This is a genomic window from Bradyrhizobium sp. 18BD, from assembly GCF_054185225.1.
In genome coordinates, this window is the sequence record NZ_JAVAYL010000010.1 from 167544 (window position 1) to 224462 (window position 56919).

Annotated in this window: 53 protein-coding genes and 1 pseudogene (2 of these 54 running past the window's edge); 23 read left to right on the plus strand and 31 right to left on the minus strand. The window is 64.3% G+C overall.

What is annotated here, in order from left to right; translation table 11 throughout:
* From RAD16_RS19720 to petA, 4 genes are all read right to left on the minus strand, one after another.
* A protein-coding gene (locus RAD16_RS19720; protein WP_458159563.1) for an anthranilate synthase component I crosses the window boundary here: on the minus strand, nt 1-691 show its 5' portion. The gene continues 1475 nt to the left of window position 1, outside the view; the window shows 691 of its 2166 coding nt (coding positions 1-691); its start codon is at nt 689-691; its stop codon lies off the left edge, out of view.
* 299 nt (nt 692-990) lie between these two features.
* A complete protein-coding gene (locus RAD16_RS19725; RefSeq protein WP_458159564.1) occupies nt 991-1665 on the minus strand; it encodes a dienelactone hydrolase family protein in 675 nt (224 codons plus the stop codon).
* Between the two features lie 249 nt (nt 1666-1914).
* A complete protein-coding gene (fbcH, locus tag RAD16_RS19730; protein ID WP_458159565.1) occupies nt 1915-3978 on the minus strand; it encodes a cytochrome b/c1 in 2064 nt (687 codons plus the stop codon).
* A gap of 62 nt (nt 3979-4040) precedes the next feature.
* Nucleotides 4041-4571, minus strand: a complete 531-nt coding sequence (gene petA / locus RAD16_RS19735) for a ubiquinol-cytochrome c reductase iron-sulfur subunit (protein WP_026232845.1) — start codon at nt 4569-4571, stop codon at nt 4041-4043.
* Between the two features lie 281 nt (nt 4572-4852).
* On the opposite strand from petA, the gene RAD16_RS19740 reads away from it, so the two are divergent.
* The 7 genes from RAD16_RS19740 (at nt 4853) to RAD16_RS19770 (ending at nt 9716) form a co-directional block, all read left to right on the plus strand.
* Nucleotides 4853-5311: a tRNA (cytidine(34)-2'-O)-methyltransferase gene (locus RAD16_RS19740; protein WP_458159566.1), complete on the plus strand. Its 459-nt coding sequence runs from the start codon at nt 4853-4855 to the stop codon at nt 5309-5311.
* 18 nt (nt 5312-5329) lie between these two features.
* Entirely contained in the window at nt 5330-5962 is a 633-nt protein-coding gene (gene queE, locus RAD16_RS19745; RefSeq protein ID WP_458159567.1) for a 7-carboxy-7-deazaguanine synthase, read from the plus strand.
* Nucleotides 5963-5979: 17 nt separating this feature from the next.
* Entirely contained in the window at nt 5980-6345 is a 366-nt protein-coding gene (locus tag RAD16_RS19750; RefSeq protein WP_458159659.1) for a 6-pyruvoyl trahydropterin synthase family protein, read from the plus strand.
* A 41-nt stretch (nt 6346-6386) separates the two neighbouring features.
* Entirely contained in the window at nt 6387-7274 is an 888-nt protein-coding gene (gene hemF / locus RAD16_RS19755) for an oxygen-dependent coproporphyrinogen oxidase (protein WP_458159568.1), read from the plus strand.
* Complete coding sequence (locus RAD16_RS19760) at nt 7265-8023, plus strand: HAD family hydrolase (protein ID WP_458159569.1); 759 nt, start codon at nt 7265-7267, stop codon at nt 8021-8023. Before hemF ends, RAD16_RS19760 begins: the two co-directional genes overlap by 10 nt.
* Before the next feature lie 300 nt (nt 8024-8323).
* Nucleotides 8324-9370 carry a hypothetical protein gene (locus RAD16_RS19765; RefSeq protein WP_458159570.1) on the plus strand — a complete coding sequence of 349 codons (1047 nt, stop codon included), beginning with the start codon at nt 8324-8326 and terminating at the stop codon, nt 9368-9370.
* 121 nt (nt 9371-9491) lie between these two features.
* Nucleotides 9492-9716, plus strand: a complete 225-nt coding sequence (locus RAD16_RS19770; RefSeq protein ID WP_458159571.1) for a YodC family protein — start codon at nt 9492-9494, stop codon at nt 9714-9716.
* A 285-nt stretch (nt 9717-10001) separates the two neighbouring features.
* Here RAD16_RS19770 and RAD16_RS19775 read toward each other — a convergent pair whose 3' ends face one another.
* From RAD16_RS19775 to RAD16_RS19800, 6 genes are all read right to left on the minus strand, one after another.
* Entirely contained in the window at nt 10002-10913 is a 912-nt protein-coding gene (locus RAD16_RS19775) for a heme-binding protein (RefSeq protein WP_458159572.1), read from the minus strand.
* 437 nt (nt 10914-11350) lie between these two features.
* Complete coding sequence (locus RAD16_RS19780) at nt 11351-12721, minus strand: heterodisulfide reductase-related iron-sulfur binding cluster (RefSeq protein WP_458159573.1); 1371 nt, start codon at nt 12719-12721, stop codon at nt 11351-11353.
* 352 nt (nt 12722-13073) lie between these two features.
* Nucleotides 13074-14825, minus strand: a complete 1752-nt coding sequence (locus RAD16_RS19785) for a SulP family inorganic anion transporter (protein ID WP_458159574.1) — start codon at nt 14823-14825, stop codon at nt 13074-13076.
* 331 nt (nt 14826-15156) lie between these two features.
* Nucleotides 15157-16455 (minus strand): glycosyltransferase, encoded by a 1299-nt coding sequence (locus RAD16_RS19790; protein WP_458159575.1) that lies wholly within the window; start codon nt 16453-16455, stop codon nt 15157-15159.
* A 285-nt stretch (nt 16456-16740) separates the two neighbouring features.
* A complete protein-coding gene (locus RAD16_RS19795) occupies nt 16741-16911 on the minus strand; it encodes a response regulator (RefSeq protein WP_458159576.1) in 171 nt (56 codons plus the stop codon).
* A gap of 246 nt (nt 16912-17157) precedes the next feature.
* Complete coding sequence (locus RAD16_RS19800) at nt 17158-17349, minus strand: hypothetical protein (RefSeq protein WP_458159577.1); 192 nt, start codon at nt 17347-17349, stop codon at nt 17158-17160.
* Nucleotides 17350-17508: 159 nt separating this feature from the next.
* On the opposite strand from RAD16_RS19800, the gene RAD16_RS19805 reads away from it, so the two are divergent.
* Nucleotides 17509-18306 carry a helix-turn-helix transcriptional regulator gene (locus tag RAD16_RS19805; RefSeq protein WP_458159578.1) on the plus strand — a complete coding sequence of 266 codons (798 nt, stop codon included), beginning with the start codon at nt 17509-17511 and terminating at the stop codon, nt 18304-18306.
* A gap of 94 nt (nt 18307-18400) precedes the next feature.
* Here RAD16_RS19805 and RAD16_RS19810 read toward each other — a convergent pair whose 3' ends face one another.
* The 3 genes from RAD16_RS19810 to RAD16_RS19820 form a co-directional block, all read right to left on the minus strand.
* Nucleotides 18401-20578, minus strand: coding sequence for a PQQ-dependent dehydrogenase, methanol/ethanol family (locus RAD16_RS19810; RefSeq protein WP_458159579.1), 2178 nt, complete (start codon nt 20576-20578; stop codon nt 18401-18403).
* A 259-nt stretch (nt 20579-20837) separates the two neighbouring features.
* The gene (locus RAD16_RS19815) at nt 20838-21911 is read right to left on the minus strand and encodes a TauD/TfdA family dioxygenase (RefSeq protein ID WP_458159580.1); all 1074 of its coding nucleotides are present in this window, start codon (nt 21909-21911) and stop codon (nt 20838-20840) included.
* Between the two features lie 142 nt (nt 21912-22053).
* On the minus strand, nt 22054-22623 hold the full coding sequence (locus RAD16_RS19820; protein WP_458159581.1) for a pyridoxamine 5'-phosphate oxidase family protein: 570 nt from the start codon (nt 22621-22623) through the stop codon (nt 22054-22056).
* Between the two features lie 89 nt (nt 22624-22712).
* Between RAD16_RS19820 and RAD16_RS19825 the strand changes: the two genes are divergently transcribed.
* Nucleotides 22713-23516 carry a helix-turn-helix transcriptional regulator gene (locus tag RAD16_RS19825; RefSeq protein WP_458159582.1) on the plus strand — a complete coding sequence of 268 codons (804 nt, stop codon included), beginning with the start codon at nt 22713-22715 and terminating at the stop codon, nt 23514-23516.
* Nucleotides 23517-23588: 72 nt separating this feature from the next.
* Here the strand turns inward: RAD16_RS19825 and RAD16_RS19830 are convergent, their stop codons facing one another.
* The 4 genes and pseudogenes from RAD16_RS19830 to RAD16_RS19845 form a co-directional block, all read right to left on the minus strand.
* A complete protein-coding gene (locus tag RAD16_RS19830; protein WP_458159583.1) occupies nt 23589-25826 on the minus strand; it encodes a LuxR C-terminal-related transcriptional regulator in 2238 nt (745 codons plus the stop codon).
* A gap of 468 nt (nt 25827-26294) precedes the next feature.
* Nucleotides 26295-26573 carry a hypothetical protein gene (locus RAD16_RS19835; protein WP_458159584.1) on the minus strand — a complete coding sequence of 93 codons (279 nt, stop codon included), beginning with the start codon at nt 26571-26573 and terminating at the stop codon, nt 26295-26297.
* A 49-nt stretch (nt 26574-26622) separates the two neighbouring features.
* Nucleotides 26623-26739 (minus strand): annotated as a pseudogene (locus RAD16_RS19840) (formylglycine-generating enzyme family protein); the annotation flags it as partial.
* 149 nt (nt 26740-26888) lie between these two features.
* Nucleotides 26889-27902 (minus strand): glycosyltransferase family 2 protein, encoded by a 1014-nt coding sequence (locus tag RAD16_RS19845; RefSeq protein ID WP_458159585.1) that lies wholly within the window; start codon nt 27900-27902, stop codon nt 26889-26891.
* A gap of 650 nt (nt 27903-28552) precedes the next feature.
* On the opposite strand from RAD16_RS19845, the gene RAD16_RS19850 reads away from it, so the two are divergent.
* Nucleotides 28553-29470 (plus strand): NADP-dependent oxidoreductase, encoded by a 918-nt coding sequence (locus RAD16_RS19850; RefSeq protein WP_458159660.1) that lies wholly within the window; start codon nt 28553-28555, stop codon nt 29468-29470.
* A gap of 168 nt (nt 29471-29638) precedes the next feature.
* Here the strand turns inward: RAD16_RS19850 and RAD16_RS19855 are convergent, their stop codons facing one another.
* The 5 genes from RAD16_RS19855 to RAD16_RS19875 are packed head-to-tail and all read right to left on the minus strand — an operon-like array spanning nt 29639 to nt 33212.
* Entirely contained in the window at nt 29639-30409 is a 771-nt protein-coding gene (locus RAD16_RS19855; RefSeq protein ID WP_458159586.1) for a sulfite exporter TauE/SafE family protein, read from the minus strand.
* Nucleotides 30406-31662, minus strand: a complete 1257-nt coding sequence (locus RAD16_RS19860; RefSeq protein ID WP_458159587.1) for a CCA tRNA nucleotidyltransferase — start codon at nt 31660-31662, stop codon at nt 30406-30408. The genes RAD16_RS19855 and RAD16_RS19860 overlap by 4 nt, the downstream gene beginning before the upstream one ends.
* 10 nt (nt 31663-31672) lie before the next feature.
* Nucleotides 31673-31936 (minus strand): DUF6111 family protein, encoded by a 264-nt coding sequence (locus RAD16_RS19865; protein WP_458159588.1) that lies wholly within the window; start codon nt 31934-31936, stop codon nt 31673-31675.
* On the minus strand, nt 31933-32604 hold the full coding sequence (locus tag RAD16_RS19870; protein ID WP_458159589.1) for a CoA pyrophosphatase: 672 nt from the start codon (nt 32602-32604) through the stop codon (nt 31933-31935). The genes RAD16_RS19865 and RAD16_RS19870 overlap by 4 nt, the downstream gene beginning before the upstream one ends.
* Nucleotides 32601-33212: a DUF1285 domain-containing protein gene (locus tag RAD16_RS19875; RefSeq protein ID WP_458159590.1), complete on the minus strand. Its 612-nt coding sequence runs from the start codon at nt 33210-33212 to the stop codon at nt 32601-32603. The genes RAD16_RS19870 and RAD16_RS19875 overlap by 4 nt, the downstream gene beginning before the upstream one ends.
* A gap of 292 nt (nt 33213-33504) precedes the next feature.
* Here RAD16_RS19875 and RAD16_RS19880 point away from each other — a divergent pair, with 292 nt between their 5' ends.
* The 6 genes from RAD16_RS19880 to RAD16_RS19905 all read left to right on the plus strand — a co-directional run bounded on the left by RAD16_RS19880 (nt 33505) and on the right by RAD16_RS19905 (nt 43500).
* Nucleotides 33505-34503, plus strand: a complete 999-nt coding sequence (locus tag RAD16_RS19880) for an AAA family ATPase (RefSeq protein ID WP_458159591.1) — start codon at nt 33505-33507, stop codon at nt 34501-34503.
* Entirely contained in the window at nt 34503-35447 is a 945-nt protein-coding gene (locus tag RAD16_RS19885; protein ID WP_458159592.1) for a DUF58 domain-containing protein, read from the plus strand. Before RAD16_RS19880 ends, RAD16_RS19885 begins: the two co-directional genes overlap by 1 nt.
* Nucleotides 35444-38257, plus strand: a complete 2814-nt coding sequence (locus tag RAD16_RS19890; RefSeq protein ID WP_458159593.1) for a DUF4159 domain-containing protein — start codon at nt 35444-35446, stop codon at nt 38255-38257. Before RAD16_RS19885 ends, RAD16_RS19890 begins: the two co-directional genes overlap by 4 nt.
* 67 nt (nt 38258-38324) lie before the next feature.
* Complete coding sequence (locus RAD16_RS19895; protein ID WP_458159594.1) at nt 38325-40388, plus strand: hypothetical protein; 2064 nt, start codon at nt 38325-38327, stop codon at nt 40386-40388.
* A gap of 142 nt (nt 40389-40530) precedes the next feature.
* On the plus strand, nt 40531-40935 hold the full coding sequence (locus RAD16_RS19900) for a DUF2946 family protein (RefSeq protein ID WP_458159595.1): 405 nt from the start codon (nt 40531-40533) through the stop codon (nt 40933-40935).
* Nucleotides 40936-41070: 135 nt separating this feature from the next.
* Nucleotides 41071-43500, plus strand: a complete 2430-nt coding sequence (locus RAD16_RS19905; protein WP_458159596.1) for a TonB-dependent receptor — start codon at nt 41071-41073, stop codon at nt 43498-43500.
* A 142-nt stretch (nt 43501-43642) separates the two neighbouring features.
* Here RAD16_RS19905 and RAD16_RS19910 read toward each other — a convergent pair whose 3' ends face one another.
* Entirely contained in the window at nt 43643-44161 is a 519-nt protein-coding gene (locus tag RAD16_RS19910) for a GNAT family N-acetyltransferase (protein ID WP_458159597.1), read from the minus strand.
* Nucleotides 44162-44214: 53 nt separating this feature from the next.
* Nucleotides 44215-45336, minus strand: coding sequence for a hypothetical protein (locus RAD16_RS19915; protein ID WP_458159598.1), 1122 nt, complete (start codon nt 45334-45336; stop codon nt 44215-44217).
* Nucleotides 45337-45486: 150 nt separating this feature from the next.
* Between RAD16_RS19915 and RAD16_RS19920 the strand changes: the two genes are divergently transcribed.
* Nucleotides 45487-46242: a glycosyltransferase family 2 protein gene (locus tag RAD16_RS19920; protein WP_458159599.1), complete on the plus strand. Its 756-nt coding sequence runs from the start codon at nt 45487-45489 to the stop codon at nt 46240-46242.
* Between the two features lie 53 nt (nt 46243-46295).
* Entirely contained in the window at nt 46296-46673 is a 378-nt protein-coding gene (locus RAD16_RS19925; protein WP_458159600.1) for a DUF2304 domain-containing protein, read from the plus strand.
* A gap of 3 nt (nt 46674-46676) precedes the next feature.
* Here the strand turns inward: RAD16_RS19925 and RAD16_RS19930 are convergent, their stop codons facing one another.
* Entirely contained in the window at nt 46677-47168 is a 492-nt protein-coding gene (locus RAD16_RS19930; protein ID WP_458159601.1) for an NUDIX domain-containing protein, read from the minus strand.
* Nucleotides 47169-47284: 116 nt separating this feature from the next.
* Between RAD16_RS19930 and RAD16_RS19935 the strand changes: the two genes are divergently transcribed.
* Nucleotides 47285-48166 carry a metallophosphoesterase family protein gene (locus tag RAD16_RS19935; protein ID WP_458159602.1) on the plus strand — a complete coding sequence of 294 codons (882 nt, stop codon included), beginning with the start codon at nt 47285-47287 and terminating at the stop codon, nt 48164-48166.
* A 140-nt stretch (nt 48167-48306) separates the two neighbouring features.
* Here the strand turns inward: RAD16_RS19935 and RAD16_RS19940 are convergent, their stop codons facing one another.
* The 3 genes from RAD16_RS19940 to RAD16_RS19950 all read right to left on the minus strand — a co-directional run bounded on the left by RAD16_RS19940 (nt 48307) and on the right by RAD16_RS19950 (nt 50930).
* Nucleotides 48307-48861, minus strand: a complete 555-nt coding sequence (locus tag RAD16_RS19940) for a hypothetical protein (protein WP_458159603.1) — start codon at nt 48859-48861, stop codon at nt 48307-48309.
* A gap of 195 nt (nt 48862-49056) precedes the next feature.
* The gene (locus RAD16_RS19945; protein WP_326899240.1) at nt 49057-49266 is read right to left on the minus strand and encodes a DUF4170 domain-containing protein; all 210 of its coding nucleotides are present in this window, start codon (nt 49264-49266) and stop codon (nt 49057-49059) included.
* A 29-nt stretch (nt 49267-49295) separates the two neighbouring features.
* Nucleotides 49296-50930, minus strand: coding sequence for an isocitrate lyase (locus RAD16_RS19950; protein WP_458159604.1), 1635 nt, complete (start codon nt 50928-50930; stop codon nt 49296-49298).
* A gap of 230 nt (nt 50931-51160) precedes the next feature.
* On the opposite strand from RAD16_RS19950, the gene RAD16_RS19955 reads away from it, so the two are divergent.
* Nucleotides 51161-52606, plus strand: coding sequence for a helix-turn-helix domain-containing protein (locus RAD16_RS19955; protein ID WP_458159605.1), 1446 nt, complete (start codon nt 51161-51163; stop codon nt 52604-52606).
* Between the two features lie 141 nt (nt 52607-52747).
* On the opposite strand, the gene RAD16_RS19960 is transcribed toward RAD16_RS19955, so the two are convergent.
* Entirely contained in the window at nt 52748-53041 is a 294-nt protein-coding gene (locus tag RAD16_RS19960) for an antibiotic biosynthesis monooxygenase (protein WP_283081352.1), read from the minus strand.
* 404 nt (nt 53042-53445) lie between these two features.
* On the opposite strand from RAD16_RS19960, the gene RAD16_RS19965 reads away from it, so the two are divergent.
* On the plus strand, nt 53446-54240 hold the full coding sequence (locus RAD16_RS19965) for a hypothetical protein (protein WP_458159606.1): 795 nt from the start codon (nt 53446-53448) through the stop codon (nt 54238-54240).
* A gap of 158 nt (nt 54241-54398) precedes the next feature.
* Nucleotides 54399-54755 (plus strand): hypothetical protein, encoded by a 357-nt coding sequence (locus RAD16_RS19970; protein ID WP_458159607.1) that lies wholly within the window; start codon nt 54399-54401, stop codon nt 54753-54755.
* A 12-nt stretch (nt 54756-54767) separates the two neighbouring features.
* On the opposite strand, the gene RAD16_RS19975 is transcribed toward RAD16_RS19970, so the two are convergent.
* Entirely contained in the window at nt 54768-55409 is a 642-nt protein-coding gene (locus tag RAD16_RS19975) for a tetratricopeptide repeat protein (protein WP_458159608.1), read from the minus strand.
* Nucleotides 55410-55544: 135 nt separating this feature from the next.
* Nucleotides 55545-56504 (minus strand): zinc metalloprotease HtpX, encoded by a 960-nt coding sequence (gene htpX / locus RAD16_RS19980; protein ID WP_458159609.1) that lies wholly within the window; start codon nt 56502-56504, stop codon nt 55545-55547.
* A gap of 284 nt (nt 56505-56788) precedes the next feature.
* On the opposite strand from htpX, the gene RAD16_RS19985 reads away from it, so the two are divergent.
* On the plus strand, nt 56789-56919 hold the start of the coding sequence (locus RAD16_RS19985; RefSeq protein WP_458159610.1) for an HlyD family secretion protein. The gene runs 1228 nt beyond the window's last position; the window shows 131 of its 1359 coding nt (coding positions 1-131); the start codon lies at nt 56789-56791; its stop codon lies beyond the right edge, outside the window.

Consider the following 56919-nt stretch of genomic DNA (forward strand, 5'->3'; position numbering starts at 1 on the left):
GGCTGTCGGCGGTCTCGCGCGGCAGGCCTTCGGTCGATTTACCCTTCCAGGCGAAATCGTAGGTGAGCACCACGCCGCGGCCGGTGGCGCGGTCATAGGCCAGCAGGCGATCGGGCACGTAGAGCACGATGTCGCGCTGGTCCTGCTCGCGCGGGCGCTTCTGCACGAGGTCCTCGATCTGGAACACGAGATCGTAGGCGAAGGCGCCGAACAGGCCGAGCAGGCCGTCATCATTGGCGGAGAAGGCGGCGACGAGGTCGCGCACCAGCGACATCACGCTGGCGCGCCGCGTGCGCTGGTCCTCCTCGATCGGGGCATCGCCGCGGATGATGTGGCCGGCAAGCCGCGAAGCCGTCTTCTCGGAGATGACGACGCAGGGCTCGCGCAGCACGTCGGCGAGGAAGGCGATCAGCACCTGCCCCCGCCCGTTCAGCGCTTCCAGCTTGAAATTGACGCCAGTTGTCTCGAGCTTGAGCGGCGGGTCGGAGAAGCCGAGGTCGAAGCTCTCGTAGCGGCCGGGCACGGTCGTGCCCGAGGACAACACCACGCCGCGGCGGCGGTCGAGCAGGCTGATGAGATCGTCGAGCCGGTTGGCGCCGCCGGTAAACTGTTCGGCCACGCGCGTGATCGCGAGACCGCCGCGGGTGACGTAGTCGCTTCGGGCCGGGAGGGCAAAGACTGTCCTGTTCATGTGGTCCTCTTACGAAACTTGCCGAGGGAACGCCACACAGGACAAACGACCAGGCCGCCGCACTGCGTGGGCGACCTTCGACGATTTTGGGAAAAGAAATCGCACCGGCCACCTCTTAGGAGGTGCGCCACCAACGACGGGATGGGCAGGCTGCGGTGCTCATGGGCGGATACTCACCATGGCGCGGGGACGGCGTCAAGGGCGGGCGGTAGCCCGGATGGAGCGCAGCGCAATCCGGGGTTTGTGCCGCAATGGGAAAGTGCCCGGATTACGCTACGCTCCATCCGGGCTACGGGCGATCACCCCAGATGCTTTCGGAAAAACTCTGTCGCCCGGCCCCAGGCGAGCTCGGCGGCTTCGCGGTCGTGCACGGCCTGGCGCTGCTCGTTGACGAAGGCGTGCTCGGCGTCATAGCGGAACAGCTCGAGCGACTTACCGGCGGCCTTCATGGCCTTTTCGAAGCCGTTGACCAGCTCCGGCGTGCACCAATCGTCCTTGTTGGCGAAATGGGCTTGGAGCGGGATCTTGACGTCGGCGGGCTTGGCCGCCTGCTCTGGCGGGATGCCGTAGAATACGACGCCGGCGGTGAGCTCCGGCACATGCACCGAGCCGATGATGGTGACGGCGCCGCCGAGGCAGAACCCTGTCAGCCCGACCTTGGCGCCGTTGCGCGACAGATATTGGGTGGCGCCGCGCACGGTCTGCGTGGTCGCGTCCATAAAGTCGAGCGAGTTCATCTCTTTGCCGGCCGCATCCGTATCGTGATACGGCACCACCTTGCCCTTGTAGAGATCGGGCGCCAGCGCATCGAAGCCGGCGAGCGCAAAGCGGTCGCACAGGCCCTTGATCTGGTCCGACAGGCCCCACCATTCCTGGATCACGACCACGCCCGGCGCGTTGCCGCGCGCGGCATTGGCGAGATAGCCCGAGGCGTCCTTGCCGTCCGGGCGCTTGAAGGTGATGGTGGTTCCCATGGGGTCCTCCGACGAGTTTCTAGGGGGAGCGGTTGACGGTATTTTGGCCGCTGGGCGCGCATAGCGCAATCCACACTCACGTCATTCCGGGGCGCACTATAGTGCGAGCCCGGAAGCCATCGGGCTGCAGAGTTGGTGGGGCAATGGATTCAGGGCTCGATGCTGACGCATCGCCCCGGAATGACGGAGAGGTCAGCCAACAAAAAAGCCCCCTTGCGGGGGCTTCTTCATTCTCGTCTTGCCGTTCGCTCAGTGCGAGTCGGCCCAGACCTTCTTCTTGGTGAAGTACATCAGGAAGGCGAAGATGATCAGGAACACGAACACCTGGAAGCCGAGGCGCTTGCGCGCTTCCATGTGCGGTTCGGCGGTCCACATCAGGAACGTGGTGACGTCCTTGGCGTATTGCGCGACCGTGGTCGGCGAACCGTCGTCATAGGTCACCTGGCCGTCGCTGAGCGGCTTCGGCATCTTGATAGCGTGACCCGGGAAGTACTTGTTGAAGTACGAGCCCTCCGGGATGGTCACACCCTCCGGCACCTTCTCCTCGAAACCCTGGAGCACCGCCGCGACGTAGTCCGGACCCTGCTCCTGGTACTGGGTGAAGAAGTCGAAGATGAACCAGGGGAAGCCGCGCTTGTAGGAGCGCGCCTTGGTGATCAGCGACAGGTCGGGCGGAGCCGCGCCACCGTTCGCCGCACGGGCTGCCTGCTCGTTCGGGAACGGCGAGGGAAAGTAGTCCGCCGCCCGGCCCGGGCGCTCGAACATGTCGCCGGCATCGTTCGGACCGTCCTTGACCTTGTAGTCGGAGGCGAACGCCGCCACCTGCGCCACGGAATAGCCGGGACCGCCGGGATCGCCGAGATTGCGGAAGGCGATGAAGGACAGGCCGTGGCAGCTGGCGCAGACTTCCTTGTAGACCTTCAGACCGCGCTGGAGCGCACCGCGGTCGAACTTACCGAAAGGGCCCGAGAACGACCATTTGTTGCCCGGCGGCTGGTCGCTGCCTTCGTTGGCGCGGGCATCCTGCATGCTGCCGAGGAACAGCGCGCCGGCGGCGACGATCGCGACCATCACGGAAGCCACCGCTTTGCCGCCCTTGCTCAGGATCGCCTCCGAGATCGAGTTCGGAACCGGCCGCGGCGTCTCGATGCGCGAGAGCAGCGGCAGCACGATCAGGAAGTAGGCGAAGTAGCACACCGTCAGGATGCGGCCGGCGATCACGTAAATGCCTTCCGGCGGCTGCGCGCCGAGATAGCCGAGCAGGATGCAGACCGCGACGAAGATCCAGAAGAACTGCTTGGCCAGCGGACGGTACTTCGACGACCGCGTCCGCGCGCTGTCCAGCCAGGGCAGGAACACCAGCACGATGATCGCCGAGAACATGCCGATGACGCCCGCGAGCTTGTTCGGGATCGAACGCAGGATCGCGTAGAACGGCAGGTAATACCATTCCGGCACGATGTGCGGCGGCGTCACGCCCGGGTTCGCCGGAATGTAGTTGTCGGCGTCGCCGAGATAATTCGGCATGTAGAAGATGAACCAGGCGTAGAGCAGCAGGAAGCAGGCAACGCCGAAGCCGTCCTTGATGGTCGCGTGCGGCGTGAACGGCACCGTGTCCTTTTCCGTCTTCGGTTCGACGCCATCGGGGTTGTTCTGGCCGGCGACGTGCAGCGCCCAGACGTGCAGCACGACGACGCCCGCGATCAGGAACGGCAGCAGATAGTGCAGCGAGAAGAAGCGGTTCAGCGTCGGGTTGCCGACCGAATAGCCGCCCCACAGCAGCGTCACGATGCTCTCGCCGACATAGGGAATGGCGGAGAACAGGTTGGTGATGACGGTGGCGCCCCAGAAGCTCATCTGGCCCCAGGGAAGCACGTAGCCCATGAAGCCGGTCGCCATCATCAGCAGGTAGATGATGACGCCGAGGATCCAGAGCACCTCGCGCGGCTCCTTGTAGGAGCCGTAATAGAGGCCGCGCAGCATGTGGACGTACACCGCGAAGAAGAACATCGACGCGCCGCAGGCATGCATGTTGCGCAGCAGCCAGCCGAAGTTCACGTCACGGACGATCAGCTCGACCGACTTGAAGGCGAGATCGGCATGCGGCGTGTAGTGCATCGCCAGGATCACGCCGGTGAGGATCTGCATCCCCAGCATGAAGGAGAGGATGGCGCCGAAGGTCCACCAATAGTTCAGGTTGCGCGGGGTGGGATAGACGACGAAGGAGGAATGGATGAGACCAATGATCGGCAGGCGCCGCTCGATCCATTGCAGGGCCGGATTACTCGGCTGGTAGTCGGATGGTCCGCTCATGATGCGATCCTGAGGAAATAAAACGACGAGACGGCGCGACGCTTCGGACGTGGGTCCGAAGCTCAGCCGATCTGGATTTTGGTGTCGGAAACGAACTGGTACGGCGGCACCGGCAGGTTCGCGGGCGCGGGCCCCTGGCGGATGCGGCCGGACGAATCGTACTGCGAACCATGGCAGGGGCAGAAGAACCCGTCGTAATTGCCTTCATGGGCGATCGGGATGCAGCCGAGATGGGTGCAGATGCCGATCACGACCAGCCACTGCTCGTGGCCGGACTTGACGCGGGCCTCGTCGCTCTGCGGATCGGGCAGGCTCGCCACGTTGACGGCGCGCGCCTCGTCGATCTGCTTCTTGGTACGGTGACTGATGTAGATCGGCTTGCCGCGCCAGAACACCTTGATGTCCTGGCCCTCGGCGACCGGGCTGAGATCGACCTCGATCGGCGCACCGGCGGCGATCGTGGACGCATCAGGATTCATTTGAGAGATGAAGGGCCAGAGCGCGGCTGCGCCCCCTACTGCTGCAGCTGCCCCCGTTGCAACGAATAAGAAATCACGGCGTGTCGGATGGTCCGCCGAAGACGCTGTCGTCACGATTCCAACCCTTTCTTCTTATGCTGCCGGTGGAACCGCTCCAGGGGCCCCCCAAAGGTCCCTGGAACAGTGCTGCCGGCGCCCGCGGCCCCCCGCGGCGGCAGAACTTCGCTTGTCCCCACCAAAACAAGGCGAAAACAGCAGTCCAGAATCGTTCTATTGGCACCCTTGCCGGGCGAGCGCAAGCCCGCTAACGGCGGGGAAGCGTGCAATGCACGAATTCCGCGGCCAGCGATGTTTTATTGAGACATTTCCGGCCCACAACCAAGCCGCCGCCACCCATGCAGATCGCACTTTTCCAACCCGACATTCCCCAGAACACCGGCACGATTCTCAGGCTCTGCGCCTGCCTGGGCATCGCCGCCCATATCATCGAACCGGCAGGGTTCCCGATCTCCGACCGGCATTTCCGCCGGGCGGGAATGGATTACCTCGACCATGTCAGTATCGTCAGGCATGACTCCTGGACGAAATTCGAGGACTGGCGCGCGGCACAGGGCTACCGCCTGATCCTGTTCACGACCAAGGCCGCCACCGATTACCGCGATTTTCATTACCAGACGTCGGACATCCTGCTATTCGGGCGCGAGAGCGCCGGTGTCACCGACGCGGTGGTCGAGGCTGCGGATGCGCAGCTGGTGATCCCGATCAGCCCGGGGCTGCGATCGCTCAATGTCGCCATGACCGCGGCGATGGCCGCAGGCGAAGCGCTGCGGCAGACCCGGAACCTGCAAGTTTGACCTGTTGAGGAGAGATCAGTGAGCTACGCGGTCAAGGAGATCTTCCTGACCCTGCAAGGCGAAGGCGCCCATGCCGGGCGCGCGTCGGTGTTCTGCCGTTTTGCCGGCTGCAACCTCTGGAGCGGCCGCGAGTCCGACCGGCAGGATGCGACCTGCAAATTCTGCGACACGGATTTCGTCGGCACCGACGGCACGTTCGGCGGCCGCTATGTAACCGCCGCGGAGCTCGCCGACACCATCGCCGCGCAATGGACCGCCTCCGCCGACAACCGCTACGCGGTGCTGACCGGCGGCGAGCCGCTGCTGCAGGTCGACGCCGACCTGATCGACGCGCTCCATGCGCGCGGCTTCGAGATCGGCGTCGAGACCAACGGCACGATTGCCGCTCCGGAAGGGCTCGACTGGATCTGCGTCAGCCCCAAGGGCGGCAGCGAGCTGGTGCTGCGCCGCGGCCACGAGCTGAAGCTGGTCTACCCGCAGGCGCTCGCCGCACCCGAAACTTTCGAGGGCCTCGCCTTCGAGCGCTTCTCGCTGCAACCGATGGACGGCCCCGAGGTCATCCAGAACACCGCGCGCGCGATCGACTATTGCCTGCGCCATCCGCAATGGCGGCTGAGCGTGCAGACGCACAAGTCGCTCGGCATCAGATAGGATTGGTTTTCGAACAGATGTGGGAATTGACGAAATCGTTCCGCTTCGAGGCGGCGCATTCGCTGTCGGGGACGACGTTTGGTGCCGCCAGCGAAGAGATCCACGGCCACTCCTTCCGCGCCGAGGTGACGGTCCGCGGCACGCCGGATCCCAAGACCGGCATGGTGGTCGATCTCGGCCTGCTCCAGCGCGCCATCGAGGAGGTGCGCCTGACGCTGGACCACAAGTACCTCAACAAGATCGAAGCGCTGGGCACACCGACGCTGGAGAACCTGTCGCGCTTCGTCTGGGAGCGGCTAGCGCATATCGGCACGCTCACCCGCGTCAGCATCCACCGCGACAGTTGCAACGAGAGCTGCACCTATTACGGTCCGCAAGAATGAAATCGTAGGGTGGGCAACAGGCAGTCCGCATTGGAATGAACATGGACGTTTCAGCAATCGAAGACCGCAAGGGCCGCGCCCGAACCTGGTTCGAGCATCTGCGCGATGACATCTGCGCAAGCTTCGAGCGGCTCGAGGACGACGCGCCGCAAGGCCTCTATCCGGGTGAGGCCGGCCGCTTCAAGCGCACGCCCTGGCAGCGCACCGACCACACCGGCGCGCCGGGCGGCGGCGGCGTGATGTCGATGATGACCGGCCGCCTGTTCGAGAAGGTCGGCGTGCATTGCTCGACCGTGCACGGCGAGTTCGCACCCGAGTTTCGTGCGCAGATTCCGGGCGCGGCGGAAGACCCGAAATTCTGGGCCTCCGGCATCTCGCTGATTGCGCATCTGCGCAATCCGCACGTGCCTGCCGTGCACATGAACACGCGCTTCGTCGTCACCACGAAAGCCTGGTTCGGCGGCGGCGCGGACCTGACGCCGGTGCTCGAGCGCAGGCGCACGCAGGATGACACCGACACGCTCGCCTTTCATGCCGCGATGAAGGAGGCCTGCGACCAGCCCAACGGCGTTGCCGATTACGACAAGTACAAGACATGGTGTGACGAATATTTCTACCTGCCGCACCGGAAAGAGGCGCGCGGCGTCGGCGGCATCTTCTACGACTGGCATGACAGCGGCGACTGGGATGCCGACCTCGCCTTCACGCAGGACGTCGGCCGCGCCTTCCTGAAGATCTATCCCGAGCTTGTCCGGCGTAATTTCGCGAGCGCCTGGACCACTGAGGATCGCGAGGAGCAGTTGATCCGGCGCGGACGCTATGTCGAGTTCAACCTGCTCTACGACCGCGGTACGATTTTCGGACTCAAGACCGGCGGCAATGTGGACTCCATCCTGTCGTCGCTGCCGCCGGAGGTGAAATGGCCATAAGCACGATGAAGCCGAATTCGAAGCCGCTGCCGCGCGCCATGCTGATCGACATGGACGACACCATCCTGTCGGCCTATGGCCGGCCCGAGATCGCCTGGAACACGATCGCGACCGAGTTTGCCGAGGAGCTTGCACCGCTGCCGCCGCATCAGGTCGCGACCACCGTCCTCGCCTTCGCAAAGAATTTCTGGGCCAACGCCGACGCCTCCTGGCGGATGAGGCTCGCCGAGGCGCGGCACCTGACGGTCAAGGGCGGCTTTGCCGCGCTCGCCGCGGCCGGCTACCGCGCCCTGCCCGACGATCTCGCCATTCGCCTCGCCGACCGCTTCACCGCCTATCGCGAGGAGGAGATGTTCGTGTTCCCCGGCGCGCATGAGGCGATCGACAAATTGAAGACCCTCGGCATCAAGCTCGCGCTGGTGACCAACGGCGCCGCCGACATGCAGCGCGCCAAGGTCGAGCGCTTCGAGCTGGCGCATCGCTTCGACCACATCCAGATCGAGGGCGAGCACGGTTTCGGCAAGCCCGAGGAGCGCGCCTATCTGCACGCGATGGACGCGCTCGGCGTCACCGCCGAGGACACCTGGATGATCGGCGACAATCTCGAATGGGAAGTCGTGACGCCGCAACGCCTCGGCATCTACGCGATCTGGATCGACGTGCACGGCGACGGCCTGCCCGAAGGTTCAACCATCAAGCCCGACCGCATCATCCGCTCGCTGACCGAGCTGGTGCCGGAGCCCGTCTAACGCAAAAAAATCGAAAACAACCCCATGCACAGTAGACGGCTGCTGCAAAATCAATGACTTGCGGATTTAGCGAAATCGCTTGCTCCGTCGGGCAAAACAGGAGCATGATGGCATCGTCGCCAAACCCGCGATGACCCCCTTCAAGCCTCCCGCGTGAGCCGCACGCGCTTGCTCGGCAAGCCGATGCCGCGCGATGTCCGACAATGTCCCTGCCCCACCTCAAGTGAACTGCCTCACAAACTGCAATCCGGAATTGCGGTACCCTCGCTCCATGGGGCGTGGCGTGAGTTGGAGGCAACGATGGAGCAGGACACCCCGAAGGACACGGAACGCACGCAACCTGCGGCCGACGCCCCCGGCGTCTGGCAGAAGATCCAGTCATGGGACAGCCGCCTGTCGGTCACCAAGGGATTGACGGCCGTCACCCTGCTGACCGGCTTCCTCGGCGGATACTTCCAATATCTGAACTCCTACGAGCAGAAGGTCGGCGAGCAGGCCAAGGCCGACATGCAGAAGGCGACAGATACTTTCATCGAGATTTCAGACGCATTCGCCGAAGTGCAGATGCTGCAAGAGAACATTCTGCCAGCGCGGCTCGGCTCGATGAAAGCGCAAGCCAGTCCCGCTTTCATACCCGTGGACACAAAGACCCTCGAACCACTTGCGGACTATTGGAAGGCTCGCGCGACCTTGCGGCGAAATGGCGCCATCTTCGCGCGCAAGGCGGAGATCTACATCGATTGGCCCAGCGACATATACCGCGATGCCGCAGCCGAGCACACGCTCGACCAGGATCCCCTGACGGCAACGTTGCTCACGAAGTACAATTTCGATTGCGAGTCCGAGGCCAACCTTCCGCAATTCAAGGGCGAAGCCTACAACGGAAGCGATCCGGGGCGTCCCAGCGAAGAACTCTGCAACGACCCGACCGCCAACGGACCGAAGGCCTATGTCCCCCTATGCGCCCGGCTGCCGGACGGAGCAATCGACCCTCTGCAGAAGGTCGTCGCCCTCAACTGGTGGAGCGCCAAACACCACGTTCTCGTCATGAACCATTGCTTCGAGGCGCTGCGTGGCCAAACGAGCGCGCTGGCATCGAGCAGCGACGCCCCGAACGATCCCAAGCCGGACGCTAAGAAGCCGCCGCTCACCAGCGAGCAGAGGCTACAGCTTCAGGCCCGCCGGCTCGATGCGTTCATGACGCTGACCATGGCGCAGCTCGACCGCATCAGGGTGCGATACCGGCCGACCGGCTTCGTCTGCCATGTGCCGGTGGTGCGCGACGCCGTCGGCTATTTCAGCAACGAGTGCCTGCCGATCCAGCCGGTCAAGAACGAGCGCAGCTGAGACCGGTGCACACAAGGCCGCGATGAAAACGCCCCGCGCCGCACGCCCAGCTGGCGTGATCGGCGTGTCATGACCGCCTGCTAGCCTCTCCGCCGCGTCGATCAACTCGAAAGGACAATCCATGGACTTGAAAGCCGGCGATGTCGTGATGCTGAAATCCGGCGGCCAGCCGCTGACCGTTGCGGAAGTGAAGGAGGACGACGTCCTCTGCCTCTGGATGGGCATGGAAGGCGACCTGTTCCGCGAGACGCTCCCGCTGGCCACGCTCGTGCAGGTGGAAGAGGACCCCGACGAGGAGGAGGAAGACGAAGACGAGGATGACGACGAAGGCGAGGACGACGAGTAGGCACCGGATCGCATCCAGCTTGGATTGGGGGGCCCCGCTCTAGCGCGCCTGATGTCCGCTACGCTGCCAACAACGGCACAATAGCGGACATCGCCGGATGTCGGAGAAGGGGCCAGCGGACTCAGATGCGCCGGGCAATAGCACTGGATCGACGGCTTTGCCCGAGAAGCGAGGCGGGATCTAATGCTTAGCTGGTCGTTGTACCAGCGGACCAGGCTCGCCCCTTCAAAGCCACTTGGCGTCAAACGCGGGAAGCGGCACGCGCTTCCCGCGTCATCACAACCATCATTTCACGGGCGGAAGACCAGCCACGGCAGCGTCCGAAGGATTGTTCAGGCACTTCGGATGGCCAAAGCCGCCAGCGCTGTGGCCGACGCCGCCCTGTCCGTTGGGTGCCTGTCCTGTACCGCCGGTCCCGTCAGCGTTTGGAGTGATGTCGAAGATGATGTTGTCGGGATGTGCCGGATCCGCCACGCCCTTGACGCCCTGCAGTTGGTCTAGCCCAAGAGCATTTCGGACCCGCCACGCCACCATATGATCGGTGCAGGAAGTGTCGCCGCTAACGCCGACCCCGCCGACCTTGGCCCCGTTGCGATAGAGCGCCAGGCCGCCGCCGAACACGTTCACACCGCCAACGCGTCGGCCAACCATCGGATCGTTCGGCGTGCCAAATGAGGAACCACTAGATGGGCCGCTCGGGTTGAAGTTTGCTGTGCTGATTCCGTTGCTGGGAGGCGGTGGATGGTTACCGTAGGCGACTGCCGTATCGACCGGATTGCTATGCTGCAGTCCATAGAGGCTGCCACCTGGCTGCACGGCAGTGAATAGGTTGGCGGTCGATAAGGCAAGACCGGTTGGAAACAAGCTTCCGGGAGGTGTCGCGTTGCGACCTACACTGAAGTCGTTCGCGGTATTTGCCTTCTGGGCGGAAATCACGCGGCTGCCTAGCCATTGCGAGGTGCCTTGGCTGCCCGAGAACGCGACAGCACACACCGTGCCGTCATTGGCAACCAATGTACCCCACATGTGAAAGCCGAGACCGCCATTGGGGCCCGCCGCAGGTGTAATGGCGCCGGCAAGCGCTGAACGAAGTTGCGAAAAATCTGGCAGAGCGGAGCAATCCGCAAGGGCCGGCAAAGTCACTATGATACCAAGAGCGCTGATCGAACATGAAAGGATTCGCCGTTTGACGTTCATTGTGCTGCTCCTCTGGTGTGATGGGTGATCGATAAAGAAAGCGCGGCCCCATCGTGCCTGCGCGAATTCCCAGAGATGCGCCGAGTTTCTCCAGTCCCCCTTGGAAACCAGAAAATAAAACTGACAACCGCAATTAACGAAGGCATGAGGTTCGTGAGACCACGAAGCCTCGACGCCCTCGGGGGAAATGTCATCATCACCAGTCTTGTTCTGCAGTCACTTTCGTGACAGCGACAATGACCTAATAATTCCGAGAGCCCAATGGTTAGGTCCAAGCATGGGCGGAGAGGTTCACCGCGAATCCCCACCAAGTCCGAATTGGGTCCAAAGGCTGCCCTGAGGAACAGCATGACCGTGGTCCGGTTACGCTTAGGAAGCGGATCTACCAGCGCCCTCGGTTGAGGTCGGACACGGGGCCAACAGGCGACGTCAAGCTGCTACGACGGCGCCACACCCCCGGCGCGCGGCTCTGGGAGCGCGGCACCCCTCAGGGGAAGCGGTTGGTCGCCAAGCAGCACCTTCACCACCACGTCACGCGCATTGCTGGGATCAAGCGAGTGCTTTGCGATCAAGTCGCTGCAGTCGGCGACGATCTGGTCGGCGTCCTGCACGATCTTGAGCTCTTTGTAGCGATCGTGCCGATGCAGGCCCATGCTTTCGCCAACCACTTCAAGAATATTAATGATGCGGAACGGCCAGTCGCGTTCGTGCGCGCACAGTTCGCGATGATCGGAATGATAGACCGCGACCAGTGCATCGACACCTGCATCGCGCGCCGCCTCAAGTTCCATAAGCTGCAATTCGCGCTTGAACTTTGGAAGTGCGCCGACATCCACGCTCTGCAAGCCCACCGCCGGCTGGTTCAGATCAACGAGTTCGATACCGGGGATCGCCGTCAAGATTTCAGCGGCGGCTTCCACGACGCCGGCGACGCCAGGATGCTTGTGCAGCGCGACCCGCATTTCGACCCTGCGCTGAAGGAACAGCTTTAGCTGCGCCAGCCGGTCACCGAGAAAGCGCATGAACGGACTCATCTCGAACGGGCGGGAGCCACGCTGCCGCTCCACCGTTGGCAGGATGGTTTCCGTGTACTGGACGTAGCACGACGGGCACCAGGAGATCACCTGCCCCGAGTTAGAGTGCGACAGCTTTTCCATCGTACTCGAGCCCATACGACCGGCCATCTCTGCGTCCCCAGACTTAAGTTGGAGGATGCCGCAACAATGGCTCGGTCCGCCCATCACCTGGTAACTGACGCCGAGCGCATCCATTATATCGAGAGCAAGCAAGGCGATGTGCGGCGTCTTGAGCACATTGCAGCCGGTGTAAAACACGAAATCCGGCGCCTCAACGGACGTGGAGACCGACGCCGATTTCTGACCCAGTCGTTCGAGCACGTCCGTATCGAGTTGCAGGCGCGAAAGCACACTCACTCCACGACTGCCGTCGCGGTACTTCTCGACACCCTGTCGGCGTCGCTCCGCCAGCTCATTGTCCGCCTTCGCGATGCCAAGCCGCGCCATGCTCAGCAAGAAACGCGGATTGACGCCATAGTCGCATGCCTTGATGCAAGCTCCGCTCCGCATGCAGGACTGCGCCCATTTGCGCGACGCTTCCGGGCCGGTGCCGGTACGTACCAGTTCGAGGATGCCGCCGATGATGTCTTCGGACTTTGTACCCAAGATGCCGGCCGGCTCGACACTCGGACAAGCCTCGACGCATTTCCCGCATCGCGTACAGGCATCGAGCATTTCTTCGACATATTCAGCGAGGGTCGTCTCGAATGGGACCTCATTCATCGGCTGCATGACCAGCTCCAGACCTGCTGACGGATCAGCTACGTGCGGCACATGACAACTTCGGAACCTAACCCACAAATGGCGAGCTGTACACGAGCAGGCCCGCAATCGGGATTTGTCGCCTTCGGGGCCATATGCCGTCGATGAAGACCAAGTGGAGCGACGTCCGGTTTCGGCTCGGAAACCAACGTGTGTGAGTAGACGCCTGGACGACGCTCGATCCTAGGTCCCGGCGTAAATGCCCATTCGGCGGGTATTACGATGACAGCGCCCTCAATGACGCCAGCCACTCTCGTCGGCTCGAAAGCGGAACAATAGTGCACTGTTGCCGTAATCGCGCACTGCAGGACCGAAATCCCGGCTAGGGGCCGGATTTCGCATTTCGGTTCGCGACCGGCTCCGGGGCCTGCACAGGCTGGTCCTCCCAGTCCTCCCACTCCACATGGTTGGTTTCGAGATAGCGGGAGACGGCGACGCCGATGGTCGGGAAGAAGTAGTGCTCTCCGAGTTGCGCGAACAAGCCAAATCTTTTCAGCTTGTCCTTCACGGGATCCTTGAGTTCGGCGAAGCAGAGCTCGATACCCTGCGCGTGCAGCGTCTGATCCAGTTCGGCCACCACGTCGCAGGCGGTGACATCCACGCTCGTCACGGGCTCTGCGGTGACGACGAGCCAACGCACCGGTGTTGGTGACGTCGAAATGGCTTCCAGGATGCGTTCCCTGAAGAACTCGGCGTTGGCGAAGAACAACGGCGCATCCCAGCGAAACAGGACGAGCCCGGGGATCCGTCGTGCATCCGGATATCGTGTGATGTCGTGATAACCCTTCACGCCGTAGGCGCGCCCCAATATTGCCGAGTGGGGGCGCCAACCATCCCACAGGAATTCGATGATTGCGAGGACGATCGCAAGACCGATCCCCTGGATCACGCCGAGCACGGCGACGCCGACGAAACAGACGATCGCCAACCAGAATTCCCACCGCTGGATGCGATAGATCCGCTTGAGGTCGGCAATTTCGAACAGGCCAAGAGCTGACGCAATGACGACGGCGGCCAATGCAGAGGTCGGCAGATGCTGAAGCAGACTTGGCGCGACCAGCAGCAGCAAGGCGATGGCAAGCGCGCCGACGACGCTGGTGAGTTGCGTGCGGGCCCCGGCGGCTTCGGCGACAGGCGTCCGCGAACTGCTGCTGCTGATCGGGAAGCCCTGAAAAAATCCGGCCGCCAGATTGGCGGCACCGAGCCCGACCATTTCCTGGTTGGGATCGACCCGATCTCCCAGTCGCGCGGCATAGGCCCGTGAAAGCACGCTCGTATCGGCGAAGGAAACCATCGCGATCGCGCAGCCGCCGAGCACCACGGGCACGATGTCGCTGGCGGTCATCGATGGGATGACGAAGCGCGGCAGCCCCTGGGGAAGCGGACCCAGCACCTTGACGCCATGCAGCGTTCCAAGATCCAGCGCCCCGACGATGATCGTGGCGCCGACGACCGCAATCAGGATGCCCGGCAGCCTGCTGTTCCTGAGAAGCAGGATCACGATCAACGTGGCGAACCCGATCGCAAACGCGACCCAGTTGATCTCTCCTGCAAGGATCGCCTTGGCGATCGCCCACAGGCTCCGCAGCGGCCCTTCAGTGTCGATGGAAAAGCCGAGCAGCTTCGGCAGCTGGCTGATCAAGACCGTCAGCGCGATGCCGTTCATGTAGCCGTAGCGGATTGGCTTGGAGAGAAGCTCGGTGACGAAGCCGAGACGCGCGATGCCTGCGAGGATGCAAACCGCCCCCGAGACGATCGCCATCATGGCGGCGAGCGTTACGGCGCGCATGGGATCGCCCTGCGCCAGTGGCGCAATGACGCCCAGGAGAATTCCCGCCAGCGCCGAGTCCGGTCCGAGGACGAGGATGCGGCTCGGGCCGAACAACGCATAGGCCAGCAGCGGCACGATCGTTGCGTAAAGGCCGTAGATGCCAGGCAAGCCCGATGCGACAGCATAGGCAATGCCGACCGGGACCAGCATTGTCGCCAAGACGAGACCGGCAAAGATATCGTGCGGGAGCCAGGCCGCCTCGTAGCGGCGGAGCGTCTTGAGTCCTGGCAGCCAGTGCTTCATCAGCCGTCACTCCCGCAGGCGACGTTGCATCTGCCGTGCAGTTCGTCGCGCGACCCTGCTGCGCCGCAGCAGGGTTTTATTGATTGGGAGTTAATCGAGTTCAGCAATCGCCTGGAAGGCCATTGATCAAGATCAATACTTGCGGAGGTGGCCTCTTGAAGGTCGGCTCAACCATTGGCAGCGCGACTGGTCGCGTGCACCAAGCAGGCGCTGCCAGGGCGCTTCGTGCCGGAGCTCATTGAGAACGGAGACGACGATGGCGGGCGCATCAAGCGCATCGCCACCGCCATTCCTGCTTGAAACGGACTGCGTCGCGCAGCTTCGTGAACTGTCAGGCCGATTTGCGAAGCACTCGTTGCTGCGGTTGCTGCCTTGCCGCGCGGCCTGCGGCGGCGATCGCCTCCATCTCGTCGACGAGGCTGGAGCGATCGATATCGGCCTTGATGGCCTCGCCGATGAGACGAGCGGCCATCCTGAATTGCGGCTCCGCGATCAACCGGTTCACTGCCGCGGCAATCTCCGCTGCGGAGGCGGTTGGCGGCAATTGAAGCCCCGCTCCCTTTGCCTGGATGCGCGCGGCGTTGGCGGCCTGGTCGCGGCCCATCGGCAGAATGAGCTGCGGCAGTCCGTTGAGGAGCGAACGCGTGGTCGTGCCGTGGCCGCCCTGCGATATCACCACGGACACATCCTTCATGACGAGGTCATGGGGCGCGCCCCGGATCAGATGCACATTGTTCGGCGCCTCGAGATCGGCGACGTCCAGATTGGGACCGGCCGTTGCGAGGGCATCGATCTCGACCGCTGCCATCGCGTCGATGATGCGCTGAAACATGTCGCGCTGACCTTGCGCGCCCGTGCTGCATGCGATCAGCGCGCGAGGACGATCCGATCGCGCCGGCCATGGCGTTCGCCATGCCTCCGCCTGCAGGGATCTGGACCAGTTCGGGACATCGAGCAGTGGCCCGACATAGCGGAGATTGTCCGGCAGCGTATCCGCCTGGAAGTCGAACGCCTGGCTGGTCGCGAGCAAGAGCCGGTCGGCGCGATCGAACAGGTCGAAGACATCAGCCAGCAGCGGAAGACCGAGATCGGCGCGAATGCGGTTGAGATCCGGCAGGAACGCATTGATCGTTTCGGCCTGCCTTGCATTGGCGGCATCGACTTCGGCGCGCTCCTCAGCCGTTCTCGGCTGGCTCAATGCTGTCGTGACCGGCGGCATTCCCGGCAGCGGCCGAAGGCTGACATGAGGTGACAGGAGCGCGAAAGGCACGCCGGATGCCTCCGCCCCGAGCGCGCCACCGAACAGCGCGTCAAGCACGAGCACGGCATCCGTCGGCATACGGCCGATCTCATCGAGGATATCGGCCACATAGAGCGCAGCAGGATCAAAGACGGCCCGGCGCAGAAAGTCCTGGATGTCCGAGACATCGACCGGATCCGCAGCCGTTCCGATCGGCGCGTGGCGCCATGTGACGAAGGCAAAGCCGGAGGCCTCGACCTCGGAGCGCATCGCCGGATCCGCCATCACCCGGACGCGGTGTCCGTTTCGATGCAGCCTCCGCGCCGCAGTGAGCATCGGGCTGAGATTCCCGAGGGTTCCCCACGAGGCCAGCAGAAAATCGTACGACATCACAGAGCCTTTCCGTCACGCAGGTTGGCACGCGATCCATCCTGGGCAACGCAAGGCGGGCTTCCGGACAGGCGCTTGGCCACGCGCGTGTCCGCGTGGACCGCGCCGAGAATGAAGCGGCGCGCGCTACTGAACGATGTCTCTTCGGAGCGGGATGGTTACATCTGTAAGGATGACGACCGCATGCGGACGCAAAGCGGACATATGAGCCTCAATCCGCACTCCGCAGCTCGTTCATCGCGCCCTGCGATCGCAACTCATCGTGCGACAGGCGCTTCGCATCGGCTAGAAGAATCCGGCGCTGAGATCCAACCCTGCGGTCAGCGACAACAACCACACGAACAGAACAGCTCCGCAGAGCAACGCGATCTGCCTGAGGAGATCCAATCGCAGCGACGATGCGGGAAACGCGCGCACGAAAGCGTTTGCGATGGCGGCCGTGACGAGAGCCCGCATGGCAACCTCCAGGCGGCGCTATCGGCTTGATACCATCGAGCGCCGCGCCGCTCGCACGAACTCGCGCTGCTGCTGTCGATGTCTGCGCGCTTGTTCGATCTCTCAAAAGGCCCAGACGAAACACGCTCCAAGGCAGACTGAAATCACCACGAGCAAGAATGCCCGATCGCTGGCGGTCTGGATCATGAAATGGTCCAACGCAAATCAAACTTCAAAGCCAAGGAAACGTGCTGAAAAGCGGCTCGATCAGGGGACGCTGACGCCCGGCATCGGACCCGTCGGGCGGATCGACATGCTGGCCGGCGGCTCCCGCGCGAACGCTGCCAGTGCCATCAGGACAGCGCATGACAAGGCGACAAAAAAGCCGAGGCGCCATCGCCTCTCCGTCCGGTCGTCGTCGGACCTCTCGATCCGGCGCGTGCCCGTTGCTGTGCGCATCGCTGATCTCCGACTATCGTTACGGCCGGAGAACCCGTCCCCAGCCCCCGCGCCGAATATCGCGTCACGCGATGCGTCTGAAAACCACCTAGAAAGGTGGTCCGCCGTACCTTATGAAGGTCACGCAGGTCGGCGACCTGCACACGCTTTGGGAACGACATGCCGCTCTCCACGGATTCCTCCGGTCCGCAAAATCAAGAAGTCTACGCACTCTGGGATCGACTCGCCGACTTCTCGGTCGGCGACGGCGACGCCGCACTGACACATTTGCTGTCGGCACTGTGCGGCATGTTGTCGGCACGCAATGCGCTGTGGGGCGTGGTCGTGCGGCTGCCTTCGTCCAGGCGGGCCGATCCCCTGCTCGGCTGGCGTCCGCGCCTCGTCCGCGTGCTGGACCCGATACCGGCGGTGGCCGCATCGGTGCAGAAGCAGTACGACACGCTCTGGTCCGACAAGGTCGACCTCTCCCAGATTCTTTCCATGTCGGGAGATGAGCCGTTCCGCGTCCGCCTGCTGTTCGAAGCGCTGCCTCCGGAATGGTTCGAGGGCGAGCACTATCGGCGGCACTATCTGGACGTCGGCTTCGCCGACAGCATTTCCGTCCGCATGGCCCTCAACGACGACGTGAGGATTCGCCTGTTCGTGTTTCGCGACGCACAGGCCCCCCGCTTCTCGGCGCAGGACGCCCAGCGCCTGGGCTTCACCATGCGCGGGTTGAGATGGTTTCACCGGCAACAACTGCTCAGCCACGGTCTGCTCATCGCCAACGCGCCCCTGACACCGACTGAGCGCAGGGTGTTGCTCGCGCTGCTCGACGGGCACACGGAAAAGCAGATCGCGCAGAAGCTCAACCAGAGCCCGAACACCACGCACTTCCACGTCAAGTCGATCTACGCCAAGTTCGGCGTGCGCAATCGCGCGGCGCTCACCGCGCTGTGGCTCGGCAAGCTGCGATGATCGGGACGCGGTTTGGGCCGGGGCCATCCAAGTGATCGGCTGCCTTGCCGCCGCCGAGATCATCGCCGGTCCACCCGTGATCACGGCTTGCTCGTCATTTGCTGTTGAGCCTGATGGCATCAACAGTGCCCTGGATGAAGGCCTGGAGTTTCGCGATGTCGCCCTCCCTCAACTTGCCGCTGAAGTCAGGCATGCCCCGGTCGCGGAATGGACCGTGGAAGACGATGTCTCTCAGATTGTTGATCGTGTCGGCGCCGACATAGCCGAGATTGATGATGTTGCCGCCGCGGCCGACGCCGGGCACGCCGTGGCAGGCGACGCAGGCCGCCGTGACATAGATCTCCCCGCCCTCCCTGATGTCCTTCGGGTCGTACTTCACGCCCTGCAGCAGACCTTCGGTCTGATACTTGACGAACGCCGGCAGCTTCGCCGTGCCGCCGAGCGCGTAGGTGTAGATCGTTCCGGGATTCTGGTATTCGGTCGCGCGATGAGCAAGGCCGTAGGAGCCGCCCCAGCCGACCGCAATCGAGATGTATTGCCTGTCACCGACCATGTAGGTTGCGGCAGCCGCCATCGCGCCGGTCCCGGTCGGGATGTCCCACAGCCTGGTTCCGTTTGCTGCGTCATAAGCGACGAAGCGGCCATCCGCCGTCCCCTGGAAAACCAGATTGCCGGCGGTGGTCAGCGTGCCGCCGTTCCACGGCGACACGTGCTCGACGCGCCAGACTTCCTTCTGATGCACGGGATCCCAGGCGAGCAGACGTCCGAATGGGGCCGACGTCGGCGGGTTGAAAACGAAGCCGATATTCCCGCCCATGATGGAGCCGAGCTTGCCTGGCGCAGCGGCATTCTGCACGAACGACTTTTCCGGCGTCAGATTGACCGGGATGTGCTGCGCCGGAAGGTAGACGAGGCCGGTCAGCGGATTGAAGGACATCGGCTGCCAGTTGTGGGCGCCGTCCGGTCCCGGAATGGACTCGTATTGATCCGCGTCGCGCGCCGCCGGCAGTTCGATCGGCCGTCCGTTGGCGTCGTATCCCGTCGCCCAATTCACATCGACGAAGTTCTTCGCCGAGATGAACTTGCCGTTGGTGCGATCGATGACGAAGAAGAAGCCGTTTTTCGGCGCGTGCAGGATCACCTTGCGCGGCACGCCGTCGATCTCGATGTCGGCCAGGATCATCGGCTGGGTTGCGGTATAGTCCCAATTGTCGCCGGGCGTCTCCTGGTAGTGCCAGATATACTGGCCGGTGTCGGCGTTGAGCGCGACGATGGAGGCGAGATAGAGATTGTCGCCACCCGACGGACTGCGCAGCTTGCGATTCCAGGGACCGCCGTTGCCGGTGCCGACGTAAACCATGTTCAGGTCGGGATCGAACGTGATCGAGTCCCACGGCGTGCCGCCGCCCCCGTTGATCCAATATTTGCCGGCGGGATCCCAGGTCTTCGCCGCGGCTTTCATCGACGCGTCCTCGAACGGCTTCGATGGATCCCCGGGCACCGTGAACCAGCGCCAGAGTTGATGACCCGTCTCGCTGTCATACGCCGTGATATATCCGCGCGCACCGTATTCGGCACCGCTCTGGCCGATCACGACCTTGCCGTTGAAGACACGCGGGGCGCCGGTGATCGTGTAGGAATGCGCGTGATCGATCAGCGTGTCCGTTTCCCAGACCTTGGCCCCGGTCGCGGCATCGAGCGCGATCAGGCGTCCGTCATAGGCGGCGACGAAGACCCTGCCCTTGTAGAGGGCGAGGCCGCGGCTGACAGCGTCGCAGCAACCCCGATAGGTCTTTGAGCGGTCAACGCCCGGATCGTACGACCAGATTTTTGTCCCGGTCCGCGCGTCGATGGCATGGACCACGTTCCAGGGTGCCGCCTGATACATGATGCCGTCGACGACGAGGGGCGTTGCCTCTATCCCGCGCGATGATTCAAGATTGTAGCTCCAGACGAGGCCGAGACTCCCGACGTTGTCGGTGTTGATCTGATCGAGCTTGCTGAACCGCGTCTCGGCGTAGTCGAGGCCGACGGTCGGCCAGTCCCTGGATGTTGTCGTATTGGCCTTGATGAAATCGCTGTCGACCCGCGCCATATCCGCCTTGATGCGGTCCGGCGCCGCGCTGGTCCCGGTCTGCGCCCAAGCACTGGACGAGAGGGAAAGACTGAGGAGGGATAGAACGACACGGATCCGGCGGAAGGCGATCTGGATGTTGAACCGATTGCCCGACTCGTTTTCCGGCCATTGGCACGCTGTGTTGGATCGTCCCATGCTTCACCTTCTTCCGCACACGTCGAGACCAGGATGCGTGCGAGCGCCCGCATCCGTTGAGATGAGGCGTCAAAGCTGCCGCGACGGTGCTACTGAAGCATTTCAGTCCGGACGGACCCGATTGCAGTTGTAAGAAAGCGTCCCGCGCCGAACGAAGGCGCCTCGAAAAAAATCTTCAACCCTCGGCAGTCAAGCCCGGCCGGCAACTAGTTCCAGGTCGCCGAAGTCAAGCGAACACGACAGCCGCGCTAAGGCGTTTTCAATCCAGCGGGACGTTCAGACTGGTCCCCTTGGTGATGATGCCACCACGGTTGCCGATCTCGATCGAGCCGTAGCGCTGCCTGAAGCAATCGGGCAGCGGCCGGTCGCCTTCCATGCTGAGCCAGAGGCGCAACAAATGACGCTTCTGGCTTGCATTGGGCCAGTCGCGGAAGCCGGTCCGGTCATGCAGCAAGGCATGATTGTAGACGAACTGCATGTCGCCCGGCTGCAGCCGCATGTCGAAATGCAGCGCGGGGTCATTTGCGAGCGCGTCGAACAGATCGAGCGCCTCGACGTGAACAGGCGTCAGTCTCGGCGCATCGGGAAAGCGCTGCGCGCTGTCGATGTACTGGCGTTGATAGAAGCCGGTCAGGAATCCCGCATGCCAATTCAGCACCGGGATTTCGAGATATGGCTTTTGGTTCTCCGGCACCTCGCCTCGCCGGTCCGTCGCGATGGGCTCGAACAGGAGGGCAGCAAGGTCGGGACGTCTGTCGAACATCTCGTTGTAGATGGTCGAGGTACTAACGAGGAGAGAGTCCCCTCCCTCCATCGCCTCGCGAATGCATAACAAGCCGACCACGTCGGACGAATCCGTGTGGAATGTCTGTCGTTCCGACGTCTGATAAATGCGGGTGTTCGGATCCCTCGCGTCCGCGCCGACGTCGCGGACGTGACCTAGAATGTGACCCGCTGCATTCTGGGACCGCGCCGATCCGAGATGCGCGCCCACGCCGCAAAATATCGTCGCGGCAAACTCCTGGCTGTAGTTTGCCACAGGCAAGCCGCGGATGACCTCGAAGCCGAGGCCAGCCAGCAGCGTTGTCTTGAGCTCTTCCAGGTGCGCCCCGAAGCGGGGAAGCGGAAAGCTCTCTTTGGTGATGTCAGCGATCTTTTTGGTTTTGCGAAGATATGATTCAGCCGCGCTCTCGAGCTCGGCGATTTCGCTGGGAGCAAGCGATATCAGCCATCGATCGGGATTGGCCTTCATCTCGGCACCAAGCCAGGCCGATGGAATGTCGATCTTCCCTTGCGGGCGATTGATCCCGCTGGTCGCTGAGACCACATTCATCGTGCTGGCTCCTGGGAAGATTGGTCGTCAGACAGGACGTCGGACCATCGACGATATTGTGCCGACCGCTTGTTTGCAACTTGGCGAGGCCAGATGCACTGACACCGCGGGATATCGCCCACGTGCCGATAGGCGGCATCGATCAGCCCGGCGGAACCATGCTGTCAGGCGCAAACTCGGTCGGCAGGCCGTCGATGCTCTTCATGTTCTTCAGCCGCCAGTACTTCCTGAGATTGTCGAGACCCTGCTTGGTCCAGTAGCGCACGAGGCTGCCGCGCTCCTCTTTGTAGTCGAACAGCGGCACGCCCATGCCGCACGAGGTCTGCACGAGATCGACCGAGAGCCGCACGATCTGGCGCGCGCCGGCGACGTCCTCGAACTGCGGAATGAGATCGTCGTAGTCCGGCGTGCCGCGCATCAGCGATCGGCCCTGGCCGTAGAGCCGCAGGATCATCGGCGCGCCCTCGAAGGCGCAGAACATGATGGTCAGCCGCTTGTCCGGCGAGGCGACCAGATGCGCGCGGGTCTCGCTACCGCTGCCGGTGCAATCGAGGTAGGCGACGTCATTCTCCCCGAGCACCCCGAATGAGGACAGGCCCTTGGGCGAGACGTTGATGCGTCCCTTCGGCGGGGCGCTGGCGACGAAGAAGATCTTCTGCTGCGCGATGAATGCCGCGTGCTCCGGTTCGATCTTTGCGAATTGCTTGCCCATGCCCGTTCGTCCTCCGCGGCGTTCAAGCCGAACTAACACTTCAAATGTACCGGTTTAAGAACACACCTTATCCTAGTATAAATACCACCATGAAAGCACAGGACCCGATCTCTCCAGCGCTCTCCCTCAGCACGTTCCTGCGGGCGCTCCGGGAGCGCCAGTCTCCGGCAGAATTCGGCCTCGCCGCCGGACCACGACGGCGCACGCCAGGCCTTCGACGCGAGGAGGTCGCGCAGCTCTGCGGCTTGAGCGCCACCTGGTACACCTGGATCGAGCAGGGCCGCGACGTCTCCGTCTCCGCCGCGACGCTGGCGCGCCTCGCTCGCGGACTGCGCCTGTCACGCGCCGAGCGCAGCTACCTGTTCGAGGTCGCGGGCAAGCGCGATCCCGAGAGGCCCGGCCACAGGGACGATCCGCCCGAGAGCGTGCTGGCCTGCGTCGATGCGATCGACGGTCCCGCCTACATCCTCGATCGCACCTGGGGGGCGCGGCGCTGGAACGCGAAAGCCGCCAGCCTGTTTGCGGGATGGCTCGATGCCGACGGCGAAAAGAATCTGTTGCGCTACATCTTCCTCAGGTCCGAGGCCCGAACGCTCATCCTCGACTGGACGTCCCGCGCGCATCGCGTCGTGGCGGAATTCCGCGCCGCGGTGAGCGGTTATTCCGATGATCCGGATGTTCGCCGGCTCGTCGACGAACTGCGCGTCGGAAGCCCCGACTTCGCGCGCTGCTGGGAGACACAGGGCGTGTTGGCACGCGAAGGCGGCGAGCGCGCGTTCAATCATCCGGCCATGGGACTGCTGCACTATCAGCAGGTGTCGCTGTCGCTCGCGGGCTGGCCCGACTATCGGCTGACGATGCTGCTGCCTGCATCACCCGTACGCGATCGATGACGGGGATCAAGGTCGCCGGCCACACGCTCGAACCGGAGTACCGACACCGGTGTGCCGGGGGCGTCCAGCCAGCTAGACCAACAAATCATGCGTCGGATGGTGCCCAACACCTCCTGCGTGATCAATGGCGCCTTGCTCGGCGTGTGAAGGGGCAATCAGGTTTACATCCTGGATCAGAGCCAGTCCATTATTTCCGGCATTGTGCAGCCCATTTTCAACGGTATCCGGTCCGTGGTTATCCTCAAAATGATCCGGATGTTTGGCCTCTGCCATATCGTTCTTGAAATGAAAGGAATCTCCGAGCCCGGGCGCAGCTGCTGTTTGTGCCGGACCGGAGTCATCGGCAGCTTGGTGGTTGCCACCAGCATTCTCGCTCGGCCCCCCATGCAGATGTTCAGAAGCGTTTAGATGCGCCTTGTGCAAGTCAGGTTGCGATTGGCTGGAATTGGCATGGCTACCCGGTGCATCATCCTTGACATGCTTCTTGCCGACCGTGGCGTCGTCCTTTGAAGCGTCCACGTCGCGATGCAATTGTCCACGATTGGGTTCGTGTTCCGGTGGCCCGTGCTCGGCATGCGGCTTGTCTTTTGCGGCGCCTTCCTCCGAAACATGCGAGTCACGCTGCGATTGCCTTTGAGTCGGCTCCTGTCCCGGTGGCTCGTGCTCGGCATGCGGCTTGCCCTTTGTGGCGCCTTCTTCCGAAACATGGACATCACGCTGCGATTGCCCCTGAGTTGGATCGTGTTCCGGCGACCCGTACTCGGCATGCGGCTTGCCCTTTGTGGCGCCTTCTTCTGAAACATGCAAATCACGCTGCGATTGCCCCTGAGTTGGATCGTGTTCCGATGACCCATGCTCGGCATGCGGCTTGCCAGCTGCGGCGCCTTGCTCCGAAACATGCAAATCACGCTGCGATTGTGCATGATTGGATCCGTCGACTTCGGTCGCCTGCGTTGCGCCGTATCCGGCATTTCTCGGCGCGTCCGTTCCGCCCGCCTGTTCGAAGCCGCCATGATCGATCAGAGCGTCGATGGCACCGGCTCCAACGTGAGGGGTGCCGTCGCCCCTGACGCTATCCTCGCTCGCGGCTGCACCTGTGATCTGAAGTTCGTCGCCTCTGCCGACTATATCGCCTCGGGCACCCCCGAAGGCGAATGATTCACTATGTATTCCGGGATTGAGCCAGGCCAGGGTGTCGAAGCCATTAAGGTTCGCATCGACGCCGCCAGCCGTATTGAGGACGGCCAATTCGCTGGTTGCGTTTGCGGCATCCGATGCAAAGAAATCGCTCGGGCTATCGGAAAAAGTGAACGCCTGCGCGGGGCTGGCAAGGAGTTCGTAAATCGAGACTCCGACCGCCATCAATGCGAACGTGCCAAAGCTGCTCAGGCCCAGCCTTGGAGGGGTGGGCGTCGGCAATGCGATCGTGCTGGCGGCAATATCGGCACGGGATTCGACGAGCTTGGCCCGCGTCGGACTGTCAGCTACAGAATTCTCAACGCGGCCGACTTTGGCCGTTTTGCCGGGAGCAGCGGCAGTTTTCTGGGGGGTGATTTTGATGGTCACGACCGCGCCGGTACCGTCTGCGGCCATCACCGTGACTGTATCGGTATATGCATGATCAACTGCGCCCGCGCTTGCGGATTGAACGTCATCTAGCGCTGCCCAAATCAGAGCTGCAAGCGCGCCGACCCCGCCGTACAGGCGCGACAGGGCGAACGTCGCGAGTCCCCTGCGGTTTTTGATCTCAAGCTGTGCAGATATGTGATCGACTTGCGCGTTGATGGTGCCTGTGGCGACCTTAAGCTGGCGCGCAATCTCCTTGTTCGACATGCCGCAGGCGACCAGACGCATAATCTTGCGCTCCAGATCCGTCAGCGCTGCCAGCCCATTTTCGCCAAACGCGCCGTCGGCTGCCTTGGGGGCAGCCAGCCGGTCCGCCGTCGGTGCCACCAGCCTCAGGGACTGCATCAAGGTTTCGGGCTCCTCGCGCATCGGAATCCCAGCGCAGGCACCGGCTGCGATTGCGGCAGCGAGATCGCCTCGCGCAATGGATGCGGTGTAGAAGACCAGCCGTGTGGGAAGGTGTTCGGCATTGACGGCGGCGAGCATCTCGGAGGCCGTCACGTCAGGAAATCCGTCCTCTACAAGCGCGACATCTGGCGTCAACCTCCGAACTGCCTCGAGGCAGTCGGCTCCATTATTGCAAGACGCAACGATCTCGAAATCGCTCTCCGCCGCAAATAGCGGCTCAAAGCCCTGCAGCACGATCGGACGGCGATCTGCTATCAAGAGTCGGATACGAAGCATCTACTCCACCTGCCCCGGCGTTCCGTCGCCCGGCAAGGGCGACCTGGATTCAACGGCGTCACTTCAAGATCAGCGCGGCAAGGCCCCTCCGGTAGAGACGAGACGGAGGGGCCTTAATGCTGTTCCAGGGATCTGAGGTCGTCGACGAGGGCGGCTTCAATCTGGTGCAAGTGCTCTGCGGTCAGGCCCTTCGAAAAGTCTTTGACGAGCTGCCGGCAGCGCTCTAGGCGCTCTTCCAGTATCCGCTTTTCCCGGTCCTTGTTCATGGAACGGTGAATACCCCAATCGCGTGAAGTCAGCGTCCTTCGCGTCGATTAACGGAGGATCAATCCATGTGTTCCAAGCCCACGTTAAGATAGTGCCGTGGGCGGGGTCCAAGCCTGATGCTGGCGCCACGTCCACTCGCGAGATGCTGAACCCGGGATCACGACGGGCGCCGGCACCACCTCGCGGCGGTACATTTCTCGCCTATCGAAGCTGCTCTATCTTTGCAGCCATATCGGGAGCGCGACTGACCCTGTAGGTCATGTTGCTGCATTTGAGGACCCAAACATCGTGATCCGCTCTCGAGCGCTTCGCGTCCTTCGTCGCGCCAAGGGCCTTGTCGCAGGCAAAGCCTTGCAATCGGATCTGCGCAGCCAGCATATCCCGCGGCGTTTCGGTGCTTGCCTGCTGTTGCGCCTGGGCTGAGGAGATCGAGCCAAGAGCAGCCGCACCTGCTACGATCGATACAAGAAGCTTGCTCATGCCGAAGCTCTCCATGCCTTCTGTTGCCAACCCAAGGTGACGGGAGCGCGTCCGCATGGCGCGCGACCGGTCGATAGCGGCGGCAGTCGCTCGGTGCGCACAGATGCGGGCCGCCCTTCAGAACTCTACGCGGAATGCGGACGGAGGGTTGACATGGATCAATGCTGTCGCTCGCGGACAGCAGCTTTACGATGGCGCCGCTCACGTGCCGCTCGGCGAGCCAGCCGTGTTCGATCGCGCTGGGCCATCCCCGCGCCGATTTCGCGTTCATGCCCTTGCAGCTGGAATCCGGACACGAAGGGCGGGGCCGACTGATCAGATCATAACGGTTCCCGAAGAAAGCACGAACGTGATCGCACCGGGCGCGCGCGCCCATGCTCGCATGGCTTTGTTGGCAGCTCGCAGAACCGAGGGGCGCAAGATTTGAATTGCATCGCGGATGGTCGCCCTGATCGGCTGACGGCCGATCCGTCCGGGCAGTCGAGCAACCCGGAGCGCGCGCACCATCGTTTCGGGATCGGGAAGTTCTTCTTTACCCTTATCTTGCAAAAGGCTCCAAATGAGACGTTTGAGATCGAACGTCTCCCGGTCAATTTGAGCGAACGATCCGGTTGCCGTGATGCAGGCATGGTCGGTCATGTCGTAAAAGACGAGGCCATCGTCGATGGCCACCATATCGCCGTGACAGGCCAGATCGATGAAGAACAGTTGGTCTACCCCCCATCTTATCGACTGGTAGTTTCGCATTCGGCAGCCGGCTTCGATGACCTTGCTGTTGACCAGAAGGGTCGAAGGGACAATTCCGAGCAACCGCGTCTTGCCCGCCAAATAGAGATCCGCCAGGCACTCCTGACTCGAATACAGGTAAACGTCGCTGCCTCGCCGATACCTTATGCCCTTGTCCTGCACCAGATGGGACGTGGAGGTCATGAACGCCGCGGCCGGGTAAGCCATCGCAAGTCCCGCGAAAATCCGCAGCGCCCCCGGCGCAAGCCAGTCATCGTCATGTAGCAGCTTGATCCAGTGACCGCGGCACGAGAGCATCGCGTTGTTTGTGTTCTCGACCTGACCACGGCCCTCGCGGTTCTCGACCACCCGGATGCGGGGGTCTCGGCGGGCATAGTCGGACCAAACTTGCCAACTTTCGCCAGCCGGCTTTTCGTCATCACTGATGACCAATTCCCAATCGGAGAAATCCTGCTGCAGCACACTTTCGATCGCACGGCGCAGCATATCCGGACGGCGGAAGGTTGGTATCGCGATCGAAATGAAGGGTCGGAGTTCCCCTCGGGCACTTCCGTTTCGATCGGCCTGAAGTGATCCCATCATTGGCCCCTCATTCATCGAAGCGGCTATTGGAACTCGCATCCTCATCGTTGGTCGAGCGCATCTGCGGGCATGATGAACGTTCTCGCACTGACCACGTTGAGTTGGCCGATTGATGAACCGCGAGGGCGACGGCAGTCACCGTCCATTCGCATGAAGCATAGTGTCGCAGTCCGCGATTTCTAGAAGAGCGACCGCATCATATGCGGGAGATGAATTTGCAATCGGCAGTTGATGTCGCTGACGCCTCGCGTCCGCCAGGGGGCACATGCGGTCATCCCAGCCCTGTCTGACCTGGGTCCGCTCCAAACCGGAGGCTCTTTCAGATCGCCAGAACAAATCTGAGCTGCCGGCGGAGCTCCTTTGGCACAATCGAGTCGGATGAAGAGAGAGGCCATTGAATGTGGTACAGCCAGATTCAGCAATCTTGGTACTGTTTTACGATCAGGCGCAACGCATCTATTCGCTGACACGAGCGACCGTAGCAATCCTGATCCGGGCTTAGCGGGAGCCCTGGTCGACGCAAACAGCGCGGATCGCATACACGCAGACAGGAGTTCCACGCTGCCTGGCATTTTGTGGATGGCCGGCGCGCTTACGCCCCCATGCAAACATTCCCATCAAAGAGACAAATGACCGAGGAGATCATCCCCATGAAGGCGATCGTTGTAACGGACCAGGCCGCGGGAACGGCCGGGATGAAGTTGGTGGACCGGCCCCTGCCGCAGGCAGCGATAAACGACGTTGTGGTTCAGGTTCGGGCGTCGGGATTTGTCCCGACTGAGTTGACGTGGCCCTCAACCTGGACCGATCGCCTCAATCGTGACCGAATACCGTCGATCCCTGGGCATGAGCTGGCCGGGGTGGTCACGGCTCTCGGATATGGCACGACGGGTCTGTCGGTGGGACAACGGGTCTTCGGCCTCGCGGACTGGTATCGCGACGGCACGCTGGCCGAGTATGTGGCGATCGAGGCACGCAACCTCGCGCCGTTGCCGGGCGACGTCGACTTCGCGGTGGGAGCGAGCCTGCCGATCTCGGGTCTGACCGCATGGCAAGGGCTGTTCCAGCACGGCCGCCTTCAGGCAGGACAGAGCGTCCTTGCGCACGGCGCGGCCGGCGCAGTCGGGTCGATGGTGACGCAACTCGCACGAGAGGCCGGCGCCTACGTCATCGGGACCGGACGCGCAGCCGACCGCCAAACGGTGCTCGACTTCGGCGCGAAGGAGTTCGTCGACCTCGACAACGACGCGCTGGAAGATGTCGGCAAAGTCGATCTGGTGTTCGATGTCATCGGCGGTGACATCCAGAAGCGGTCCGCAAAAATGATTCGAGCCGGAGGAACACTGGTGACCATCGTCGGGCCGGCCGAGGCGCGGCCCTCCGACGGCCTGGCGGTCGACTTCGTCGTCGAGTCCGATCGTGCCCAACTGATTGAGATCGTCCAGCGGGTGCGGGACGGACGACTGCGGACAAACATCGGCAACGTCTCGACCTTCGACGCGGCCGTCACCGCATTGAATCCGACCAAGCGACGCAAAGGCAATACGATTATCCGCGTTCGTCCCTGAAACAAGCACTCATGCACGTGGTCGGCCGACGCTGTCCAGCGCCGGTCGGATGTTGAGATGTCTGCAACGGGTTACGAGCTGCCGATGACAGCCACGCGCGGCGACTTCCGCTTTGGACTCAAAAGCCGACGGTTATGAGCACACGCCACGACGAGCTTCGATCCGGCTCTACCCGATCAGCTGCTTCGCCGCCGCCGAGATCATCACCAGCCCGCCGGTGATCACGGCAACGTCGAGGATCGCGGCGTGGATGTGCACGGGCATCCGTTCGACAAAAGCCTTTGCGAGGAATGCGCCGGGGATCGCGATGCCGCCGATCAGCAGCGCGAAGGCGAGCACCTGCGCGGTGACGGCGCCGGCGAGGCCGAACACCGAGATCTTGATCAGGCCGGTGCCGAGCGAGATCAACGCGTCGGTTGCGATCACGGCGGCGCCTTCGAGGCCTGCCGCCATCAGCAGCGACAGCAGGATTACGCCGGAGCCCGAGGTGCCGCCGACCAGCACGCCGTAGCCGACCGAGCCCGCGGCAAGGCCGCTGTCGCCGATCCTGACCTGGCGGCGGCGGAGCACGCGGCGCAGCGGCACGCTCAGGATCAGCATGGTCCCGATCACGATGGCCGCGCCCGCATTGGTGAGGCGCGTGTAGCCGTAAGCGCCGAGCGCGGTCGTCAGCGCCGCGCAGGCGAGCACGATCAGCGCGCGGCGGCGATCGACATGACGGAGATAGGCGAGTGCACGGCTGGAATTGGTGAGCATCGCGGAGATCGCGATGATCGGCACCACGGGCTCGGCGCCGACCAGCGGCACCAGCACCAGGGGCATCAGCGCGCCGGTGCCGTAACCGGCAAGACCACCGATGATCGAAGCAAACAACGCCATCAACGCGACCAGCAGAAGCTGAAAGATCGAGATGTCGGCGAAGCCTGAAACGATGGTCACGTTCTCTCGTCGCGGCTGACGCGTGCCGCAGCTTGATCGGCGATGGAAGCGAGTGCGGCCTCGTCTAGTGGAAAATCCGCCGCAAGCCAAGCGTCCTCGGCGAGTGTCAACACATGTCCGAGTGCAGGGCCTTCGGCCAGACCGCGCGCGATGAAGTCGGTGGCGCGCAGCGGAAATTTCGGCGCAGTCCAACGCTGCGGCAGCTCGGCGAGCGCGCGCCAGCGCGGTGAATGCACGTCGTCCGCCGCCCTCGCCCAGGCGAGCAACACGCGATCGTGATAGCGCTCCGCGCCGAGCCGGTAGAGCAGCCGCCGCGCATGGGCTTCGTCCATGGCGGCAAACCGCCACCAGCGGTGTCCCATCGAATCCAGCGCCTTGGCCTCGGCATTGGAGAGACGTAAGCGCGTCGCGACGCGCTTGGCGTCTTCCGTCACGGCCACCGTCAGCGCAGCCAGACGCCGCGTGCTGCTGGCGGTGAGGCCGAGTTCGCGCTCGATCGCGATCATCGCCGTGAGCGGCCCGGGATAGGCAACGCCGCCGATCAGCGCCTGCAGCAATCCGCCGTCGGCCATGGCGAGCGCGGCCGCGGATGCGCCGCCGGCCAGCAGCAGCTTCAGCATCTCCATCCGCACCCGCTCGGCCGACAGGGTGGCGAGGCCCGCACGCCCGCGGATGCAGGCAAGATTGCCGTCGCGGTCGGGCTCGCCGGCGCCAAAGGCGGCGTGGATGCGGAAGAAGCGCAGGATGCGCAAATAGTCTTCGGCGATGCGCTGGTCGGGATCGCCGATGAAGCGCACGCGCCGCGTCCTGGCGTCCGCGATGCCGCCGACGTAATCGTAGACGATGCCTGCCGCATCGACCGACAGGCCGTTCATGGTGAAGTCGCGCCGCTCGGCGTCCTTCACCCAGTCGCGGCCGAACGCGACCTTGGCCTTGCGGCCGAAGGTCTCGGTGTCCTCGCGCAGCGTCGTGACTTCATAGGGGTGGCTGTCGATGACGAGCGTGACGGTGCCGTGATCGATCCCGGTCGGCACGCTCTTGATGCCGGCCTTTTTGGCGCGCCGGACCACTTCTTCCGGCAGCGCCGTGGTCGCGATGTCGATGTCGCCGGGCACGAGGCCGAGCAGCGCGTTGCGGACGGCGCCGCCGACCACCCGCGCCTCCTCGCCATCGGTGCCCAGCAATTGCAAGACGCGCGAGGTGCCGCCTGCGGTCAACCAGGGCGCATCGGCGAGTATCGGCTCCGCGCTCATCGTTCCGCCCCTATCTTTCCGTGCCCGGCACGAGCTTGCCGTTCTCGATATGGGCGGGAATGTAGGTCGAATCCGGGGCGGCGCCGGAGAAATGCGCCAGTCCGATCAGGCCGGCGATCACCAGCACCAGCGCGCACAGGATCAGGCGCGCGACGACCGTGACCGGCCAGGACGAGCGCGCGAACAGGCCGGAGCGGCTGGCGGCCAGGAACAACGCATAGACGGCAAAAGGGATGAGGAAGATTCCGATCTCGGTCAGAACCGTCCGGATCATGATGAATAGATCCGCTCATACAGCACACGCAGCATTCCGGCCGTCGCACCCCAGATGTAGCGTTCTGCAAACGGCATCGCGTAGTAAAAACGCTCCATGCCGCGGAACTCCTTGCTGTGCAACTGGTGGTTCGCCGGATCCATCAGGAAGGATAGCGGCACCTCGAACGCGTCATCAACCTCGGAATGGTTGATGGTCAGTTCGAAGCCGGGCCGCACCTTGGCGACCGTCGGCAGGATGCGGAAGCCGAAGCCGGTGCCGTAGAGATCGAGATAGCCGATCGGCTCGACGAAGTCTCTGGACAGGCCGACCTCCTCCTCGGCCTCGCGCAGCGCCGCATCGAGCGGCGAGGAATCGGTCGCATCGATCTTGCCGCCGGGAAAGGCGATCTGGCCGGCATGGTCGTTGAGATGCGCCGAGCGCTGCGTCAGCAGGATGGTCGGCTCGGGCCGGTCGACCACCGCGATCAGGACCGCTGCGGGACGCACCGGCTGTTCGCGGGCCACGATCTCCAGCATCTTGTCGGTGCCGGGATCGCCCGAGGCCGGAATGATGTTCGGGTCGAACAGGCCGGGCGGCACGTCGAAGTGCAGCCGCGCCCGGGAGCGGGCGAAGAAGTCCGCAGCGCCAAGGGCTGCCGGATCGCTCTTCAGGATAGGCTTGTTCAAAGTGCGGCCCTCACCTGCTCCGCATCGGCCATGGCGAAGAATTCGCCGGCCGACTCGACGCCGAACATCGGCTGGCCATCGACCATCCGCTCCTCGCCCATGTCAACCAGATCGTAATAGAGCGCGCGGGTCACCTTGGCCCAGAGATCGGCGCGGACATGCAGATAGGGCGTCAGCCCGCCGTCCCTGGCCTGCTCGAACCGGAGCCGGTGCGCGACGTCGCAGGTCACCCAGTCGTCGACATTGGTGCGGAAGCTCAGCACGCGATGGTTGTCCTCGTCGCTCTTCAGCATCTCGACCGCCATGAACGGCGCGTCGTCGACGCGAATGCCGACCTTCTCCACCGGCGTGACCAGGAAGTGCTTGTCGCCCTCGCGCTTGAGGATGGTCGAGAACAGCCGGACCAGGGCGTGACGCCCGATTGGCGTCCCCATGTAGAACCAAGTACCATCGGAGGCGATTCGGATGTCGAGATCGCCGCAAAACGGCGGATTCCACAGATGCACCGGAGGCAGGCCCTTTTTGGCGCCTTCGGCATTGGCAGCACTTTTGGCGGCGGCAGTCAGCCCCTCAAGACCGCGTTCGGCGCTCTGCCCTTGGTTCGCCATGGTTTGCCCTGACTTTGTCATTTGGCACGATTGGTGCAGGTCTACGTTGTCAATCGGTGTGTGGTTCCACACCGGATTAATCCGGTGTGGAGGTCGCCACTTCGTGATGCCCTACATACCCTTAAGCCGATAAGGTGGGGATAGGTTAATTCAACGAATACATGGCCTTCCTGCAAGTCTAGCATAGGGCCCATGTGATGACGTGACGGCGCAAGACCCTCACGGCGGAAGACGACGACTCAGGAACGTGACGACGCAAGCGAGCCGCGTGGCAGGCTGAAGGAGCGAACGGATGGCGGAGAGTGTCGAGAAACTCGAAGACGGGATCGTCCGTTCGGCCGAACAGGTGTCGGCTCAGATTCGCGCGGCGAAAGACGCGATCGCATCCGTCATCTTCGGCCAGGACCGCGTGATCGAGAACACGCTGGTCACGATCCTCTCCGGCGGCCACGCACTGCTGATCGGCGTGCCTGGTCTCGCCAAGACCAAGCTGGTCGAGACGCTCGGCGTCACGCTCGGTCTCGACGCCAAGCGCATCCAGTTCACGCCTGATTTGATGCCGTCCGACATTCTCGGCGCCGAAGTGCTGGATGAGAGCACCGCCGGCAGGCGCGCCTTCCGCTTCATTGCAGGTCCGGTGTTCGCGCAGTTGCTGATGGCCGACGAGATCAACCGGGCCAGCCCGCGCACCCAGTCGGCGCTGCTGCAGGCGATGCAGGAGCAGCACATCACGGTTGCCGGCGCACGTCACGATCTGCCGAAGCCGTTCCACGTGCTCGCGACGCAAAATCCGCTGGAGCAGGAAGGCACCTATCCGCTGCCCGAAGCGCAGCTCGACCGCTTCCTGATGGAGATCGACGTCGATTATCCCGATCGCGACGCCGAGCGCCGTATCCTGTTCGAGACCACCGGCGCCGAAGAGACGCTGGCGAAGGGCTCGATGAGCGCGGATGCGCTGATCACCGCGCAGCGGCTGGTGCGCCGCCTGCCGGTCGGCGATTCCGTCGTGGAGGCAATCCTGTCGCTGGTCCGCTCGGCCCGTCCGGGCGAGGAGAGCGGCGAAGCCGGCAAGTTCATCGCCTGGGGCCCCGGCCCGCGCGCCAGCCAGTCGCTGATGCTCGCCGTGCGCGCCCGCGCGCTGATCGACGGACGCCTTGCGCCCTCGATCGACGACGTGCTCGACCTCGCCGAGCCCGTGCTCAAGCACCGCATGGCGCTGACGTTCCAGGCGCGCGCCGAAGGTCGCACGATTCCGGACGTGATCAAGCAACTGAAAACACGGATCGGTTGATGGCAGCAGAGACCGGGCACACAGCGAAGGAGATCATCGCGATCCGACGTGCCGATGGCGAAAGCCGTACGCTCGCCGCTTCGCTGCCGCGCCTGGTGCTCGAGGCCCGCCGCATCGCCGCCAACGTCATCCACGGCCTGCACGGCCGGCGCCGCGCCGGCTCGGGTGAGAATTTCTGGCAATACCGCCGCTTCGTCTCGGGCGAGCCGGCGCAGAATGTCGACTGGCGCCGCTCGGCGCGCGACGACCATCTCTATGTCCGCGAGCTCGAATGGGAAGCCTCGCACACGGTGTGGATCTGGCCCGACCGTTCGCCGTCGATGGCGTTCGCCTCGAAGACCGCGCGTGAATCCAAACTGGAACGCACGCTGATCGTCGCCTTCGCGCTGGCCGAACTGCTGGTCGCGGGCGGTGAACGCGTCGGCATTCCCGGGCTGATGGCGCCGACCGCGAGCCGCAGCGTGATCGACAAGATGGCGCAGGCGATGCTGCATGACGATGCCGACCGGCTGAGCCTGCCGCCGTCCTTCGTGCCGGCGGCGCTGGCCGAGATCATCGTGCTGTCGGATTTCTGGTCGCCGATCACGGAGATCAGGACGACGCTCGCAGGGCTCTCCGGCTCCGGCGCGCATGGCACGCTGGTGCAGGTCGTCGATCCCGCCGAGGAGACATTCCCCTATTCGGGCCGCATCGAATTCGTCGAGCCCGAGGGTTTTGGCGTGATCACCGCCGGCCGCGCCGAGAGCTGGGCGCAGGATTACACCGCGCGGCTCGCGCTGCACCGCGACCAGATCCGCGCCGAGACGGGCAAGCTAGACTGGCTGTTCGCGACCCATGCGACCGACCGTTCCGCCGCCGAACTGCTGCTGTACCTGCATGCCGGCATGCAGGTGAGCAAGTCCGGCGCGCGCACCACCACGATCAAGGCGGGGCCGGCCGCATGATGGGATTGCCGCTCGCCTTCACCGAACCGCTGCTGCTGATCGGCCTCGTCAGCCTGCCGGTGCTGTGGTGGCTCCTGCGCGTGATGCCGCCGCGGCCGCGCCGCATAGAGTTTCCGCCAACGCGCCTGTTGTTCGACATCGCGCCACGGGAAGAGACCCCGTCGCGAACGCCGTGGTGGCTGACGGCGCTGCGTCTTCTGGCCGCCGCGCTGGTGATTTTCGCCGCCGCCGGCCCGATCTGGAATCCGCAGACCGGGCTTGCCGACAGCAAGGCGCCGCTGATGATCATGCTCGACGACGGCTGGAGCGCCGCATCGAACTGGGATGTCAGGCTGAGAACCGCCGACGAGCTGATCGCCAACGCCGACAACGACCGCCGCGCCATCGCGCTGGTGCCGCTGTCCGAGCCGAACCGCGACATCACCCTGATGCCGGCGGGCGCCGCGCGCGTCGCGCTGCGCCAGATCGTGCCAAAGCCCTATTCGATCGATCGCGTCGAAACCCTCACCGCGGTCGACCGTTTCCTGAAAGCCACCGGCGATTGCGAGATCGCCTGGCTGTCCGACGGCGTCGACACCGGGCGCGGCGACGAATTCGTGCAGGCGCTCGGCAAGACCATCGGCGACCGCAGCCTGACTGTGTTCGAGGGCGGCACCTCCTCGCCGCTGGCGCTGGTCGCGGCCGAGAACGCCGCCGCCAAGATGACGGTGAAGGTGTTGCGCACCGACAGCGGCATCGCGGTGGGCACCGTGCGCGCGCTGGACCAGAAGGCCTCGCCGATCGGCGAAGCGCGTTATTCGTTCGGACCGCAGGACAAGGAGACCGAGGCCTCGTTCGACCTGCCGGTCGAGCTGCGCAACGACATCACGCGGCTCGAGATCACGGGCGAGCGCTCCGCCGGCGCGGTACAACTGCTCGACAAGCGCTGGCGCCGCCGCGCCATCGGCATCGTCACCGGCACGACCAGCGAGACCGCGCAGCCGCTGCTGGCGCCGACCTTCTACCTCACCCGCGCGCTGGCGCCGTTCGCCGACGTGCGGCTCGCCGATCGCGGCTCGCCGCAGCAGGGCATCACCCAGTTCCTCGACCAGAAGCTGCCGATGATCATCCTCGCCGATGTCGGCACCGTCGCGCCCGAGCTGCGCGATCGCCTCAATGCCTGGGTCGACCAGGGCGGCGTGCTGGTGCGCTTCGCAGGTCCCCGCTTGGCGCAAGCCGAGGACGATCTCGTGCCGGTGAAGCTGCGCAAGGGCGGCCGCACGCTCGGCGGCAGCCTGACCTGGGAGAAGCCGCAGCACCTCGCCTCGTTCACCGCCGACGGACCGTTTGCCGGCGTCGCAGTCCCCAAGGACGTCACCATCAACCGCCAGGTGCTGGCCGAGCCCGACGCCGTACTCGCCACCAAGAGCTGGGCCTCGCTGGAAGACGGCACGCCGCTCGTCACCGGCGAGCATCGCGGCAAGGGCATCGTCAGCCTGTTCCATGTCAGCGCCGACATGCGCTGGTCGGACCTGCCGATGTCGGGCACCTTCGTCGAGATGCTGCGGCGGATCGTCGACATGTCCGGCTATACCGCCAAGCCCGGCGCAGGCCCTGCCGGCGAAGCCACCACCGAAACGGTGGCGCCGCTGCACATCCTCGACGGCTTCGGCGCCTTCGGCCCGCCGCCTGCGACCGCAAAGCCGCTGCCCGCGGATTACCGCGACCGCGCCACACCCGATCATCCGCCGGGCTTCTATGGTCCGGCTGAAGGACCTCTCGCCGTGAACACGCTTGCCGCCGCCGACCGCATCGCAGCCCTGAACACCGCGAGCCTGCGCGCCCGGCACGCCACCTACACCAATGCCGAGCCGCGCGATTTGCGTGGTTGGCTGCTCTCGACGGCGCTGGCACTGTTCCTGGTCGACGCCATTATCGTCGCGGTGCTCGGCGGCGGTATCGCCGCGCTGCTGCGCCGGCGCGCCGCGACCGCTGCGATCGTGCTCGGTTTGATGCTGGCGGGCCTGGTGTCGCTCTCGCCGACACCGTCCTACGCCGACAGTGCATCCGACGAGTTCGCGATGAAGGCGGTGTCGCAGACCCGCCTCGCCTATGTCGTCACCGGCAATGCCGACGTGGATTCCATCGTCAAGGCCGGCCTGTCCGGACTGACGCTGTTCCTGGCGCAGCGCACAGCGCTCGAGGCCGGCGATCCCGTCGGCATCGATCCTTCGCGCGACGAGCTCGCCTTCTTCCCGCTGATCTACTGGCCGATCGTGCCCGGCGCGCCCAAGCCACCGCAGGACGCCATCAACAAGATCGACGCCTATATGAAGCAGGGCGGCACCGTGCTGTTCGACACCCGCGACGCGATCGAAGCGCCGCCCGGCGAGAACGGCGCCGCGCAGACGCCGGGGATGCAGACGCTTCGCCAGATCCTGTCCTCGCTCGACGTGCCCGAGCTCGAGCCGGTGCCGCGCGAGCACGTGCTGACCAAGACCTTCTACCTGCTGCGCGACTTCCCCGGCCGCTTCAACAGCGGCCAGACCTGGGTCGAGAGCCTGCCGCGCGAGGAGGACGACGACAGCGCGCAGCGGCCGGCCCGCGGCGGCGACGGCGTCTCGCCGATCATCATCACCTCGAACGACCTTGCCGGCGCCTGGGCCGTGCGCCCCGACGGCCAGTACATGCTGCCGGTCGCCGGCGGCGACGCCCGCCAGCGCGAATTCGCCTACCGCGCCGGCGCCAACATCGTCATGTACACGCTGACCGGCAACTACAAGGCCGACCAGGTGCACGCACCGGCCCTGATCGAACGTCTCGGGCAATGAGCATGATCCGGAAAAGTGGAAGCCGGTTTTCCGGCAAGATCATGCTCACAACGAATAGAAGTTCACTATGAATTACGGCATCGCGTTCACGCCGCTTGTTCCTGCGATCGTCCTGTGGCTTGCGCTCGCGGCGATCGTCGTCATCGCGATCGTGCTGCTGGTGGCGCGGGCGCGCGGCGCGGCCGTGCGCGTGGCGGCGCTGGCGCTGTTCCTGCTGGCGCTCGCCAATCCCTCCTTCACGCGCGAGGACCGAGATCCCCTCACCTCGGTCGCCGCGATCGTGGTCGACAAAAGCCCGAGCCAGAATTTCGGCAACCGCAATCGTGAAGCTGCCCAGGCGCAGGAGGCGCTGGTCGACAACCTGAAGAAGATCAAGGGCCTCGAGGTCCGCGTCGTCGACGCCGGACAGGCCGACGGCGAGACCGACGGCACCAAGCTGTTCGGCGCGCTGGCCTCGGCGCTGTCGGACGTGCCGGTCGACCGCGTCGCCGGCGCGTTCCTGATCACCGACGGCCGCGTCCACGACATTCCCGCCAACGCCGCCGCGCTCGGCTTCCAGGCGCCGGTGCACGCGCTGATCACCGGGCAGAAGGACGAGCGCGATCGCCGCATCGCGATCACCGCCGCGCCGCGCTTCGGCATCGTCGGGCAGACCCAGACCATCACCTACCGCCTCGACGACCAGGGCGTCTCGGGCGAACGCGCCAAGGTCACGGTGCGCCGCGACGGCGAGGTCATCAACGAGCGCCAGCTGTCAAGCGGCCAGAGCGCCAGCGTCGACGTCGACATCAAGCATGCCGGTCCGAACATCGTCGAGATCGAGGCCTCGCCGCTCGAGCGCGAGCTGACGCCCGTGAACAACCGCGCGGTCGTCTCGATCGACGGCGTGCGCGACAAGCTGCGCGTGCTCTTGGTCTCGGGCGAGCCGCATTCCGGTGAGCGCACCTGGCGCAACCTGCTGAAGTCCGACGCCAGCGTCGATCTCGTGCACTTCACCATTCTGCGTCCGCCGGAGAAGCAGGACGGCACGCCGATCAACGAATTGTCGCTGATTGCGTTTCCGACCCGCGAGCTGTTCCAGCAGAAGATCAACGAATTCCAGCTGATCATCTTCGATCGCTACGCCCGCCAGGGCGTGCTGCCGATCGCCTATTTCGACAACATCGCGCGCTATGTGCGCGCGGGCGGCGCGGTGCTGGTCTCGGCCGGTCCCGACTATGCATCCAACACCAGCATCTGGCGCACGCCGCTGGACTCGGTGCTGCCGGCGGAGCCCGTCGGCGTGACCGAAAAGCCGTTCTATGCGCATCTGTCCGACATCGGCAAACGCCACCCCGTCACGCGCGGTCTGGAAGGCTCGGCCTTCGAGCCGCCGCACTGGAGCCGCTTCTTCCGCACCGTGGACACCCGCAATGCCGTCAACCCGCCGGTCATGACCGGCGTCGACGGCAAGCCGCTGCTGTTCCTGTCGCGCTTCGGCGAAGGGCGCGTCGCACTGCTGCTCTCCGACCACATCTGGCTGTGGGCGCGCGGCTATGAAGGCGGCGGCCCGCATCTCGATCTGCTCAGGCGGATGTCGCATTGGCTGATGAAGCAGCCCGACCTCGATGAAGAGGCGCTCCGCCTCCAGGTACAGGGCAAGGATCTCGTGGTGGTGCGCCAGACCATGGCGGACAGCGTCCAGCCGGTCAGCGTGACCTCGCCCTCGGGCGTATCGCACGATCTGACGCTGAGCCCCGGCGATCCCGGCGAATGGCGCGCCAGCCTGCCCGCCAGCGAGCTCGGCCTGTGGCAAGCGACCGACGGCACGCTGAAGGCGCTGATCAATGTCGGCCCGACCAATCCAAAGGAATTTTCGGAAGTCACCTCCACGATCGAAACCCTGAAGCCGCTGGCGCAGGCGACCGGCGGCAATGCCGTGCGCGTCGCCAGCGGCTCCAGCGTCGAACTGCCGCGCATCGTGCCGGTGCGCTCGACGAGCACCTTCGCCGGTGACGGCTGGATGGGCGTGCGGATGCGCGACGCCAGCGTCGTCAAGGGCGTCGGCGTGCTGCCGATCTTCGCCGGCCTGATCGGCCTGTTGCTGCTGCTCGGCGCGTTCGCCGCCACCTGGGTCCGCGAAGGACGCTAGTTGCCGGAACGACACATCGGATCGGCTCCCTGCGCGCGCCGGTCCACTCGCGATTGACATTCGCTGAGCAATGCTGCGATGTTACACTATAACATCGCGAGATCAGGGGATGATCCCTCGCGATGCGGGGTGGCGTTTCCAGATGAAGTGGTTCCGGTCGCATATCAGGCACGGCGCCCGGCTCGCGTTGTTCGCGATGCTGGTGCAGCTCGCGCTGACCTTCGGCCACAGCCACTGGTTCGCGCAGGCCACTCCCCTCGCCCAATCCTCGCTCCAGCAGGCGGACAGCACCGGGACCATTGCGTCGCCGGACCGCGCCGCGATCCAGAAGCAATCGCCGGCAGGCCCCGATAGGGAGCAGCCGGGCGACGACAATTGCGCGATCTGCGCCGTTGTCGCGATGGCGGGCACGGTCGTCTCGGCGACGCCGCCTTTGCTGCTGCTGCCGCAGGCGATCGAGCTGCTCTACCTCACGACAGATGCCGAATTCGTCCATCTGAAATCGGCCGGCACGGCGTTCCAGCCGCGCGCCCCTCCCGCCTCCTGACTCCAGACATCGTTAGACCACGCCCGGGTTCGAATGCCCGGGAGCAGTTGAAGTCGAATTCCGTCGCGCTGCGACGGCAGGCCGCCTCCGATCAGCAAAGCATCTTCCGGACGGCGCCTGACTGGAATCAGGACCATGTCATTTGAATTGCGACGCATGCAGCATCTCGCCGGAGCAAGCCTGCTCCTGCTCGGCGCCGCCGCCACGTCCGCGCTGGCTCAGGAATCTGCAAAACCTCCTGCGCAACAACCTGCACAACAGGCACAGGACAAATCGTCGACCGAGATCCCGTCCGTCACCGTGACGGCCCCGAGTCCGATCGTGCGCAGGGCGGTGGTGCCGACGCGCAGTCCGGTCCGCACCACGCGAACCGCGCGCGTGCGCAGCCAGCAACCTGCGCCCGAAGCGGCGCCGGCAGCGGCGGCCGCAGCAGCACCAGCCGCGCCCCAGCGGGGCGTGCTGCCGATCGTGACCAATCAGTTCGCCACGGTCACCGTGGTGCCGAACGAGGAGATCCGCCGCGAGGGCGGCGGCCAGCTCGGCGACCTCCTGTTCTCGAAACCCGGCATCACCGGCTCGAGCTTCGCGCCCGGCGCCTCCAGTCGGCCGATCATCCGCGGTCTCGACGTCAACCGCGTCGGCATCGTCGAGAACGGCACCAATTCCGGCGGCGCCTCCGACCTCGGTGAGGATCATTTCGTCCCGATCGATCCGCTCGCGACCAACCAGGTCGAGGTGGTGCGCGGCCCGGCCGCCTTGCGCTACGGCTCGACCTCGATCGGCGGCGTCGTCAGCGCCACCAACAACCGCATTCCGGACGCGCTGCCGTCCTGCGCACCGTCATTCCAGACCTACGGAATGCCGACCAAGGCGCCGCTGGCGACCGCCGCGACCTCGCCTTGCGTCACCGCCGAGACGCGCACCGCGTTCAGCTCGGTCGATCGCGGCGTCGAAAGCGGCGTGCTGCTCGACACCGGCGGCGGCAATTTCGCGTTCCATGCCGACGCCTATGGCCGCACGACGTCCGACTATTCGATCCCGAGCTATCCCTATCTCAACGACCCGTCGCGCCCCGTGAACGGCCGCCAGCCGAACTCGGCGACGCGTTCGGATGGCGCCTCGATCGGCGGCTCCTACTTCTTCCAGGGCGGCTATATCGGCGCATCGATCACGCAGAACGACTCGCTCTACCACATTCCCGGCATCGACGGCGCCGACCACCAGACGCGGATTGACGGCCACCAGACCAAGATCAACGTCAAAGGCGAGTACCATCCGGACGCGACCGCGATCGACACCGTCCGCTTCTGGGCCGGCGCGACCGACTACCGCCACAACGAGATCGGCCTTGCCGATCCCGCCGATCTCAACAGCGACGGCATCAGGCAGACCTTCACCAACAGGGAGCAGGAGATCCGCACCGAGGTGCAGTTGATGCCGTTCAACGCGCGGTTCGCCGAGGTGACCACGGCGTTCGGCTTCCAGGCCGGCCATCAGGAATTGACCGCGCCGAGTCCCGACGATCCGAACAGCCCACTCAACGGATTATGGGACCCTAACAAGAACAACAGGGTCGCCGGTTACGTCTTCAACGAGCTGAAATTCAGCGAGACCACCAAGGCGCAGATTTCCGGACGCATCGAGCATGTCGATCTCTCCGGGACAACGCCGGCATTCATACCTCCCGTGTTCGACGTTAATGTCGACCCTGCCAGCATTGGTCCTGCCACGCCGCGGAACCTGCACTTCACGCCGAAGAGTGCGAGCATTGGCCTGCTCCAGGATCTGCCATGGGGTCTGGTTGCCAGCGTTACCGGTCAATACGTCGAGCGAGCGCCGAAACCGGCAGAGCTCTTTTCGCGCGGCGCGCATGACGCGACCGCTACCTTCGACATCGGCAATCCCGACCTCGGCATCGAAACGGCAAAATCGATCGAGGTCGGCCTGCGGCGGGCGACAGGGCCGTTCCGATTCGAACTCACCGGCTACTACACGAGGTTCAATGGCTTCATATTCCGCCGATTGACCGGCAATACGTGCGACGCGGCCGCTTGTGTGGACATCGCCAATCCGGACCAGCTTGAGCTGCAGCAAGCGAGATATTCGCAGCGCGATGCAATCTTCCGCGGCGGCGAATTCCAGTCGCAGCTCGACGTTGGGTCGCTCAACGGCGGCATCTGGGGTATCGAGAACCAGCTCGACGTGGTCCGCGCCACCTTCACCGACGGCACCAACGTGCCGCGCATTCCGCCGGTGCGGCTGGGCGGCGGCGTGTTCTGGCGCGACGACAACTGGCTGATGCGCGTCAATCTGTTGCACGCCTTCGCGCAGAACAACGTCGCCGTCATCGCGGAGACGCCGACGGCCGGATATAATCTGCTGAAGGCCGAGGTGAGCTACAACACCAAGCTCGACCCGCGTCAGTTCGGCGCGCGCGAGATGACGGCCGGCATCGTCGGCAACAATCTCCTCAACGCGAACATCCGCAACTCGGTGTCCTACACCAAGGACGAGGTGTTGCTGCCCGGCATCGGTGTCAGGGCGTTCGCGAACTTCAAGTTCTAGGCTTGAGCCTGTCGGGGCCTGCGGGCCCCGACGTATGCCGCGGGCCGTAGCCCGGATGAGCGAAGCGACATCCGGGACAACAGATCTGTAACGAAAGGTTTCCCGGATATCGCTGCGCTCATCCGGGCTACGAAAGACGCACCTACCCTGCGCGCGCCATGCTCCAGTCCGGGCCGACCGGACCCGACACGCCCTCGAACGCGCCCTCGACGAGCTCGAACACCAGGACACGCGCGGCATCGACCGGGCCCGGCATGGTGATGCGGCCCTTGGGCACCTGCTTGAAGCCGACGCGGCTGTAATAGGGCTCGTCGCCGACCAGCAGCACGAGGCGGTGGCCCTTCTCCTTGGCGTCCTTCAGCGCCCGCTCCATCAGGACACGGCCGATGCCGCGGCTGCGGAACGGCGGCTCGACGGTGAGCGGGCCCAGCATCAGCGCCTTGGTGTCGCCGATCAGGATCGGCAATTGCCGGACCGAGCCGACCAGCAGCGTGCCGATGCGCGCGGTGAAGGAGACGTCGAGCAGATGGTCGACATGCTCGCGGATCCGGTAGGCGCTGAGCACGAAGCGGCCGGGGCCGAAGGTACGTTCGTGCAGCCGTTCGATCGCCTGGGCGTCGCCGGCGGCTTCGGGAAGGATGGTGAGCGAGAGATCGGTCATGTCAGCATGCGTCTTCGAGCGAAATGGACCCGGGTTCGCGTCAGGAAAACGCGTCAATTCGGGATGCGGGATAACATCTCGGGGGCCCGCGGTCCATCGGCCACATGAAGCTCCTTGGCCGGGCCGCGGGTGAAAACGGCGGCGAACAGCATGGTCCAGAACGACAGCATCAGGACGGGGATGATGTAATACTGCGTGAACACCGGATGCGTGGCGAAGAACGCCAGATTCAGCGCCAGATTGCCGCCGACCAGCAGCGTGAGCTGCCTGACGCCCGCATGATTCGCGATACGCCACAGCAACGGGGTCCAGACACAGGCGATCACGATCAACGGGAACTGGGGGTCGCTGAGATAGGCACGCAGGACGGCGGGATCCAGACTCGGTGGGGCCGTGTCCTGGCCGCCATAGGCCGAGACCAGCGGATGACCCGAATTGACGAGGTTCGCCGCAAGCACCGGCAGCAACCCGACAATGAACGCAAGGCCGAGGGTGAAGGCTGCCGCGAAGGTCTCGCGTGTACGCCACCTCAGGAGGGACACTCCGAAGAAGAGGAAATAGCCGGCCGCAAGAACGACATTGGCGATTCGAAAATTCGCGGCCAGACCGAGCAGAACGCCGACGACCGCGATCATCAGCAGGCGGCGGCGATCATCGCCGACGAACAATCGCGCCGTGCACAGGCCCAACAGCGCGCAAACGACCATGGTCGGCGCCATCGAATAGCTCGCCTTGGTCGGATTGATCATGAAGTAGATCGACAGCGCACCGAACGCTGCAGCAAGCGCCAGCGTTGCGGATTCTCGCGCCCGCCACAGGCCGTACAGCGCAAAGCCCGCGATGATCAGATTGGCGAGCACATAGAGCGGAACGACCTGAAAACCTTCTGGAAACAGTGCCAGCACGAAGCCGGTGCCCGGCGGCGGCGTCATCACCCGTTTGCTGCCGTCCGCGGTCTCGGTATGGCAGGGCGCCTTGGTCGGCTCGTTCCATTCCGGAAAAGCGATGCTGCGCAGCTTGCCGGCGAGATAACCGTCGGTATCCCTTGCGAGGCTGGTGTCGAGACCGTGCCAGCCGAAGCGCTGGAACAGATGCGCCTGCCGGAGATAGCAGATGTCGTCATAGACGCCGCGGCTCTCGCTCCACTGCGAGATCAGGCGAACATTGCTCGCCAAGATTACCAGAATCAAAAGCGAAAAAAATACTTTAACAACTTTCATGGACGCCTGCAGGGCGAGTCGCCCCAGGTTGAAATGGGCTCTGCCGCCTGTACAGGAAAAGCAGCGACAAGTATAGCAAGGTAGGCTTTCGGGGGCGAGGCGGCCGTGACCAATCGGAAATTGGGTTCGACCGATATTTGTAGTTCTGCACAGCACGCAGGCGCGCCGCGGATTCTGCTCGTCATTCCCTGCTTCAACGAGGAAGCCTCGATCGGCGGTCTCCTGAACGAGATCGCGGCGACGGGCTGCCACTACCACACGCTGGTCGTCGACGACGGCTCGTCGGATGCGACGGCGGCGGTGGCAAGCCGCAGCTCGCCCGTCGCGCGTCTTGCACAGAATCTCGGCATCGGCGGCGCCGTGCAAACCGGCATCAAATACGCAGCGCGCCAGGACTTCGATTTCTGCATCCAGATCGACGGCGACGGCCAGCATGATCCCCGCGCCATCAAGACTCTGCTGAATGCCTATCGCAAGCAGCCCGCCAACATCACCATCGGCAGCCGCTTCATCGACCATGCCGGCTTCTGCTCGACGCGGCTGCGACGCGCCGGCATCAGGCTGATCACGCTTGCGCTCAACAGCCTGTTCAGTAGCGGCGGCGGAATCACCGATCCGACCAGCGGCATGCGGCTGCTCGACCGCTCCGCCATCGCCTTCTTCGCCAAGGCCTATCCGACGGATTTTCCCGAGCCGATCTCGCTGGCCTGGGCGATGCGCGCAGGGCTCACGGTGAACGAGGTCCCGGTCGAGATGCGGGCGCGCGAGACCGGCGTCAGCTCGATCGACGGATTGAAGTCGGCGAGCTACATGGTCCGCGTGCTCGGCTACATCCTGCTCGCGCGTCTGAGGTCGTCATGACGCTGCACCCGCTTTCGATCCCGTCATCCATTTGAACATAGAGAGGAGGCGCCATGACAAACGTCCTTCCAAGCGCAGAGACGGTCGTCGTCATCTCCGCCTTCGCGCTGATCTACATGCTGGTGCTGCTGAAGAAGACGCTGCAGGGCAAGTTCGATCTCTACGATTTCCTGATGCTGTCCATGGTGGCGATCATCCCGGCGGGCTTCACGCTGTTTCCGCGGCTGGGCTATCTCGTCAGCCATCTGACCGGCGTGGTATTTCCGTTCGTCGTCATGTTCGGCGCGCTGTTCCTGGTGGTGTTCGCGTTCATGCACAACATGACGGCGCGGCTGCACAAGCTGGAGCGGCAGAACTGCGCGCTGATCCAGGAGCAGAGCCTGCTGGCGCTGGAGCTGCAGGCCAAGGAGAACAACAGGTCCGGCGGCTGATCCCTATCGCCACGTCACTGTCAGCGGCTTGCCATCCAGCACTTCGGCGAGCCGCAGTCGCGTTCCTTGCGTGGTCCCTTCGGGCAGCGCCGTGATCGCGAAGAACCCGCATTCGACGATCTCGTGGTTGGGCTCGGGGATGCGCTCCTGTTTGAACTGCCTGACGACGTAGACCGCGACATGGTCGCGGCGGGAGACGTGACTATTGAGGAAGATGCCGTGCAGCACGGCCTCACCGGTGAGGTCGATATCGCCCTCCTCCTTGAGCTCGCGCCGCATCGCCTGCTCCATGGTCTCGCCGAGATCGACGCCGCCGCCGGGCAGATACCAGCCGGCGACGTAGCTGTGCCTGACCAGGAACACCCGGTTCTCGGCATCGAGCACCACGGCGCGGACGCCGAGCGTCATGCCGCGCACCAGCAGGAACCAGGCGTGGAAGATCCGCCGCAGCAGCGGCTCGAATTTCCGTCGGACCCGATTCAGACGATCCCCCATCAGGCTCTCTCAAGTCCCCTCTTCAGGCTTTGCGCGAGGCTTTGCTCGAGGCTTAGCTTGCGCAGTCCTCGCGACCTTGCCATTACAGCGCAGCAATAGCGAGGCAATCGCGCGTCATGGCCCCCTTCACGCTCGCCCATCTGTCCGATCCGCATCTGCCGCCTCTGCCAAAGCCGCGGCTGATCGAGCTCGCCGGCAAGCGCGCGCTCGGCTACGTCAACTGGACGCGCAACCGCCACAAATACCAGCGCCGCGAGGTGCTCGATGCTCTCGTCACCGACGTGAAGGCGCAGATGCCGGACCACATCGCCGTCACCGGCGATCTCGTCAACCTCGCGCTGGAAGCCGAGTTCGCGCCGGCGCGCGCCTGGCTCGACGGCGTCGGTCCGCCCGACCGCGTCACCACCATTCCCGGCAATCACGACGCCTATGTCCGCGCCACCTTCCATCGCTTCGGCGAGACCTTTGCGCCCTACCTCACGGGCGACGACGGCCGCATCGGCTTTCCCGGTGTGCGCCGGCGCGGGCCGCTCGCGCTGATCAGCCTGTCCACGGCGGTGCCGACCCTGCCTCTGATGGCGACCGGCACGCTCGGACCCGATCAGCTCACGGCGCTCGAACAGGTCCTCGACCGGCTCGCGGCCGAAGACGTCTTCCGCGTGCTGCTGGTGCATCATCCGCTGAACTCCAAAGCGCGCCAGAAGCGGATGACCGACTCCGCCGATTTGCTGGCGCTGTTGAAGCGCCACGGCGTCGAGCTGATCCTGCACGGGCACGACCACATTCATTCGACCATGTGGTTCGAGGGCCCCAACGGCAACATTCCCGCGATCGGCGTGCCGTCGGCCTCCGCGCTCGCGCACGGGCACTATCCGGCGGCGGCGTATAATCTGTTCACGATCGAGAAGGACAATGCCGGCTGGCGCTGCGAGCAGACGGTGCGCGGGCTTGGAGCCGGGTTTCGGATCCAGCAGATCAAGCATGTGAGGTTGATTTAGCTCCCCGTCATCCGGAGCATGCGAAGCATGAGCCCGGAATCCATCGGGCGGCGGTGCATGCGGATCAATGGATTCTCAGATGCGCAATTGCGCATCATAGCTCGCGCTACGCGCGCCCCGGAATGACGGCGGAGGGTGTCTCACCAGCTCCGCAAAACCGCGAGCACCGCAAGCCCGAACAGCGCGGCGGCACCGAGGATAAATCCGAACACGAACGGCCAGACGCGCGAGCGGCGCGGCGGCGCGGCGGCTGGGGCTTGCGGCTCAGGCGGGACCACCATCGCGCGCTCGCGCTCGACGATGCGGCGGGCGACGTAGTCGGTGACGGCCTCGACGATCACGGCGGTGTCGTGCGATTCGGCGAGCACGATACGGCCGAAGCGGGTGTCCTGGACGAAGCGGTACTGCCGCTTGTCGCGCCCCATCATGATGTGGGCGACGACGTCGATCCACAGTCTCGGCGTATCGCCCTGGCTGATGCCGCGGTCGAACAGGTCGATCTGATCCGGCACCTGGGCGAACAGCGGATCGAGCGCGTCGTTGAGGATCTCGAGCCGCGCCACCTCGGCATCGCGCAAATCGACGACCACGCCGGTCCGGTCGGCGGCCTCGATCCGGGCGCGCAGCAGCGCATCGCGCAACCGTACCGGGCGCGGCTGGCTGGGATGGGTCCCGCTGGTCTCGGGCTCTGACATTGTCGGCCTCGTGCTGAATTGCTGGCGTTAACCTATCAGCAACCAAACCGTCCGCAAAGGGCCCACAATTCCAGATACTTACAGCACCCACAGGGGCGTCATCCGTGCCAAAAACAGACGATCCCACCCAGGCAGCGCCTGGATGGGACCCTCCGTCCTTGGACGTCTTCTTGTTTCAGGTCGGAGCCGGGGCCCTCAGGCCGAGACGCGCGACGGCTCTTCCACGATCGAGAAGCGGACGCCGGCCTTGTGGCGGCTCTCTTCCGACACTTCCTTCCAGCAGTCCTCGGCTTCCTTGCGGGACTTGAAGGGGCCTTTGACCTGAGCGGAGCCTTCCACGAGCTTGTGGAAGTTCATCGAGCCGAACTCGCCGCCGATCACCCAGAAATTGCTGCCTTTGGTCATTGTCAGTCTCCTCTCGAAGCGCGTGTGTGTTAGCCGAACTGGTTCATCGTGTTGTGGGCGCCGCCCGCCTTCAGGGCCGCGTCACCCGCGAAGTATTCCTTGTGGTCGTCGCCGATGTCGGAGCCGGCCATGTTCTGGTGCTTGGCGCAGGCGATGCCCTGACGGATCTCCTGGCGCTGCACGTTCTTGACGTAGCCGAGCATGCCCTGCTCGCCGAAATACTCGCGTGCGAGGTTGTCGGTGGATAGCGCGGCCGTGTGATAGGTCGGCAGCGTGATCAGGTGGTGGAAGATGCCGGCGCGCTTGGCCGAATCCGCCTGGAAGGTCCGGATGCGCTCGTCGGCTTCGATTGCCAGCGGCGTGTCGTCGTATTCCGGCTTCATCAGCTCGGCGCGGTTGTACTGGCTGACATCCTTGCCGGCTTCCTTCATCGCGTCGTAGACCTGCCAACGGAAGTTGATGGTCCAGTTGAACGACGGCGAGTTGTTGTAGGCCAGCTTCGCATTCGGAACCACCTTGCGGATCCGATCGACCATCTTGGCGATCTGCTCGATATGCGGCTTCTCGGTCTCGATCCAGAGCAGGTCGGCGCCGTTCTGCAGCGAGGTGATGCTGTCGAGCACGCAGCGGTCCTCGCCCGTGCCGGGACGGAACTGGTAGAGGTTGGAGGGCAGCCGCTTCGGACGCATCATCTTGCCGTTGCGGTTGATGATGACATCACCGTTGCGGGCGTTCTCCGCGGTGACTTCCTCGCAGTCGAGGAAGCTGTTGTACTGGTCGCCGATGTCACCGGGCTTGTGGCTGACGGCGATCTGCTGCGTGAGGCCAGCGCCGAGCGAGTCGGTGCGGGTCACGATGATGCCGTCTTCGACGCCGAGTTCGAGGAAGGCGTGGCGGCAGGCGCGGATCTTCGCGATGAACACCTCGTGCGGCACGGTGACCTTGCCGTCCTGGTGACCGCACTGCTTCTCGTCGGAGACCTGGTTCTCGATCTGCAGCGCGCAGGCGCCCGCCTCGATCATCTTCTTGGCGAGCAGATAGGTCGCCTCGGCGTTGCCGAAGCCCGCGTCGATGTCGGCGATGACGGGGACGACATGGGTCTGGAAGTTGTCGATCTTCGCGATTAGCTCCTTCTCGCGGGTCGCGTCGCCTTCCTTCCGCGCCTTGTCGAGCAGACGGAAGATGTCGTTCAGCTCGCGCGAATCGGCCTGACGCAGGAAGGTGTACAGCTCCTCGATCAGGGCCGGCACCGAGGTCTTCTCGTGCATCGACTGATCGGGCAGCGGGCCGAACTCGGAGCGCAGCGCCGCGATCATCCAGCCGGAGAGGTACAGATAGGTGCGATCGGTCTTGCCGCCGAAGTGCTTCTTGACCGAGATCAGCTTCTGCTGGGCGATGAAGCCGTGCCAGCAGCCCAGCGACTGGGTGTACTTGGTCGGGTCCTTGTCATAGGCCGCCATGTCGGCCCGCATCAGCGCCGCGGTGTAGCGGGCGACGTCGAGACCGGTCTTGAAGCGGTTCTGCAGGCGCATGCGCGCGACGGCCTCGGCCGACACCCCGTTCCAGGTCGGTTGGGTCTTGAGGAGCGCCTGCGCCGCCTCGACCTCGCTCTGATACGAGGCCGGGCCCTGAAGGGTGCTGATGCCACGGGGCTGATAGTTCATGTGCCTGATCCTTCTCGCTGACGATGGCGATGGCTTGCCATCGACATTTTTGACAATGCATTGCGAAATGCGTGCCTTGAGCTAAACGCGAGAAAGGGAAGTTCGTATAGAGGCCTTGTATTTGAATGGTGATGTCATGTAACATCAGAACATGTAATAGATGTTATTTTGTAAATCTTGTAAAAATATAGGTCAGAGAGACTGACCTTGATGCCGCTGGAGACCTGACAATGCCCCCCGAATCCGGGAAGAAGCTGTTCGTCGGCCCGCGCTTCCGGCGGATCCGCCAGCAATTGGGGCTGTCGCAGACCCAGATCGCCGAGGGGCTCGGGATCTCGCCGAGCTACGTCAATCTGATCGAGCGGAACCAGCGTCCGGTGACGGCGCAGATCCTGCTGCGGCTGGCCGAGACCTATGACCTCGATCTGCGCGACCTCGCCACCGCCGACGAGGACCGATTCTTTGCCGAGCTGAACGAGATCTTCTCCGATCCCCTGTTCCGCCAGATCGACGTTCCCAAACAGGAACTGCGCGACCTCGCCGAGCTCTGTCCCGGCGTCACCCACGCGCTGCAACGGCTCTATGCGGCCTATGCCGAGGCGCGCCAGGGCGAGACGCTGGCGGCGGCCCAAATGGCCGACCGCGACGTCGGCACGCGCTACGAGGCCAATCCGGTCGAGCGCGTGCGCGAGCTGATCGAGGCCAACCGCAACTATTTTCCGGAGCTCGAGCAGGCCGCGGAGACCCTTCGCGACGAGCTCAACGTGCCAGCTGAAGGGCTCTATGCAGCGCTGGCCGCGCGCCTGCGCGAAAAGCATTCGATCCAGACCCGCATCATGCCCGTGGACGTGATGCGCGAGACGCTGCGGCGCTTCGACCGCCATCGCCGCCAGTTGCTGATCTCGGAGCTGGTCGACCCGCCCGGCCGCGCCTTCCAGCTCGCGTTCCAGCTCGGGCTTGGCGAATGCGCGCAAGCCCTCGAGACCATCATCGGCCGCGCCGGCCCGCTCGACGATGCGCCGCGCCGGCTGTTCCGCATCACGCTCGGCAATTATTTCGCCGCGGCCGTGATGATGCCCTACCCGGCGTTTCTCGCCGCCGCCGAAGCGCTCAACTACGACATCCACGTGCTGGCGCAGCGTTTCAATTCCGGCTTCGAGCAGGTCTGCCATCGCCTCACCACCTTGCAACGGCCGAACGCGCGCGGCATTCCGTTCTTCCTGCTGCGCGTCGACAATGCCGGCAACGTCTCCAAGCGCTTCTCCTCCGGCACCTTCCCGTTCTCGAAGTTCGGCGGCACGTGTCCCTTATGGAATGTGCACTCGACCTTCGACACGCCGGATCGCCTGCTCAAGCAGGTGATCGAGCTCTCCGACGGCACGCGCTATTTCTCGATCGCGCAGATGGTGCGCCGGCCCGTCGCGCCGCACCCGCTGCCGCAGCCGCGCTTCGCCATCGGCCTCGGCTGCGAGATCCGCCACGCCGCGCGGCTGACTTATGCCGCAGGCATGGACCTGGAGAAGACGGAAGGCACGCCGATCGGCGTCAACTGCCGCCTCTGCGAGCGCGAAAACTGCGCCCAGCGCGCCGAGCCGCCGATCACGCGCACGCTGATTTTGGACGAAACGACGAGAAGGGTGTCGAGTTTCGCGTTCTCGAATGCGCGGGAGTTGTGAGGGGGTGCATTTGCCTCCATCTCGTCATTGCGAGCAAAGCGAAGCAATCCAGACTGTCTCCGCAGCAACAGCCTGGATTGCTTCGTCGCCAGCGCAAAATTACTTCGCAATTTTGCGCGGGCTCCTCGCAATGACGAGGACTCAGGCCAGCGTATGCACGATCACCGGCCCGGCCGCCGCGCTCGCATGGCCCGCGAGCAGCGGGGCCAGATCCTTCTCGATCCAGGCGATGGCGCGCTTGTTCGCCTCTTCGGCCTGCTCGAACTTGTCGAAGATCGAGATCGCGGTGACGGTGTCGTCGCCGGCATAGACGACGTAATAGGCGCGGAAACCGTCGACGTCGCTGATGATCGGAACGGCGCCGTCCTTGATGCGGCGCGCCAGCTCTTCGGCGCTCCCGCTCTTCGCCTTGGCCTGACGGATGGCGGCATACATGGCATCCTCCCTTCCGGCTAATGATGTGGGGCCTGGTGCCCTCGAGGGAATCTACACCCGAGCGCCCACCCCGTCATCCTCGCGCAACCGCGAAGCGGTTGTCGCTGGAGGTGCGAGCCATGGGGCGCAAAGCGTCCCATGGGGAGCCTCGAAGGATGCACGGCCGGGATGCAGCCGGGCCGTCGCCCTTCGAGGGCCGCTGAAGAAGCGACGACCTCAGGGTGACGATGATGGGTAGCGCGCCGCCGATCCATGCTTGGTTAACCCGCCCCTAATCCGCCCGCGCGTTATGCAACCAACGGTTAAGCACGCCTCAACATCGGTGCCTTAGTCTCGCCCCACTCACTTTTCGCAAACAACGGGCAGCCTATCCTGCGGCGTGAAGTGACATCAGGGGGTTCATCATGCGCATTGCGTTGCTGCTGACCGCGACCATCGTCGGCGCGCTTTTCGCCAGTCCGTCCAATGCCGGCTCGCCAGAGGCCGCCAGCCAGCCGCTGCCGCCGGGCTTCCAGAGCTATCGCGGCTACATGTTCGACCTCACGGAGAATTCCGACCGCAAGGACGTCGACAAGCTCAGAGAGAATCTGAAGCAGCAGATCGACGTCGTCGAAGGCGTCGGCCTCTCGCCGCGCGTGCTGCGCTTCTTCCACACCGTTCCGATCGTCGCGAGCGAGCTGGCCTGCCTCGACGAAGGCGCCGCGACCGCGTGCTACGGCCGCGTCACGCCCGACATCCAGCGCACTGCGCCCCGCACACTGACGGTCTGGGACCCCGGCAAGCAGCGCTGGACCAATCCGAACGCGGTCGACCTCGCGGTCGATTCGGGGCTCGGCGTGATCATGCTGCGCCCGGACATGCGCTACGAGAAGGAAGCCGTGCTGCTGCATGAGCTGCTGCACGCCTATCACGCGCGGCTCTTGCCGGACGGCTACGCCAACAAGGGCGTGATCGGCTATTACGCCTATGCCAAGTCCAAGGACCTGCTGCCCAAGGAAGCCTATGCGCTGAAGAATCCCATGGAGTTCTTCGCCGTGACCGCCAGCGTCTTCCTCGCCGGCAAGAGCGAAGTCCACGATCCCAAGTCGCGCGAGGCGCTCAAGGAGAAGATGCCGGACTATTACAAATATCTGGTCGGCGTGTTCGGCTTCGACCCCGATCCGGCCGCATCGAGCGGCCCGGTCGCCTCGCTGAAATAAGGCGGGCAGCAAGCCCCCAATAGCCGCGCGAAATGCGCGGCTTTTTTGTTTTGGGACCCGGAAGCTGCGGATGACGGGCGGCCGGGAATTGCCAAGGTGGGGCCCGATCTGCATAGTCCCGCCCGCATCGATACCTGTTTTCAAGAGGATAGAAGAACATGGCGGACGCCGACCTGGATGTCGTGATCCGGCAACTGGCCAGACAGCTGCAGACGGGCCTGATGACCCGCGCCAAGGAGCGGCGGGATCGCTTCAGCGGCCTCGCCGCCAAGGCCAAGGGCAAGGAGACCGGCGACCGCTTCAAGATGATGGCCAAGGCCACCATGGAGCAGGCCACCGCCGCCGCAAGGCGCCTGCAGATGTCCGCCGACAACGTCGCCGACAGCTACGCCCGCGCCATGCGCCTCGCCGCCAGCACGCCGATCGAGGTGAAGGCGGAGAAGAAGCCTGAGAAGAAAGCGAAGCCTGAAAAGAAGCCCAAGGCGAAGAAGGCGAAAGCCAAGAAGGCGAAGTAAGGCGAGGTCCCCTCACCTCCTCGGCGCCGACACCTGGGTCGGCTCGGCGCTGATCAGCTCGGCGAGCTTGGCGCGGGCGGCATCGCGGGTGCGGCCGTCCTTGCCGGCCGGCAGCGCCAGCGCGGCTTCGAAATCAGCGCGCGCATCGTCGGCCTGGCCGCGGGCCAGGAACGCGAGGCCGCGGTCGAGGCGGGCCTGCGCATCCGAGGGGTCGAGGCGGATCGCCGTGTTGTAGCTCAGGATGGCGCGATCGAGATCGCCAGTGCCGGCGAGCGCCAGACCACGCTGGTAATAGGGCGCGGCGAGCTTGGGATCATGGGCGATCGCCTCGTCATAATCCTCGATGGCGAGCGCGAGATCGCCGTTCTGCCGGCGCGCCAGCGCGCGGTCGCGATAGAGCGAGGCGCGGTTGGGATTGAGATGGATGGCCTCGTCGAAATCCGCGATCGCCCGTCGCCAGTCGCCATGACGCAGCGCGATCCGGCCACGTCCTTCATAGGCAAAGGCGATCAGCGAGCCGCGCAGCGGCGAGAAGCCGATGACGGCCGAGCAGATGTCGGGCTCGTCCTCGTCCCCGCAATTGACGACCGTATGCGTGGACAGCCCGATGAGCACGCCCGCGACGATCAAGAATGGTACGACGGCCCTTTTCATCTTCGGCGGTGACCGGCATTGCGCCGGCCACGCATCCCCTTTCGAAGAAACTCTCACGCCGAGGTGTTAACACCGGCTGGGACCGCCTTGTGTGCGCCAGGTCACAAAGCACTGCGCGAATTCCGGCCGGTTCCATCAGCCCCAGGGACCCCGCGTGGGGCCACGCGAAGGATCGCCTGAGGACGAGCGGCCCCACGGGCTCTGCGGCGGGTAGTTCTCGTTGGCGCCGACCGACGGGGCCGCATGCGCGCCGAGCTCAGCTGCGAGCTGCTGGAGCGCGGCGATGCGGTTCTGTGTCGAGGGATGGGTGGCGAACAGATTGTCCACGCCGTGGCCCGACAGCGGATTGATGATGAACATGTGCGCCGTGGCGGGATTGCGCTCGGCATCATAGTTCGGCACCTGGTGCGCAGCGTTCTCGATCTTCACCAGCGCCGAGGCCAGCCACATCGGCTGTCCCGCGATGCGCGCGCCGAGATTGTCCGCGGCGTATTCGCGCGTGCGGCTGATCGCCATCTGCACCAGCATGGCGCCGAGCGGAGCGAGGATCATCATCAGGATCGAGCCGACGATGCCCGGGCCGCTGTTGTTGTCGCGGTGCCCGCCGAAGAACATGCCGAACTGCGCCAGCATGGAGATCGCGCCCGCGATGGTCGCGGTAACGGTCATCAGCAGCGTGTCATGATTTTTGATGTGCGCGAGCTCGTGCGCGATCACACCGGCGAGCTCCTCACGGCTGAGCTGGTTCATCAGGCCGACGGTGACGGCGACAGCGGCATTCTCGGGATTGCGCCCGGTCGCGAAGGCGTTGGGCTGCGCCTCGTCCATCACGAACACGCGCGGCATCGGCAGGCCCGCACGGCCGGCAAGCTCGGCGACCAGCCCGACCAGTTCCGGTGCACTGTTGCGGTCGACCTCATGGGCGCCGTACATCGAGAGCACCGCGCGGTCGGAGTTCCAGTAGGTGAAGATATTTGTCGCGGCGGCAATGACGAGCGCGATCATGGCGCCCGAGGCACCGCCGATCAGATAGCCCACGCCCATGAACAGGGCGGTGAGGCCTGCAAGCAGCATTGCGGTACGCAAATAGTTCATGGCCGTCTCCTGGGGCGGCCGCGGGCAAACCTCTGGCCGGCACCCGTGAAGTATGAATGCGGCCGGCCATCGCAAGCCTCGTGCGTCGCGCAGCCGCAGATCAATGGCGGGACAGCCAGCCTTTCCGTGGCCGCTAAAGCTTGACCGGGATTTGCCCCAAAAAGCGCTTGGAGGCTTAGCAAACTGGAAAGCGCAGCGCCGGCTTAATTCAACGTAACCGGGCACGCTGTACGGCCGCTGTGCATTGACCGGTTCCATTGGCTTCCGTCAGCAAGGTGACCGTCATGGTAGACCGCTCGCGCGCCGCTTCCGTCGATCCCGCATCTGCTCCCTCCCCTCAAGAGACGAAGCAAGACGCAAAGACTGACGCAAAGAGCTTGCAGGACACGCTGCACGAGCAGCTGTTCGCCAATGA

Coding starts and splice junctions, on each gene's coding strand:
- RAD16_RS19885 (WP_458159592.1), top strand. CDS start 34,503: ATGGCAGCAGAGACCGGGCACACAGCGAAGGAGATCATCGCGATCCGA.
- RAD16_RS19815 (WP_458159580.1), bottom strand. CDS start 21,911: ATGAATGTGGTCTCAGCGACCAGCGGGATCAATCGCCCGCAAGGGAAG.
- RAD16_RS19765 (WP_458159570.1), top strand. CDS start 8,324: ATGGAGCAGGACACCCCGAAGGACACGGAACGCACGCAACCTGCGGCC.
- RAD16_RS19850 (WP_458159660.1), top strand. CDS start 28,553: ATGAAGGCGATCGTTGTAACGGACCAGGCCGCGGGAACGGCCGGGATG.
- RAD16_RS19750 (WP_458159659.1), top strand. CDS start 5,980: ATGTGGGAATTGACGAAATCGTTCCGCTTCGAGGCGGCGCATTCGCTG.
- RAD16_RS19820 (WP_458159581.1), bottom strand. CDS start 22,623: ATGGGCAAGCAATTCGCAAAGATCGAACCGGAGCACGCGGCATTCATC.
- RAD16_RS19805 (WP_458159578.1), top strand. CDS start 17,509: ATGCCGCTCTCCACGGATTCCTCCGGTCCGCAAAATCAAGAAGTCTAC.
- RAD16_RS19875 (WP_458159590.1), bottom strand. CDS start 33,212: ATGGCGAACCAAGGGCAGAGCGCCGAACGCGGTCTTGAGGGGCTGACT.
- RAD16_RS19760 (WP_458159569.1), top strand. CDS start 7,265: ATGGCCATAAGCACGATGAAGCCGAATTCGAAGCCGCTGCCGCGCGCC.
- RAD16_RS19860 (WP_458159587.1), bottom strand. CDS start 31,662: ATGAGCGCGGAGCCGATACTCGCCGATGCGCCCTGGTTGACCGCAGGC.
- RAD16_RS19725 (WP_458159564.1), bottom strand. CDS start 1,665: ATGGGAACCACCATCACCTTCAAGCGCCCGGACGGCAAGGACGCCTCG.
- RAD16_RS19975 (WP_458159608.1), bottom strand. CDS start 55,409: ATGAAAAGGGCCGTCGTACCATTCTTGATCGTCGCGGGCGTGCTCATC.
- hemF (WP_458159568.1), top strand. CDS start 6,387: ATGGACGTTTCAGCAATCGAAGACCGCAAGGGCCGCGCCCGAACCTGG.
- RAD16_RS19880 (WP_458159591.1), top strand. CDS start 33,505: ATGGCGGAGAGTGTCGAGAAACTCGAAGACGGGATCGTCCGTTCGGCC.
- RAD16_RS19970 (WP_458159607.1), top strand. CDS start 54,399: ATGGCGGACGCCGACCTGGATGTCGTGATCCGGCAACTGGCCAGACAG.
- RAD16_RS19930 (WP_458159601.1), bottom strand. CDS start 47,168: ATGGGGGATCGTCTGAATCGGGTCCGACGGAAATTCGAGCCGCTGCTG.
- RAD16_RS19830 (WP_458159583.1), bottom strand. CDS start 25,826: ATGCTTCGTATCCGACTCTTGATAGCAGATCGCCGTCCGATCGTGCTG.
- RAD16_RS19825 (WP_458159582.1), top strand. CDS start 22,713: ATGAAAGCACAGGACCCGATCTCTCCAGCGCTCTCCCTCAGCACGTTC.
- RAD16_RS19770 (WP_458159571.1), top strand. CDS start 9,492: ATGGACTTGAAAGCCGGCGATGTCGTGATGCTGAAATCCGGCGGCCAG.
- fbcH (WP_458159565.1), bottom strand. CDS start 3,978: ATGAGCGGACCATCCGACTACCAGCCGAGTAATCCGGCCCTGCAATGG.
- RAD16_RS19795 (WP_458159576.1), bottom strand. CDS start 16,911: ATGCGGGCTCTCGTCACGGCCGCCATCGCAAACGCTTTCGTGCGCGCG.
- RAD16_RS19965 (WP_458159606.1), top strand. CDS start 53,446: ATGCGCATTGCGTTGCTGCTGACCGCGACCATCGTCGGCGCGCTTTTC.
- RAD16_RS19960 (WP_283081352.1), bottom strand. CDS start 53,041: ATGTATGCCGCCATCCGTCAGGCCAAGGCGAAGAGCGGGAGCGCCGAA.
- RAD16_RS19740 (WP_458159566.1), top strand. CDS start 4,853: ATGCAGATCGCACTTTTCCAACCCGACATTCCCCAGAACACCGGCACG.
- RAD16_RS19800 (WP_458159577.1), bottom strand. CDS start 17,349: ATGCGCACAGCAACGGGCACGCGCCGGATCGAGAGGTCCGACGACGAC.
- RAD16_RS19865 (WP_458159588.1), bottom strand. CDS start 31,936: ATGATCCGGACGGTTCTGACCGAGATCGGAATCTTCCTCATCCCTTTT.
- RAD16_RS19910 (WP_458159597.1), bottom strand. CDS start 44,161: ATGACCGATCTCTCGCTCACCATCCTTCCCGAAGCCGCCGGCGACGCC.
- RAD16_RS19945 (WP_326899240.1), bottom strand. CDS start 49,266: ATGACCAAAGGCAGCAATTTCTGGGTGATCGGCGGCGAGTTCGGCTCG.
- htpX (WP_458159609.1), bottom strand. CDS start 56,504: ATGAACTATTTGCGTACCGCAATGCTGCTTGCAGGCCTCACCGCCCTG.
- RAD16_RS19955 (WP_458159605.1), top strand. CDS start 51,161: ATGCCCCCCGAATCCGGGAAGAAGCTGTTCGTCGGCCCGCGCTTCCGG.
- RAD16_RS19785 (WP_458159574.1), bottom strand. CDS start 14,825: ATGAAGCACTGGCTGCCAGGACTCAAGACGCTCCGCCGCTACGAGGCG.
- RAD16_RS19905 (WP_458159596.1), top strand. CDS start 41,071: ATGTCATTTGAATTGCGACGCATGCAGCATCTCGCCGGAGCAAGCCTG.
- RAD16_RS19845 (WP_458159585.1), bottom strand. CDS start 27,902: ATGATGGGATCACTTCAGGCCGATCGAAACGGAAGTGCCCGAGGGGAA.
- RAD16_RS19780 (WP_458159573.1), bottom strand. CDS start 12,721: ATGCAGCCGATGAATGAGGTCCCATTCGAGACGACCCTCGCTGAATAT.
- RAD16_RS19950 (WP_458159604.1), bottom strand. CDS start 50,930: ATGAACTATCAGCCCCGTGGCATCAGCACCCTTCAGGGCCCGGCCTCG.
- RAD16_RS19895 (WP_458159594.1), top strand. CDS start 38,325: ATGAATTACGGCATCGCGTTCACGCCGCTTGTTCCTGCGATCGTCCTG.
- RAD16_RS19890 (WP_458159593.1), top strand. CDS start 35,444: ATGATGGGATTGCCGCTCGCCTTCACCGAACCGCTGCTGCTGATCGGC.
- RAD16_RS19900 (WP_458159595.1), top strand. CDS start 40,531: ATGAAGTGGTTCCGGTCGCATATCAGGCACGGCGCCCGGCTCGCGTTG.
- RAD16_RS19835 (WP_458159584.1), bottom strand. CDS start 26,573: ATGAGCAAGCTTCTTGTATCGATCGTAGCAGGTGCGGCTGCTCTTGGC.
- RAD16_RS19940 (WP_458159603.1), bottom strand. CDS start 48,861: ATGTCAGAGCCCGAGACCAGCGGGACCCATCCCAGCCAGCCGCGCCCG.
- RAD16_RS19935 (WP_458159602.1), top strand. CDS start 47,285: ATGGCCCCCTTCACGCTCGCCCATCTGTCCGATCCGCATCTGCCGCCT.
- RAD16_RS19790 (WP_458159575.1), bottom strand. CDS start 16,455: ATGTCGTACGATTTTCTGCTGGCCTCGTGGGGAACCCTCGGGAATCTC.
- RAD16_RS19810 (WP_458159579.1), bottom strand. CDS start 20,578: ATGGGACGATCCAACACAGCGTGCCAATGGCCGGAAAACGAGTCGGGC.
- RAD16_RS19925 (WP_458159600.1), top strand. CDS start 46,296: ATGACAAACGTCCTTCCAAGCGCAGAGACGGTCGTCGTCATCTCCGCC.
- RAD16_RS19775 (WP_458159572.1), bottom strand. CDS start 10,913: ATGAACGTCAAACGGCGAATCCTTTCATGTTCGATCAGCGCTCTTGGT.